Annotated in this window: 50 protein-coding genes and 2 tRNA genes (2 of these 52 cut by a window edge); 28 read left to right on the top strand and 24 right to left on the bottom strand. The window is 38.4% G+C overall.

From position 1 onward, the window contains the following. Nucleotides 1–318: the final stretch of a class I SAM-dependent methyltransferase gene (locus tag NU09_RS15920; protein WP_129752302.1), read on the top strand. It extends 450 nt beyond the left edge of the window; 318 of the gene's 768 nt are visible here — the last part of the coding sequence; the start codon falls outside the window, past its left edge; its stop codon occupies nt 316–318. Here NU09_RS15920 and NU09_RS15925 read toward each other — a convergent pair. After that, the gene (locus NU09_RS15925; protein ID WP_129752303.1) at nt 315–3,137 is read right to left on the bottom strand and encodes a M16 family metallopeptidase; all 2,823 of its coding nucleotides are present in this window, start codon (nt 3,135–3,137) and stop codon (nt 315–317) included. The genes NU09_RS15920 and NU09_RS15925 overlap by 4 nt on opposite strands. A gap of 177 nt (nt 3,138–3,314) precedes the next feature. On the opposite strand from NU09_RS15925, the gene NU09_RS15930 reads away from it, so the two are divergent. The 3 genes from NU09_RS15930 (at nt 3,315) to pruA (ending at nt 6,820) form a co-directional block, all read left to right on the top strand. Continuing rightward, the gene (locus NU09_RS15930; RefSeq protein ID WP_129752304.1) at nt 3,315–4,586 is read left to right on the top strand and encodes a DUF5103 domain-containing protein; all 1,272 of its coding nucleotides are present in this window, start codon (nt 3,315–3,317) and stop codon (nt 4,584–4,586) included. Nucleotides 4,587–4,689: 103 nt separating this feature from the next. Next, complete coding sequence (gene apaG, locus NU09_RS15935; RefSeq protein ID WP_129752305.1) at nt 4,690–5,076, top strand: Co2+/Mg2+ efflux protein ApaG; 387 nt, start codon at nt 4,690–4,692, stop codon at nt 5,074–5,076. A 112-nt stretch (nt 5,077–5,188) separates the two neighbouring features. Continuing rightward, nucleotides 5,189–6,820, top strand: coding sequence for an L-glutamate gamma-semialdehyde dehydrogenase (pruA, locus tag NU09_RS15940; RefSeq protein WP_129752306.1), 1,632 nt, complete (start codon nt 5,189–5,191; stop codon nt 6,818–6,820). A 40-nt stretch (nt 6,821–6,860) separates the two neighbouring features. On the opposite strand, the gene rsmG is transcribed toward pruA, so the two are convergent. Then, the gene (gene rsmG, locus NU09_RS15945) at nt 6,861–7,490 is read right to left on the bottom strand and encodes a 16S rRNA (guanine(527)-N(7))-methyltransferase RsmG (protein ID WP_129752307.1); all 630 of its coding nucleotides are present in this window, start codon (nt 7,488–7,490) and stop codon (nt 6,861–6,863) included. A 116-nt stretch (nt 7,491–7,606) separates the two neighbouring features. Here rsmG and NU09_RS15950 point away from each other — a divergent pair, with 116 nt between their 5' ends. Genes NU09_RS15950 through purT form a run of 3 tightly spaced genes read left to right on the top strand, consistent with a single transcriptional unit; the run spans nt 7,607 to nt 11,144 of the window. Then, nucleotides 7,607–8,701 (top strand): fatty acid desaturase family protein, encoded by a 1,095-nt coding sequence (locus tag NU09_RS15950; RefSeq protein ID WP_129752308.1) that lies wholly within the window; start codon nt 7,607–7,609, stop codon nt 8,699–8,701. A gap of 31 nt (nt 8,702–8,732) precedes the next feature. Next, nucleotides 8,733–9,917, top strand: a complete 1,185-nt coding sequence (locus tag NU09_RS15955) for a pyridoxal phosphate-dependent aminotransferase (protein ID WP_129752309.1) — start codon at nt 8,733–8,735, stop codon at nt 9,915–9,917. Between the two features lie 60 nt (nt 9,918–9,977). Continuing rightward, nucleotides 9,978–11,144 (top strand): formate-dependent phosphoribosylglycinamide formyltransferase, encoded by a 1,167-nt coding sequence (gene purT, locus NU09_RS15960; RefSeq protein WP_129752310.1) that lies wholly within the window; start codon nt 9,978–9,980, stop codon nt 11,142–11,144. Between the two features lie 41 nt (nt 11,145–11,185). Here the strand turns inward: purT and NU09_RS15965 are convergent, their stop codons facing one another. Next, nucleotides 11,186–12,817 (bottom strand): hypothetical protein, encoded by a 1,632-nt coding sequence (locus NU09_RS15965; RefSeq protein WP_129752311.1) that lies wholly within the window; start codon nt 12,815–12,817, stop codon nt 11,186–11,188. 189 nt (nt 12,818–13,006) lie between these two features. Here NU09_RS15965 and NU09_RS15970 point away from each other — a divergent pair, with 189 nt between their 5' ends. The 7 genes from NU09_RS15970 to NU09_RS16000 all read left to right on the top strand — a co-directional run bounded on the left by NU09_RS15970 (nt 13,007) and on the right by NU09_RS16000 (nt 19,332). Next, nucleotides 13,007–13,681 carry a response regulator transcription factor gene (locus NU09_RS15970; RefSeq protein ID WP_129752312.1) on the top strand — a complete coding sequence of 225 codons (675 nt, stop codon included), beginning with the start codon at nt 13,007–13,009 and terminating at the stop codon, nt 13,679–13,681. 3 nt (nt 13,682–13,684) lie between these two features. After that, nucleotides 13,685–15,079, top strand: a complete 1,395-nt coding sequence (locus tag NU09_RS15975; RefSeq protein ID WP_129752313.1) for a sensor histidine kinase — start codon at nt 13,685–13,687, stop codon at nt 15,077–15,079. A 79-nt stretch (nt 15,080–15,158) separates the two neighbouring features. Further along, complete coding sequence (locus NU09_RS15980; RefSeq protein ID WP_129752314.1) at nt 15,159–15,878, top strand: hypothetical protein; 720 nt, start codon at nt 15,159–15,161, stop codon at nt 15,876–15,878. A gap of 12 nt (nt 15,879–15,890) precedes the next feature. Then, nucleotides 15,891–16,841 carry a bestrophin family protein gene (locus NU09_RS15985; protein ID WP_129752315.1) on the top strand — a complete coding sequence of 317 codons (951 nt, stop codon included), beginning with the start codon at nt 15,891–15,893 and terminating at the stop codon, nt 16,839–16,841. A gap of 124 nt (nt 16,842–16,965) precedes the next feature. After that, complete coding sequence (gene fabD / locus NU09_RS15990; RefSeq protein WP_129752316.1) at nt 16,966–17,841, top strand: ACP S-malonyltransferase; 876 nt, start codon at nt 16,966–16,968, stop codon at nt 17,839–17,841. Nucleotides 17,842–17,896: 55 nt separating this feature from the next. Then, a complete protein-coding gene (locus NU09_RS15995) occupies nt 17,897–18,325 on the top strand; it encodes a PH domain-containing protein (RefSeq protein ID WP_129752317.1) in 429 nt (142 codons plus the stop codon). A 56-nt stretch (nt 18,326–18,381) separates the two neighbouring features. After that, nucleotides 18,382–19,332, top strand: a complete 951-nt coding sequence (locus tag NU09_RS16000) for a hypothetical protein (protein ID WP_129752318.1) — start codon at nt 18,382–18,384, stop codon at nt 19,330–19,332. Between the two features lie 4 nt (nt 19,333–19,336). Here the strand turns inward: NU09_RS16000 and galE are convergent, their stop codons facing one another. Then, nucleotides 19,337–20,353 carry a UDP-glucose 4-epimerase GalE gene (gene galE / locus NU09_RS16005; RefSeq protein ID WP_129752319.1) on the bottom strand — a complete coding sequence of 339 codons (1,017 nt, stop codon included), beginning with the start codon at nt 20,351–20,353 and terminating at the stop codon, nt 19,337–19,339. Nucleotides 20,354–20,369: 16 nt separating this feature from the next. After that, nucleotides 20,370–21,500, bottom strand: coding sequence for a DegT/DnrJ/EryC1/StrS family aminotransferase (locus tag NU09_RS16010; protein WP_129752320.1), 1,131 nt, complete (start codon nt 21,498–21,500; stop codon nt 20,370–20,372). 100 nt (nt 21,501–21,600) lie between these two features. Here NU09_RS16010 and NU09_RS16015 point away from each other — a divergent pair, with 100 nt between their 5' ends. Together NU09_RS16015 and NU09_RS16020 are read left to right on the top strand one after the other, a co-directional pair. Next, nucleotides 21,601–22,830 carry a 3-deoxy-D-manno-octulosonic acid transferase gene (locus tag NU09_RS16015; protein WP_129752321.1) on the top strand — a complete coding sequence of 410 codons (1,230 nt, stop codon included), beginning with the start codon at nt 21,601–21,603 and terminating at the stop codon, nt 22,828–22,830. Then, on the top strand, nt 22,830–23,282 hold the full coding sequence (locus NU09_RS16020) for a GNAT family N-acetyltransferase (RefSeq protein ID WP_242501894.1): 453 nt from the start codon (nt 22,830–22,832) through the stop codon (nt 23,280–23,282). Before NU09_RS16015 ends, NU09_RS16020 begins: the two co-directional genes overlap by 1 nt. Before the next feature lie 105 nt (nt 23,283–23,387). Here NU09_RS16020 and NU09_RS16025 read toward each other — a convergent pair whose 3' ends face one another. After that, the gene (locus NU09_RS16025) at nt 23,388–23,822 is read right to left on the bottom strand and encodes a carboxymuconolactone decarboxylase family protein (protein WP_129752322.1); all 435 of its coding nucleotides are present in this window, start codon (nt 23,820–23,822) and stop codon (nt 23,388–23,390) included. A gap of 80 nt (nt 23,823–23,902) precedes the next feature. Next, nucleotides 23,903–24,475 (bottom strand): Crp/Fnr family transcriptional regulator, encoded by a 573-nt coding sequence (locus NU09_RS16030; protein WP_129752323.1) that lies wholly within the window; start codon nt 24,473–24,475, stop codon nt 23,903–23,905. A gap of 118 nt (nt 24,476–24,593) precedes the next feature. Here NU09_RS16030 and NU09_RS16035 point away from each other — a divergent pair, with 118 nt between their 5' ends. Together NU09_RS16035 and NU09_RS17115 are read left to right on the top strand one after the other, a co-directional pair. Further along, nucleotides 24,594–26,738, top strand: a complete 2,145-nt coding sequence (locus tag NU09_RS16035) for a S46 family peptidase (RefSeq protein WP_129752324.1) — start codon at nt 24,594–24,596, stop codon at nt 26,736–26,738. A 266-nt stretch (nt 26,739–27,004) separates the two neighbouring features. Continuing rightward, a complete protein-coding gene (locus tag NU09_RS17115; protein WP_165357708.1) occupies nt 27,005–27,178 on the top strand; it encodes a hypothetical protein in 174 nt (57 codons plus the stop codon). A gap of 452 nt (nt 27,179–27,630) precedes the next feature. Here the strand turns inward: NU09_RS17115 and NU09_RS16040 are convergent, their stop codons facing one another. The 7 genes from NU09_RS16040 to mutS all read right to left on the bottom strand — a co-directional run bounded on the left by NU09_RS16040 (nt 27,631) and on the right by mutS (nt 34,291). Next, on the bottom strand, nt 27,631–28,545 hold the full coding sequence (locus NU09_RS16040) for an NPP1 family protein (protein WP_129752325.1): 915 nt from the start codon (nt 28,543–28,545) through the stop codon (nt 27,631–27,633). Nucleotides 28,546–28,779: 234 nt separating this feature from the next. Next, nucleotides 28,780–29,283, bottom strand: coding sequence for a TlpA family protein disulfide reductase (locus NU09_RS16045; protein WP_129752326.1), 504 nt, complete (start codon nt 29,281–29,283; stop codon nt 28,780–28,782). Between the two features lie 16 nt (nt 29,284–29,299). After that, entirely contained in the window at nt 29,300–30,124 is an 825-nt protein-coding gene (locus NU09_RS16050; protein WP_129752327.1) for a hypothetical protein, read from the bottom strand. A 147-nt stretch (nt 30,125–30,271) separates the two neighbouring features. Continuing rightward, nucleotides 30,272–30,357: transfer RNA gene (locus tag NU09_RS16055), tRNA-Leu, on the bottom strand. 16 nt (nt 30,358–30,373) lie between these two features. Next, nucleotides 30,374–30,446 (bottom strand) — tRNA-Gly (locus tag NU09_RS16060). Nucleotides 30,447–30,593: 147 nt separating this feature from the next. Beyond that, a complete protein-coding gene (locus NU09_RS16065; protein ID WP_129752328.1) occupies nt 30,594–31,625 on the bottom strand; it encodes a hypothetical protein in 1,032 nt (343 codons plus the stop codon). A gap of 59 nt (nt 31,626–31,684) precedes the next feature. Continuing rightward, entirely contained in the window at nt 31,685–34,291 is a 2,607-nt protein-coding gene (gene mutS, locus NU09_RS16070; RefSeq protein WP_129752329.1) for a DNA mismatch repair protein MutS, read from the bottom strand. A gap of 138 nt (nt 34,292–34,429) precedes the next feature. Here mutS and NU09_RS16075 point away from each other — a divergent pair, with 138 nt between their 5' ends. Together NU09_RS16075 and NU09_RS16080 are read left to right on the top strand one after the other, a co-directional pair. Continuing rightward, complete coding sequence (locus NU09_RS16075; RefSeq protein ID WP_129752330.1) at nt 34,430–34,960, top strand: RNA methyltransferase; 531 nt, start codon at nt 34,430–34,432, stop codon at nt 34,958–34,960. A gap of 34 nt (nt 34,961–34,994) precedes the next feature. Next, nucleotides 34,995–37,076 carry a T9SS type B sorting domain-containing protein gene (locus NU09_RS16080; RefSeq protein ID WP_129752331.1) on the top strand — a complete coding sequence of 694 codons (2,082 nt, stop codon included), beginning with the start codon at nt 34,995–34,997 and terminating at the stop codon, nt 37,074–37,076. On the opposite strand, the gene folK is transcribed toward NU09_RS16080, so the two are convergent. After that, nucleotides 37,065–38,204, bottom strand: a complete 1,140-nt coding sequence (gene folK, locus NU09_RS16085; protein ID WP_129752332.1) for a 2-amino-4-hydroxy-6-hydroxymethyldihydropteridine diphosphokinase — start codon at nt 38,202–38,204, stop codon at nt 37,065–37,067. The two genes, NU09_RS16080 and folK, sit on opposite strands and share 12 nt — an antisense overlap. Nucleotides 38,205–38,370: 166 nt before the next feature. On the opposite strand from folK, the gene sppA reads away from it, so the two are divergent. Together sppA and NU09_RS16095 are read left to right on the top strand one after the other, a co-directional pair. Continuing rightward, nucleotides 38,371–40,143, top strand: a complete 1,773-nt coding sequence (gene sppA / locus NU09_RS16090; protein WP_129752333.1) for a signal peptide peptidase SppA — start codon at nt 38,371–38,373, stop codon at nt 40,141–40,143. A 51-nt stretch (nt 40,144–40,194) separates the two neighbouring features. Continuing rightward, entirely contained in the window at nt 40,195–42,882 is a 2,688-nt protein-coding gene (locus NU09_RS16095) for an AsmA-like C-terminal region-containing protein (RefSeq protein WP_129752334.1), read from the top strand. 48 nt (nt 42,883–42,930) lie between these two features. Here NU09_RS16095 and NU09_RS16100 read toward each other — a convergent pair whose 3' ends face one another. Continuing rightward, a complete protein-coding gene (locus tag NU09_RS16100) occupies nt 42,931–43,725 on the bottom strand; it encodes a DUF2797 domain-containing protein (RefSeq protein WP_129752335.1) in 795 nt (264 codons plus the stop codon). A gap of 41 nt (nt 43,726–43,766) precedes the next feature. Here NU09_RS16100 and NU09_RS16105 point away from each other — a divergent pair, with 41 nt between their 5' ends. Further along, nucleotides 43,767–45,296 carry a GH3 auxin-responsive promoter family protein gene (locus NU09_RS16105; protein ID WP_129752336.1) on the top strand — a complete coding sequence of 510 codons (1,530 nt, stop codon included), beginning with the start codon at nt 43,767–43,769 and terminating at the stop codon, nt 45,294–45,296. 64 nt (nt 45,297–45,360) lie between these two features. Then, nucleotides 45,361–45,501, top strand: coding sequence for a hypothetical protein (locus NU09_RS17120; RefSeq protein ID WP_165357709.1), 141 nt, complete (start codon nt 45,361–45,363; stop codon nt 45,499–45,501). 49 nt (nt 45,502–45,550) lie between these two features. Here the strand turns inward: NU09_RS17120 and clpX are convergent, their stop codons facing one another. The 6 genes from clpX to NU09_RS16135 all read right to left on the bottom strand — a co-directional run bounded on the left by clpX (nt 45,551) and on the right by NU09_RS16135 (nt 52,332). After that, entirely contained in the window at nt 45,551–46,783 is a 1,233-nt protein-coding gene (gene clpX, locus NU09_RS16110; protein WP_129752337.1) for an ATP-dependent Clp protease ATP-binding subunit ClpX, read from the bottom strand. A gap of 77 nt (nt 46,784–46,860) precedes the next feature. Next, entirely contained in the window at nt 46,861–47,535 is a 675-nt protein-coding gene (gene clpP, locus NU09_RS16115) for an ATP-dependent Clp endopeptidase proteolytic subunit ClpP (protein WP_129752338.1), read from the bottom strand. Between the two features lie 88 nt (nt 47,536–47,623). Beyond that, complete coding sequence (gene tig, locus NU09_RS16120; protein ID WP_129752339.1) at nt 47,624–48,949, bottom strand: trigger factor; 1,326 nt, start codon at nt 48,947–48,949, stop codon at nt 47,624–47,626. Nucleotides 48,950–49,071: 122 nt separating this feature from the next. Then, entirely contained in the window at nt 49,072–49,419 is a 348-nt protein-coding gene (locus NU09_RS16125; protein ID WP_129752340.1) for a phage holin family protein, read from the bottom strand. Between the two features lie 85 nt (nt 49,420–49,504). Continuing rightward, entirely contained in the window at nt 49,505–51,076 is a 1,572-nt protein-coding gene (locus tag NU09_RS16130) for a G-D-S-L family lipolytic protein (protein WP_129752341.1), read from the bottom strand. A gap of 11 nt (nt 51,077–51,087) precedes the next feature. Beyond that, entirely contained in the window at nt 51,088–52,332 is a 1,245-nt protein-coding gene (locus NU09_RS16135) for an OmpP1/FadL family transporter (protein ID WP_129752342.1), read from the bottom strand. Nucleotides 52,333–52,646: 314 nt separating this feature from the next. Between NU09_RS16135 and NU09_RS16140 the strand changes: the two genes are divergently transcribed. Next, nucleotides 52,647–54,209: a hypothetical protein gene (locus NU09_RS16140; RefSeq protein WP_129752343.1), complete on the top strand. Its 1,563-nt coding sequence runs from the start codon at nt 52,647–52,649 to the stop codon at nt 54,207–54,209. A 36-nt stretch (nt 54,210–54,245) separates the two neighbouring features. On the opposite strand, the gene NU09_RS16145 is transcribed toward NU09_RS16140, so the two are convergent. Next, nucleotides 54,246–55,013: an alpha/beta fold hydrolase gene (locus tag NU09_RS16145; protein WP_129752344.1), complete on the bottom strand. Its 768-nt coding sequence runs from the start codon at nt 55,011–55,013 to the stop codon at nt 54,246–54,248. 2 nt (nt 55,014–55,015) lie between these two features. Continuing rightward, nucleotides 55,016–55,729 (bottom strand): pyridoxine 5'-phosphate synthase, encoded by a 714-nt coding sequence (locus NU09_RS16150; protein WP_129752345.1) that lies wholly within the window; start codon nt 55,727–55,729, stop codon nt 55,016–55,018. Between the two features lie 104 nt (nt 55,730–55,833). Here NU09_RS16150 and NU09_RS16155 point away from each other — a divergent pair, with 104 nt between their 5' ends. The 3 genes from NU09_RS16155 to NU09_RS16165 all read left to right on the top strand — a co-directional run. Further along, on the top strand, nt 55,834–56,493 hold the full coding sequence (locus NU09_RS16155) for a CBS domain-containing protein (protein ID WP_129752346.1): 660 nt from the start codon (nt 55,834–55,836) through the stop codon (nt 56,491–56,493). A 14-nt stretch (nt 56,494–56,507) separates the two neighbouring features. Continuing rightward, the gene (locus NU09_RS16160; protein ID WP_129752347.1) at nt 56,508–57,389 is read left to right on the top strand and encodes an NAD kinase; all 882 of its coding nucleotides are present in this window, start codon (nt 56,508–56,510) and stop codon (nt 57,387–57,389) included. A gap of 156 nt (nt 57,390–57,545) precedes the next feature. Then, nucleotides 57,546–57,671: the start of a DUF6089 family protein gene (locus tag NU09_RS16165; RefSeq protein ID WP_129752348.1), read on the top strand. 558 nt of this gene lie beyond the right edge of the window; 126 of the gene's 684 nt are visible here — the first part of the coding sequence; the start codon lies at nt 57,546–57,548; its stop codon lies off the right edge, out of view.

The following is a 57,671-nucleotide window of genomic DNA, read 5'->3' on the forward strand; positions in this document are numbered from 1 at the left end:
ATCCCTGACGACACTAAAGCCATGGAGGAACTATACCGCATTATGAAACCGGGCGGAATGGGTATTTTTCAGATACCCCAGGATTTGAAACGCGAAACCACTTTTGAAGACAACACTATAACCGACCCTAAAGAACGCGCCAGAATATTTGGACAGTATGACCACGTAAGGGTTTATGGGCGCGATTATTTTGACAAACTGAGAAGTGTAGGTTTCCGTGTTGTGGAAGAGGATTACACAAAAAAAATCGCCCCAGCTGATGTGGAGCGATTTTGTCTTGCAAAGGGAGAAATTATCCCTGTATGTTATAAAGATTAATTTGTTTCCTCAGGCATAAGCATTGCTACTACCTTGTCTTTAGTGAGGTACTTTTTGGCAACCGCCTGCAAGTCTTTCGTTGTCAAGGCACTTACATTACTCTCAACCTTAAATATCTCATTTAAGTCTTCACCGGTATTGTAACACCAGTTAAAGTAGCTCATCCAATAATTGTTTTCTTTTATTTTCTTTTTGTAATCAAGAAGCTCACCTTCCTTAAATTTATTCAGGTCTTTTTCTTCAGGGCCATTTGCTATTATTTTATCAAGCTCCCTAAGTGCAGAGTTTGTAAGTTTTTCTGCATTTTCAGGCCCGCAAGGAAAACCTATGTTAAAGCTATACCAAGCGTAAGGCACTTTGCTTATACTACCGTTGGCATTAATACCATATACACCACTTTCGTTTTCCCTTAATTCTTCTAAAAGTTTAATCGTTAATACTTCTCCAAGGGCTTTCATAGCCAGAGCCTCTTTAGCGTCATATTTTGAAGCTTCTCCGTAAAACATTATTCTAACAGTACTTTTAGGATCAGTGCCCTTATTAACCACTTTTTTATGTTCTCCGCCCAAAAGCCTGTAACCCGGATCGGTCATCTTTTCTTTATCAGTTTTAACAGTAGGTAATGATGCAATATACTTAGCTGCATATTCTTCCATTTTGGCATCATCAATATTACCTATAAAATAAAACTCAAAGTCGGCCGCATTTGCAAAACGCTCTTTGTATTTTTCATAAGCCAGTTTATAATCTGCCTTGGCCCAGGTTTCTTTTGTTGGTATAATACCGTTAAACCTTGGATTGTCTTTATAAAGGAAAGAATAAAGTTCCTGCTGGAAATAGAACGATGGCTGTGAAGCCATATTATCAAAAAAGGCCGATTGCTTTTGCTTATAACCCTCAAAAGCCTCTTCATCATAATTCAAGTCAGTAAAATAAGCATACATCATCTGCATCATATACTCCATGTCTTTTGGGGTACAGCTACCATCCATCTGCTCTGTAGTACTTCCTACATAAGGAGAAACCCTGGCAATTTTACCTGTCATAAACTTATTGATATCATTAAGTTTTAAACCTGAAAAACCAGCTTCAGCAAGACCATTCATGGCAAACTGTATTTTATTGTACTCATCGTCAGAGTAAAGGTTATTACCTCCAAAGCTTATTGCCTTCATTATTATTTCGTCGTTTTTAAAGTCGGTTTTTTTGTATACCACTTTAGCACCGTTAGAAAGATATAAAGTAGTAGTACCTACTTCATCATCGTTCTCTTTCTTTAATATAGAACCGGCTACAACCTCATTTCTTAAAAGACTTGATGCAACCGCTGCATCTTCATAAGGAGTAATATTATCTACAGACATATCAATTACAGCCAATACTTCCTGTTCAGTAGGTTTTTTTAAGCCTTCTTTTTCAGGACCGGTAAAAATAACTACCCTATTATCTTTTTTAAGATACTTACCCGCTAATGCATTAATATTTTCCAGTGAAGCTTTATCCAGCAATTCTTTTGTTGCCTTATACTCCCACTCTATACCGGGCATAGGCTCTTTCTCAAGAAAATTAGACTGATATTCACTTACAAAACGTGAAGAATAGGTTTTATCTCTCTCGTTATAACTTTTCTCCAGATAAGCAAGTCTTTCTGTCTTAGCCCTTTCCAGCTCGCTTTGAGAGAAGCCATATTTCCTTACCCTCTCGCTTTCCTCTACAAGCACCCTTAAGGCATCCAGCTGCTTATCTTCTGATGTCATTGCAAAAGACATATAAGCCTCTTTTGACCTAACCATAGCACCACCGTGATAGCTGTATCCGAAAGTAAATGGCGGATTTGGTGAATTCCTAATCTCTTCAAGCCTGTTATTAAGCATTGTGGCAAACAATGACCTTTCAAGACTACTTTTATAATCGTTAACAGTCACTATTTTCTTAGGCTCTGTATAGTCTTTATAAAGTACCTGTACCTGAGAACCCGAAGCTTCCTTATCCGTCTCTATACAAACAAAAGTTTCCTCGTGGTTAGGAACATCAAATGTTTTTCTCGAGCGCTCTTTTTTAGGGTTCTTATAAGAAGAGAAATGATCTTTTATCTTCTTTTCCATAGCATCAACATCTATATCCCCCACTACAATAACCGCCATTAGGTCGGGCCTGTACCAGTCTTTATAGAAGTTTTTAATCTTATCATAAGTAAAATTCTCAAGGATTTCCTTTTGACCTATCGGCAAACGATTTGCATAATGTGATTTATACATTAATTTTGGCATGAATTGCTTCATCATTCTGTCGTCTGCCCCAAGCCCAAGGCGGTACTCTTCCAGCACAACACCTCTTTCTTTGTCAATTTCTTCAGGTGTAAGCACGGCGTTAAATGCCCAGTCTTCCAGTATACTGAATCCTTTTTCAAGTTTTTCCGCATCATCCGAAGGTATAGGCAGGAAATAGACCGTTTCATCAAAGCTGGTATAGGCATTAAGGTGCTGCCCGAATTTAACCCCGATACTTTGCAGGTAATCTACAAGTTCGTTTTTAGGAAAATGTTTCGTACCGTTAAAGCACATATGCTCCATAAAGTGAGCAAGCCCCTGCTGGTCGTCTTCCTCTAAAATAGAACCCGCATTTATAACAAGCCTAAGGTCTACCTTGTTTTCCGGCTTGGCGTTCTTTCTAATGTAATAGGTAAGTCCGTTTTTAAGTTTTCCTGTTCTTACGGCGGGATCAAACGGAATAGCAGAATCCCCTTTAAGGTCGATGTCCTGTGCTGAGGCAAGTAAAGGTGCAGCTACCAGAAACATCCATAATCTAATCTGTTTCATACAATTATATAGTTGGTTTGATTTTTTATTAACTTTAAAAATAACGATTTATTGCCTATAATTTATAGCAAATCCCTAAGTGTTAAAATAAATTTTAAGAATCCTAAATTTCTCTTATCTGCTTGTATATAATATATTTGCCTATATTTACGCTCGTTAAGTAATATTATTTAAGACATGCTTAAAGCACATATACGACTTGTTTTTCTAGTTCTGTTTTTACAATTACCACATATAACTAAAGCACAAACTCAGGTGCTTCAGGAAGTAGCCCCTCCTTATAACATTAAGACGGCTTCATTTATGAAAAACGGAGAAAACGTATATCCTTTCTTTAGGTTGGGAGACAATTTCCAGTTTGTGTTTGATGATCTTTTTGGCAATGAAGCCAACTATTACTATACACTTACGCATTGTAATTACGACTGGACCAAGTCTCAGTTAACGGTTAACGAATATCTTACAGGTTTTGACACACAGCGCATACAGACTTACCAAAACTCTTTTAACACCCTACAGATTTATTCGCACTATACATTAACCTTCCCTAATAAGTTTACTTCAATACGACTAACAGGAAACTATATACTTAACATACTTAACGAAGATAGGGAAGTTATACTGTCCAGACGCTTTATAGTGTATGAAGAGAAGGTGGCCGTACCCCTACAGGTAAAAAGAGCCAGAGGAATGAACGAAAGGGATGAGGCACACAACATGGACTTCTCCATTAAGACCAATGCCTTTATTTTCCAGACGCCGTTACAGAATGTAAAGGTAGGAATCTTTCAAAATGGGAGGTTTGACAATGCCATATACAATATTAAGCCACAATACACTATAGGCAACGACCTTATATACAGATATGATAAGGAAACACAGTTTTGGGCAGGTAACGAATACCTCTATTTTGACAATAAGGACATACGGAATGCCGTAAACAATATTGTAAGGGTAACCAGCGGTGAGATATATAATAACACACTCTACACCAACGAGGCACGAGCTAACAAGCCATACACCTATTATCCCGATATAAACGGAAACTTTGTCCCTAACAACATAAACCTTAGTGTTACCGACGTCAACTTAGAGTCAGACTATGCATGGATATTCTTTAAACTTGAGGCGCCCACTTTCTTTGAAAAAGAAGACATATATATAGGCGGCATGTTTAATAATTATGCCAAGACCGATGAATACAAAATGGAGTATAACGAGAAAACGGGCATCTATGAAAAAGCCGTAATGATAAAACAGGGCTTTACCAACTATATGTATATTGCTGCCAACGCCAAAGGAAAGGTGGACGGCAAAAATGCACCAGACGGTAATTTTTTTCAAACAGAGAACGATTATAACATTTTAGTATACTACAGAGAGAACAATGAACGTTATGATAGGGTAATTGGTTACGGATACGCCAATTCAGAAGATATTATAAACTAAATATCAGTTAGTTAAAAAATTCTTTCTGATAATTTAATATCGTAAATAAATCTAAAACAATAATTAATTCGTATTTTTGTTAGGCAATTTGGTTATGCAACATATGGTAACACAAATAACAAGAGGCATAAAGATTTCGGTTTCTACTAGTTTTGAAGGCACTTACTTTAAAAACTACAAGATTCATTTTGCCTTTACTTACGAGGTAACCATAGAAAACCAAAGCAAAGATTCCGTACAGTTAAATTCCCGCCACTGGGAAATTTACGACTCCCTTAATGATATTGAAATTGTAGACGGCGAAGGTGTAATAGGCAAAAAACCTGTTTTAAAACCGGGCGAAAAACACACTTACAGTTCCGGCTGTCTTTTGGCTTCTCCTTTTGGAGCCATGAGAGGTTATTTCAATATGATTAACTTTACTTCTACCCGAACTTTCAGGGTAATTATACCTACTTTCAGGTTAAGCGCTCCTTTTGCCCTTAATTAAAGTATTTTCAGGCATACCCATTCATCAGTGATTTTTTTGCAATTAAACAGCAGATTATTTCCGTATATTTGCATTACTAAAAATTTTTTAATTGCTTAAATTATAAATTATTATGCCAAAAGGAATATACAACGTACCCGAGGCTTTTAACGAACCCGTTAAATCTTATGCTCCCGGAACTACGGAAAGAGAGCAGGTACTGGCCACTTTTAAAGAACTTTACAACACTATAGTTGATGTACCTTTATATATTGGTACGGAAGAAATCCGTACAGGGAAGACAAAAACAATAAACCCTCCTTTTGATCACAAAAAAACGGTAGGTACTTACCATGAAGCAGAAAAAGAGCACGTGGTTAAAGCTATTGAAACTGCACTTGAAGCCCGCAAAAAATGGGCATCAATGGCTTGGGAGCAAAGAGCTTCTATCTTTCTTAAGGCAGCTGAGCTTTTAGCAGGTCCTTACCGTGCAAAAATTAACGCTGCTACCATGATAGCTCAGGCTAAAACAGTTCACCAGGCAGAAATTGATGCTGCTTGTGAGTTTATTGACTTCCTGCGTTTTAATGTAGAATATATGACACAGATATATGCTGAACAGCCTGTATCTTCAGACGGTATATGGAACAGAATGGAACACCGTCCGCTGGAAGGTTTCATTTATGCCATCACTCCGTTTAACTTTACTGCTATTGCAGGTAACCTTCCTGCCTCTCCTGCCCTAATGGGTAACGTAGTGGTATGGAAACCAAGTGCCGCCCAGGTTTACAGCGCTAATGTAATTATGGAAGTATTTAAACTTGCAGGATTACCTGACGGTGTAATAAACATGGTACACGGTGACCCTGTTATGATTACAGATACACTTTTAGAAAGCCCTGATTTTGCAGGAATACACTATACAGGTTCTACAGCCGTATTTAATGGTATTTGGGCAAAAATAGGTCAGAATATGGGTAAAGGCATTTACAAAACCTACCCAAGAATTGTAGGTGAAACAGGAGGTAAAGATTTCGTTCTTGCTCACCCTTCATCTATACCTGCACAGGTAGCAACAGGCCTTTCAAGAGGTGCTTTTGAATTCCAGGGACAAAAATGTTCTGCAGCTTCAAGAGCTTATATCCCTCAGTCAATATGGCCGGCTGTAAAAGACCAGCTTGTTGCTGATATCGCTTCAATGAAAATGGGTTCTCCGGAAAATCTTTCAAACTTCATTACATGTGTAATACACGAAGGTTCTTTTGATAAGCTTGCAAAATATATTGATGCGGCTAAAAACTCTCCTGAAGCCGAAATTATTGCAGGTGGTAAGTATGATAAATCTGTAGGTTACTTTATTGAGCCAACAGTTATTGTAACTACAAACCCTCAATATGAGACTATGCACACTGAGCTTTTTGGCCCGGTACTTACAATATATGTTTATGAGGATGCTAAATGGGAAGAAACCCTTAAACTTGTAGACGAAACTTCTCCATACGCTTTAACGGGAGCTATTTTCAGTCAGGATCGTTATGCTATAGAGCAGGCTACAAAAGCGCTTGAAAACTGCGCAGGTAACTTCTATATCAACGACAAGCCAACAGGTGCAGTTGTAGGACAACAGCCTTTTGGTGGCGCAAGAGCATCTGGAACTAACGACAAGGCAGGTTCAATCCTTAACCTTTTACGTTGGGTTTCTCCAAGAACAATTAAAGAAACATTTGTTCCGCCAACAGATTACAGATATCCTTTCTTAGGATAACATCATAAAAAAAGGCTTCCGAAACGGAAGCCTTTTTTATTTATATTTTATATTTCATTGCCAGGTGTACCACCTTTTTGGTCTCAAAAAATTCATCATTAAAAAACTCTGAAAGATCATAAAGCGTAGTTCTCTGAAAAACAGAAAGCTCTTCGGTAAGATCACCTCCTTTTAGATAAAGGATACCGTTTGGCAAATCATGATTCTGGTCTTTCTTCACCTTACCCCTAACCCACTTTACAAAATCGGGCATATTGGTAACGGCACGGCTCACAATAAAGTCAAACTCCTTATTTATCTTTTCAGCGCGCATCTGTTCGGCTTTTACATTCTTAAGTCCAAGTCCGGCAGCTACCTCGTTAACTACCTTTATCTTTTTTGCAATTACGTCTATTAGATAGAAATTGGTTTCAGGAAAAAGTATTGCAAGCGGTATTCCCGGAAAACCTCCACCAGTCCCTACGTCCATCACATCGGCACCCGGTTTAAACTTCATAACTTTAGCAATACCAAGTGAGTGTAATACATGTTTAGTATACAATGACTCGATATCCTTTCTGGAAATCACATTAATTTTTGCGTTCCATTCGGTATAAAGTTCTTCCAGTTTTGCGAATTGTTCTTTTTGCTTTTCGGTCAGATCCGGAAAATATCTAACAATCTCCTCCATCAATTTTAATTTTAGGCAAAAGTAAGCATTTTAAGCGCTAATTTTTACATCATTTTTTTCGTTTTGCTACTCATTAATAATTACCTTTGAAGCTTCTAGATTTGAAATATAAATACATGAATATCAACACTCCCGTTTTTTCTAAAAACGACTCAATAAAATTTTTCAGGACTCTAAACAAACGCGTAAACGACTACTTTAAAGAAAACAACCTGAAAAAAACCGGAAACTGGCAGCTGCATCTAAAAGCAATCGTAATGTTTGCCCTGTTTTTGGCTCCCTATTTTTTAATACTGACACTTAACCTGCCTGTTTGGGCACAGTTCCTTTTAACCATTGTTATGGGAGTAGGTATGGCCGGTGTGGGCATGAATGTAATGCACGACGGTAACCATGGCTCCTATTCTTCTAAATCGTGGTTAAATAACTTTATGGGCGGCAGTATTTACATCCTTGCAGGAAACGTATACAACTGGCAGGTACAGCACAATGTACTTCACCACACGTATACTAACATTCACGGGCATGATGAGGATCTTGATGCCGGAAGGGTAATACGTTTTTCACAAAGTGCAAAATGGAGAAGATTCCATAAATTTCAGCATTACTATTCCATTTTCCTTTACGGACTGCTTACTTTTAACTGGGCTATTACAACCGATATAAAACAAATGAGAAGGTATATTAAAAAAGGCCTTTCTTACGGTAAATTCCAGAGTCCGGTTAAACAATGGACGGTACTGGTAGTAACAAAACTTATTTATGTTGTGGTATGGCTTGCCATTCCTATGATTTTAGGCATTACATGGTGGAAAGTACTTATAGGCTTTTTTGTAATGCACTATACTGCCGGACTTATTTTAAGCGTGGTTTTCCAATTGGCACACGTTGTTGAAGAAACCGACAACCCTATACCGGGTGAAAACGGTGAGATAGAAAACACATGGGCAATACACCAGCTTTATACAACTGCCAATTTTGCTCCTAAAAACAAAATTGTAAACTGGTTTACCGGAGGATTAAACCACCAGATAGAACATCACATTTTTCCAAACATAAGCCATATTCACTATGGTGCTATTGCAAAAATCGTGAAACAAACCGCTAAAGAGCACAACCTGCCTTACCATGAGTTTAAAACCATGCGCAGCGCCATAGCGGCACACTTTAAGCATCTAAAAGAGCTGGGCATGAAACCCGCATTAAATTAATAATTTTAAGTCAATTAAACACAGTACGACGATGAATCAGCTTTCTGACAGGATCAATAATCTGTCTACCTCACAAACGCTTGCTATGGCAGCAAAAGCCAGAGAGCTAAAAGCACAGGGAAAAGATATTATAAGCCTTAGCCTTGGCGAACCGGATTTTAATACTCCGGATTTTATTAAAGAAGCGGCTAAAAAAGCCATTGACGAAAACTACAGCGCTTATACACCGGTAGACGGTTATGTTGAGCTTAAAGAAGCTATTTGCCGTAAGTTTAAAAGAGATAACGGTCTTGATTATACACCGTCTCAAATTGTTGTTTCAACAGGTGCAAAACAGTCCCTTTACAACATTGCACAGGTAATGCTTAATGATGGTGATGAGGTATTGCTGCCTGCTCCATACTGGGTAAGCTATGTAGAGATTGTTAAGCTTTCCGGAGGTGTACCGGTTGAGGTACCTACTTCGGTAGAGACTGATTTTAAAATGACTGCAGAGCAGCTTGAGGCAGCTATTACGCCTAAAACAAAAATGATGTGGTTTAGCTCACCTTGTAACCCAAGTGGTTCGGTTTACAGCCGTGAGGAACTTACTGCTATCGCTAAAGTATTAGAAAAATACCCTAACATATACATTGTATCTGATGAGATTTATGAGCACATTAACTACTCAGGTACATTTTGCAGTATAGGTTCTATACCTGGAATGCTGGAAAGAACAATTACCGTAAACGGTGTGGCAAAAGCTTTCGCCATGACAGGATGGAGAATTGGGTACATAGGCGCTCCTGAGTTTATTGCCAAAGCATGTACAAAAATACAGGGACAGGTAACAAGTGGTGCTAACAGTATCGCTCAGCGTGCTACCATTGCTGCTGTAGATGCCGATTCTTCTGCTATTAAGTACATGGTGGATGCTTTCCATAGGCGCAGGGATTTAGTTATAGGTCTTGCTCAGGAAATCCCGGGCTTTAAATTAAACGTCCCGGAAGGTGCATTTTATGTTTTCCCTGACGTATCTTACTACTTTGGTAAAACATTAAACGGAGTGGAAATTAAAAATGCAGACGATTTCTCTATGTACCTGTTAGAGCATGCTAATGTGGCTACCGTAACAGGAGATGCATTTGGCAACCCTAACTGTATCCGTTTCTCTTATGCTACAAGCGAAGAGCAACTGATTGAAGCTTTACGAAGAATTAAAGAAGCACTTGCTTAATACAAAATACTGCCCTGCCTAAAGCAGGGCTTTTTGATTATATAGTACATTATAAGGAATATGCAGAAAAAAATACTTTTATTAGGCTCAGGAGAATTAGGTAAAGAATTTGTAATTGCAGCACAGCGTATTGGCCAGACTGTAATAGCTGTAGACAGCTACGAAGGCGCTCCTGCCATGCAGGTAGCCGACGGTTTTGAGGTTATCAATATGCTTGATGGCTCAGCACTTGATGCGGTTGTAGCAAAACACAATACTGATTTTATAGTTCCTGAAATTGAAGCGATAAGAACAGAGCGTTTTTACGATTATGAAAAGCAGGGCGTTACTGTAGTGCCATCTGCAAAGGCGGCTAACTTTACCATGAACCGTAAAGCAATACGTGACCTTGCAGCAAAAGACCTTGGCCTGCGTACGGCTAATTACCGTTATGCAACTTCTGCCGAAGAGCTTGAGAAAGCTGTAAGCGAAGTAGGTATGCCATGTGTGGTAAAGCCGCTTATGTCCTCTTCAGGTAAAGGGCAGTCTACCATTAAAACACATGAGGATATTGAAAAAGCATGGAAATATGCTGTAGAAGGTTCCCGTGGTGATGTAGTAGAAGTTATTGTTGAAGCTTTCGTAAACTTCCATTCCGAAATTACATTACTTACCGTTACCCAAAACAATAACCCTACCCTGTTTTGCGCTCCAATAGGCCACAGACAGGAACGTGGTGACTACCAGGAAAGCTGGCAGCCTGCAAGAGTTAGCGATAAGGATATTGCAGAAGCTCAGGATATGGCTCGCAAAGTTACCGAAGCTTTAGGCGGAGCAGGAATATTTGGTGTGGAGTTTTTCCTTACGGATGAAGGAGTTTACTTCTCTGAACTATCACCAAGGCCACACGACACAGGCATGGTAACACTGGCAGGGACTCAAAACTTTAATGAGTTTGAACTGCACTTAAGAGCAATATTAAGCTTACCAATAGCCAAAATCACGTTGGAGAGAAACGGTGCAAGTGCCGTGATACTTGCTTCGGAAAACAGCAATAGTCCTACCTATAGCGGAGTGGAAAAGATTGCTGCTTTACCTAAAACTGATTTCAGGTTATTTGGTAAACCAACATCACGTCCTTACCGCAGGATGGGTGTTGCACTAACGTATGACAATACTGATACTTCGGTAGAAACTATAGTTGAAAAAGCTATTGCAGCCGCTGCATTAGTAAAAGTAAATGCATAAAAAATACAACAATAAAAAAGGCCGGGTAAACCCGGCCTTTTTTATTTCTTAATTCCCAACTTGAGATTATCAAAAGTAGAAACGTTTATTACATCTTCCACATCATTATCAAAAGATATGCTTATACTGTCACCTTCTTTGGTTACAGGAAGCTCATTAGACAATTGTGACGAGCCTATAAATATTTTAGGACTGCCATTAACGGTAAAGTAATAAAAACTGTTACCGTTTTTAATATCACTCTGTATCCTCGTCACTGTAGTACTAAGATTTGTTCGGGTATCTACCGCATCTGGGTTTATCCTGTTACCGGACATATTATATACATTCTTGTAAGCCATAAGAGCTTCAGACATGGTATTACCCACTCCCACTATGGTATAATCGCCAATAGCAACCATAGCATACATTTTTACCAGTCCGCCACCATCTTTCAAGGTCATAACATAGGTTGGTATACCGTTAATAGTGTAAGGAACAGGCAGTGAGGCGTGGTAACGTTTTTCCTGAACCTTACCTTCGGCCGATTTTTGTGCTGCATACTCCGTTGCACCACTTTGCTTATAGAAAGTAGTTTCTTTAGTACGGGTATCTACCAGTACGAATCCTACTGCCGACTCATCCTTCCCTACAGACGATACTCCCGTATACCAGTAAGGGCGACCGTCTTTACCATAAACCAAAGTAAGATCCTCGGTAATCATAAGCTTGTCTTCATTACTCCAGTTCCAGTAACCATGAACATACTCCCCCCAATCGGAAAGCTGATCAATTACAAAAGATATAGGCTGTATTCTGTCAATCCATACCGGGGCATTAGCTATGTCATACTCTTTTAAATCGCCTGTCTGTGCATCAATAACAACCACGCCATCGGCATCATTGCCGGAAAACCCTATTCTCTTTTTATACTTTGTTGCTACCCAAAATGGTTTGCCTGTATCATCAACCTCAAAAGTAAAATTGGTAAGTCCTGTAGTAGCATAACCATTAAAATAAGCATACCTGTCTACCCTGCTCCCAAAGAAAGCCTCAGGCTGATACTTAATTTTAATATCCTTTCCGTCCAGATGCTGCACCAGTCTCACATCGCGCTCATTTGTCGCAGATACCATTACATAACCATCGGTACCCTCAGTATTATTAAGCCATTTAAAAAAGCCTGAATGTAATAGCGGTGCTACCCAAAATAAATCGTCACCTACCTTTTGGATAAAAAACTCACCCAGCTCACTTTTGCTGCCTAATGCAGGATCTGAACCTATTATTTTTTCTCCTAACAAAGATGCCAGTTGTTCATCTACTACCCTAACCTTATTAATTGCTATAGGTGCAATATGGTTTGCCATCTCGTTACCTGTTTTAACCTCCCCTATCAGTTCTCTATAAGACTGATTGTAAAATATAGGTGCACTTGTTACAAAAGGCAATACAATAACATAAATAAGAAGTATTGGTACAATCCTGAAAAGTATCTTTTGCAGGCTGCCAAATTTAAACTTCAGCTTATTGTTAGTCGTGTAAGCTTTCGCAGTAAGTAAATTGAGTAAAAGAATTAGGAATATAAGTATAACTGCAAATCCGGTAAACCTGTAATTTATAACCGGTAGTGCAATATAAAAAATTAAAAATCCTGTTAGCAATACAAATATTGCTGCGACTGTCCTTTTCATGATCGTTATTTGGTTTGTTTCCTTATAAGTAGTATCTACCTTTAAAACGTTACATTTTTCGGGGGATAATTCAGCATTAGCCTATACAAAAGCCATTTCACTGTAAATGTGATAAAAATCCGGCCTTAAAAGTTATTTGCAATTATTTAAGATTTCAATTCTTACTTTTGTATAAATGCCCTTGCAAGTATGAAGCTGCTTATAGTAGAAGATGAACCTCAACTTTTATCGGTTATCCGTAAAGGCCTCTCAGAAAAAAATTATGATGTGAGCGCTGCCATGGATGGTACTACCGCGTTGGAAATGATTAATAATAATCATTTTGATGTTGTAGTATTAGACCTTATGCTACCTGATATTAACGGCATTGAAATTTGCAGGAGACTAAGGGCTGTCGGTAACTTTGTTCCCATTTTAATGCTTACCGCCTTAGGAAGCAGCGAAAACATTGTTACAGGACTTAATGCAGGTGCCGATGATTACATGGCAAAGCCTTTTAAGTTTACCGAACTCGAAGCACGAATTAATGCACTCGCACGAAGAGCCGGACAGGAACAGAAACCAGCCGAGATTATTACTATAGATAACCTTGAGATTGACCGAAAGGCAAAAACAGTAAAACGTGAGGGTGAACTGATATCTCTTACCGCAAAGGAGTTTAAACTTTTATACTATCTCGCGAAGAATACAGGTATTACACTATCTCGCGAAAAGATACTGGATAATGTTTGGAATATAAATTTTGATATGAACACCAATGTTGTTGACGTATACATAAATTACCTTAGAAAAAAGATTGACAAGCCTTATTCGGTTAAGCTTATACATACCATTAAAGGCCTTGGTTATGTTTTAAAGCCCTAAACAATGCAGATTAAAAAGAAAATTACCGTTACTTATATTGTTCTTTCGGGAGTAAGCACACTGGCATTGTGCCTACTCGTGTTTTTTCTTTTTAAACAAAACAACCAATACTATTTTTTAAAAAGGCTTCAGGACAGGGCAAAGATTGTCGCTTCTATCCATTACCAGCATGATCCCGTTAAGGCAGCTTACTACAAGAACCTTAAAGCTAATGGTCTCGAAGAGCTTATCAACGAAAATGATTTTGTACTTAAGGTAAACGGAGAAAACACCTTTGAATACAATACTGAACTTAACCTTCCGCCGGAGTTTTATGCAGAAGTAATGAGAGAACAGTCGGGATGGACTGTAGACAGCGATCATCAATACTATTATGCTCAGATTTTTAATGAATCGGGACAGCGTTATATGGTTATAGTTACCGCGCGCGACAGAAGAGGTAATACCAGCTTGATATATATAACCCGGATACTTATTTTTGGCGGACTTGCCTTTATTATTATAGCTTATTTCTTTGGCCGATTTCTTGCCGCAAGGTTTATTAATCCTGTTTCGAGAATTAATAAAGAAGTTAAGCGTATTAGTGCTTCTAATCTGCACAACCGCCTGCCGGACATAAAAGACTCGGACGAAATTGCGGATCTCACCCGCACCTTTAATGATATGCTTGACAGGTTGGAAACATCTTTTGAGATTCAGGCCAATTTTATCAATAATGCTTCCCATGAACTGAAGACACCTATAACTACTATTATAGCCGAAACCGAGATTGCATTATTAAAAGAAAGGGAAGCCGAAGAATATATCACTACATTAGAAAATATCAATAAGCAGGCCAGCCGACTGGGTAACCTTACCGAAAGCTTATTAAAACTTACCCAAACGGGGTATGACGGCAAAAAGCAGGTTCAGGACATTGCACGCATAGATGAGGTGCTCATGGATGTTAAGTGTGATATTGATAAAATATATCCGCAAAACAGGGTTACCATCAATCTTAAAAACATACCGGAAGACGATTCTCTGTTGGTATTGCCATGCAACAGGCCTTTACTGGAGCTTGCCATTGGAAACATTATTACAAACGGTGTAAAATATTCTGATAATGAAGAGGTATTTGTAAGCCTCAAAGCCGATAAAGAGGCTATTACCATAAGTATAACCGATATCGGAATCGGTATACCTCCCGAAGATATACCTTATCTCTATGAACCTTTCTTTAGGGGTAAAAAGGCTGCCTCAAAATATGCAGGCTACGGATTAGGGCTGCCATTGGCCATGAAAATTATCCGAATGCATGGCGGCGAGCTGATTATTCAGTCTGAACCCGGAAAAGGTACCGTAGTAAATATTGTATTTACAATCTCCAACATTAAAAATTCTAATTTTAATTCTTAGGAAATTCTAATGTTATTCTAAATCCCTTCTAAGTTTAGGGCTGTTGTTTTGTATGTATAAACTATAAGATTTATGCATTATGAAAAACATTATAATCCCAACAACGATTGAAGATGATACATTAACCGCTGTAAAAACAGCAGTTAAATATGCTACGGGAAAAAACTGCAGCATAGTGCTTATGTTACTCCAAAAAATACCCGACACTTATTCTGCCTCTCATTTTTTAAGAGAGACCTCTCCTAACTATACAATTGCGCAAACTAAAATTCTTCAAAAATGCAGGGAAACCGTAGCAACTGCTGATAATTGCAGGCTGATAATACATAATCAATGCGGTATTTCGGGACCTTTATTAAAAAACTTAATGGAATACCTTGCCACAGACCTGGTAATCCTTACTCCTTCCTATAAGGCAGAAAAAAACAGCCTTCATTCCTATTGTATACAGTTGCTGTTAAACAGTAAATATCCGCTGCTTCATTTGGGTAATAACCCGGAAGAAAACGATTTTAATAAAGCACTGTATTTAGAACACTCTAAAATAGAGTTTGGTATAAATGACATTCAGAAGATTATAAGTGAACAATTTTCATTTAAAATAGTAAGCCAGGCCAGGATTGAGGAAAGTCTCGAAGATATGGCCGCCCAGATTACGGAAACCATTTCCAAAAATAATATTGACATACTTATTGAAGCCAGAAAATCTACCAAGAGAAGTCTGAACCGAAAAGCACAACCTGTAAATCATAATCTTGGTTTACCTGTCCTTTCGGTATATGCCGAAGCTTCAACATAAAATTCAGAAATTATGCTGTTAAAGAAAAAAATACCAATGAAGTATGTAATGGGTAAGATTAGAGTAGAACTTATCCTTATACTTTTATATACTGTAGGGTTTGAGCTGGTACATCATTATTATCACGCCCTTTCCATAGATATACCTATTGCGGTACCTACTATTGTAGGTACAATTATATCCCTGCTTTTAGCCTTTAAATCCAATCAGGCTTACGACCGTTGGTGGGAAGCCCGTATTGTTTGGGGTGCTATCGTAAACGATTCAAGAACATTGATAAGGCAGGTAATAGGGTTTTACAAAGACCCCGATTTTTCTGTTGAGGCAAATGACTTTAAAGAACGTTTTGCCAAAAGGCAGGCGGCATGGTGTTACAGCCTGGGGCAGTCCTTAAGAGGTAAAGATGCCGTTAAACCTATACGTTCATTGCTTAGCGAAGAGGAATACCGCTTTGTAAAGAAACACAAGCATGTTCCTAACGCATTGTTATTACTACATGCCAAAGAGCTTAAAAAAGCGAACAACGAGGAAAGGATAAATGTATACCAACAGGTAGAGATAGACAATACACTGAGCCGTTTATGTGACAGTATGGGTAAATGTGAGCGTATTAAAAACACGGTATTCCCTACCACATACAGTATGTATATACGCTTTACATTAATACTGTTCCTTACGCTGCTTCCGTTTGGCTTAACCGATCTTTTAGGATGGCTGCAAATACCTCTTGTTACTACTATTGGTGCTGCTTTCTTCTTAATAGAAAAAATGGCCATACACCTGCAGGATCCGTTTGAGAACAGACCTACAGATACACCTATGATTGCAATTTCAAACACTATAGAGCAAAACCTCCTGCAAATGGTAAATGAATATAGAGATGAGTTTAGTGAGGAATCTTTACAGCAAAGCCCGAAGCTTAATCATTTGCAACCGGTTAAAAACCCCTATTTCGTTCTGTAATTTTACAGAAGTTTGGTTAGGTTAGCGTGAGCCGCCCCCTCCTCCATCGGGGCGGTTTTTTTATTGTATAGCATAGTCCTGAAAAAATCCTATTTTTGTGCAACAAAACTAAACTGAGAACAAAATGAAAGCATATGTATTTCCGGGACAGGGTGCCCAGTTTACAGGAATGGGTAAAGAGCTTTATGAAAACTCTCCCCAAGCAAAGGAATTATTTGAAAAAGCCAACGATATATTAGGTTTCCGTATTACAGACATCATGTTTGAAGGTACTGCAGAGGAACTTAAGGAAACTAAAGTAACACAGCCTGCCGTTTTCTTACATTCGGTTATTTTGGCGAAAACCTTAGGAGACAGCTTTAAGCCGGAAATGGTTGCCGGACACTCTTTAGGTGAATTTTCTGCACTTGTAGCTGCAGGGGCACTTACTTTTGAAGACGGACTTAAACTGGTATCACAACGTGCCATGGCAATGCAAAAAGCTTGTGAGATCACTCCAAGTACAATGGCTGCTGTATTAGGCCTTGAAGATAAAATTGTTGAAGACATTTGTGAACAGACTGAAGGTGTTGTTGTGGCTGCAAACTACAACTGCCCGGGTCAGCTTGTTATTTCAGGTGAAACTTCGGCTGTAGAAAGAGCTTGTGAAGCTTTAAAAGCTGCTGGAGCAAAAAGAGCATTAATCCTGCCTGTAGGTGGTGCTTTCCACTCTCCTATGATGGAACCTGCAAGAGAAGAACTTGCCGCTGCTATTGAGAAGACTGTTTTCTCTGCTCCGGTATGTCCTGTATACCAAAACGTACCCGCTACAGCAGTAAGCAATCCTGATGAGATTAAGCAAAACCTTATTATTCAGCTTACGGCTCCTGTAAAATGGACTCAAAGTGTACAAAACATGATTGCCGATGGTGCTACCCTGTTTACAGAGGTTGGACCGGGTAATGTGTTACAGGGTCTTGTTAAAAAGATAAACAAAGAAGCCGAGACTGCTTCAGCATAAAAAATAAATACAACTGATCCCCTGCAATTGCGGGGGATTTTTTATTTTAGTTTTTATGAAATTCAAAAGCCGAAAAAACATTTTCTCTTACCTAATATTCGCTTTTACAGCGGTTATCATAATTTTTGCCTGTATACAGGAATATCTGGAAGAAGGATTTTCAATAAGTCTTATCCCCTTGTATATCATCAGCCTTATTATTTTAATCTTTCTTGGAGGAATGGCTACTACACACTATATAGTTACACCTTCTTATATAATTTACAAATGCGGTTTTATTAATGGTAAAATAGAGATAAACAACATACATGAAATTGTAAAAGGCAAGACCATGTATGTAGGTTTTAAACCGGCACTGGCAACCAAGGGACTCATTATAAAGTATAACAAATTTGATGATATTTACATCAGTCCGGAAACCAATGACACTTTTATAGAAGCTGTTTTAAAAATAAATCCCGACATTAAAATAACACTCCCTTAATAATAGGAAACGCAACCTTTTATAGTATTGCTAATCTTATTAGCAAAACACCAACTATGAAAAAATTATTGGCTGTAATAGTACTGCTAAGCATTACCTCTTGCGCAACAATTACAAACAAAAGAACCTATCCGTTAAAGGTAAGCACCAATGCTCAAAACGCCACCGTAAAGATTTATGACAGCACTTACACAATACCTGCCGAGGTTAAGGTAAAACGCAGTATTAAACCACTTGAAATAACCCTGAATTATGATACTATTAGCAGGGTTTACAAAGCCAAGTCCAGATTAACATCTAAAGCCTATGCGTTTAACCTCATCGTCACCCCATTATATCCTGAAAGTTTATTGGTAGATGTTGTGAGTCAAAAAGGTTTCTATTATGGTAACGAACTTTTTTTAGACATTAACGACACTCTTGGCAAGGCCATAAAGTTACCTCAAAGAAAAAAACGAGATATCATTTGGAACAAAAACAGCATAAACATTGATATATCCATGCCCTATGTAAACGGATTTCTTTTTCAACCCGAAGGTGAAGGAATACAAAGAGGACTTGGTTTTTTTGGTATAAGTACAGGTATAGAATATTTTTACAAAAACAATAAATTCGTAAAACTTAACGTAGGAGGAATTACAAACTTCGCTCTACCTTTCCCTGTCCCCATAACGAATGATGGCGACGTTGAAAATTTTACTTCCGTGTATACTACCCTTACGGATAATTATCAGCTAAAGCGTTTTAGTCTGGGATACGGGCTTAGTTACACCTACAACAGATGGCATTATAATTATGGTGATGATAATTATACTAATGAAAAGGACAAAACCGAAAAAAGTAAAAACATCGGATTGTCTTTTAACGCTTACTATGACTTTGGAAAAACTTTTCACGTAGGTTTTATTTACAACCCTACTCTGTTAAGTGTATATCCTCAAACCGAATTATTATACCAACATACCATAAGCTTTGAAATGGTATGGAAAATAAGGATAAAAAAATAAGGGGTTATTTACCCCTTATTTTCTGTTCCCATTTCCAGGCCGATGCCAGTGCATCATCAAGTGACAACTGTGCCTTCCAGCCCAAAACGTTATTTGCTTTTGTTGTATCGGCATAAGCTTCAATAACATCTCCTGCCCTTCGCCCTACAATTTTATAATTCAATTTTTGTCCGGTTACCCTTTCAAAGGCATTAATAACCTCAAGAACCGAGTTTCCTTTACCTGTACCCAGGTTAAATACTTCCACTTTCTCCAGATTCTTTTTCCCAATAAGGCGTTGTAAAGCTGTAACGTGTGCTTTTGCCAAATCTACTACGTGTATATAGTCTCTTATACAGGTTCCGTCCGGCGTTGGGTAATCATTACCAAAAACCGAAAGCTGCTCTCTTATACCAATGGCAGTTTGAGTAATAAACGGAACCAGGTTTAATGGCACACCTAATGGCAACTCCCCTATATTACCAGAAGGGTGAGACCCTACGGGATTAAAATAACGTAACAGAATTGAATTTATGCTGCTCACTTTTGAAACGTCACTTATAATCTCCTCTCCTATTTGTTTGGTATTACCATAAGGCGACATCGCTGCCTGTATAGGAGCCTCTTCGGTAATAGGCATTTTCTCTGCCTGACCATATACTGTACATGAAGAACTGAAAATAAAATAAGACTCTTCTTTCTTTTGAAGTTCCTGTAAAATATATACCAGCGAAGCTATATTGTTCTCATAATAAAGCAACGGATTTTCAACACTCTCACCAACCGCTTTAGAAGCTGCAAAATGAATAATTCCTGTAACATCGGCATACTTCTTAAAAAAGTCTTTTACTGCCTGCTTTTCCCTAAGGTCTATCTGTTCAAACTCCGGTTTTTTTCCGGTTATGGCCTCAATACCTTCAAGCACATCAACAGATGAGTTGGAAAGATCATCAATAACCACTACATCAAAACCTTCCTTTTGGAGTTCTACTACAGTATGCGAACCTATAAAGCCTAAGCCTCCCGTTACAAGTATTTTCATTCTCATTTGTTGGCTGTTATGTCAAATATTCTAAAATGCTGTCTGTTATAAATTTAATCTGTTCGTCGTCAAGCTCAGTATGCATTGGTAAAGAAAGTACCTCATTAACCAGTTGATTGGTTACGGTAAAATCAGCCTCATTATACCTTTCGTCAAGATATGCTTTTTGCTTGTGCAGTGGTATCGGGTAATATATGGCACATGGAATATCTTTACTTTGCAGGTGTTTCATTAAACCATCCCTGTCTCCGTTAAGAATCCTTAATGTGTACTGATGGAATACGTGGCTGTCTTTATCCCCTTTTGTTACCGGAGTAACAATGCTGGCATGCCCTGCAAAAGCGGCATTATATTTTTCTGCTGCTGCCTGTCTTGCTTCGTTATAAGAATCAAGTAAGGGAAGCTTAGCATTAAGAACCGCAGCCTGTACACTATCAAGTCTTGAGTTTACACCTACCACATCATGATGGTAACGCACATACATACCGTGGTTAACAACACCTCTTATTATATGGGCAAGCTCATCGTTATTTGTAAAAATAGCACCTCCGTCGCCATAGCAACCAAGGTTTTTAGATGGAAAGAATGATGTAGAAGCCACATCGCCTATTACACCAACTTTCTTTTTAGAACCGTCGCTGTATTTATAGTTAGCACCTATAGCCTGAGCATTATCTTCAATTACAGAAAGGTTATGCTCTTTTGCTATAGCCATAATCTGCTCCATGTTTGCTGCCTGCCCAAAAAGGTGTACAGGAACAATAGCTTTTGTTTTAGGAGTAACGGCGTTGCGAATTGCCTCAATAGATATATTAAAAGTATCCGGCTCAACATCTACCAGTACAGGGGTTAACTGCAGTAATGCAATGACCTCTACCGTAGCGGCAAAAGTAAAGTCGGCAGTAATAACCTCATCGCCCGGTTTAAGGCCAAGCCCCATCATAGCAATTTGAAGTGCATCGGTACCATTTGCACAAGGTATTACATGCTTTACACCAAGGTAATCCTGAAGGCTTTTTTGAAACTCATGTACCTGAGGCCCGTTTATATATGCTGTATTGTCTAAAACTTCCTGAATAGAATTATTTACTGTATCTTTAATTTTATCATATTGACCCTTAAGGTCAACCATCTGTATTTTTTTCATTTGCCTTTTAAATTTAAGCCATAGCAAAACTACTAATTTAATGGCTGCCTGCCAATCAAAATAATATAAAGTATTAATTTAGCAGCTCAATATTTTCACTATGTTTTTTCTGTACAACCTGCTTACCGTTTTAACTGGATTCCTACTAAAAATCGTTGCGCTTTTTAACCACAAGATCAGTCTTTTTGTTAAGGGCAGGAAAACGGTTTTCAGCACTCTGAAACAGCATATACAGCAACAGGATAAAACTATCTGGTTCCATTCAGCATCGTTGGGTGAATACGAACAGGGGCTCCCGGTTATGGAAAAAATAAGAAAGCAATATCCTGACCATAAAATTGTACTTACGTTCTTCTCGCCTTCGGGATACGAGATACGTAAAAACACAAAAGCTGCCGATGTTGTGGTTTACCTTCCTCTGGATACCGCCGGCAACGCCAAAAGATTTATAAAACAGGTGCACCCTGAAATGGCCTTCTTTATTAAATATGAATACTGGCCTAATTACCTAAAGGAACTTAAAAAAGCAGGCACGCCCACTTATCTTATCTCAGGGTTAATGAGAAAAAAACAGGTGTTCTTTAAATGGTATGGTGGTTTTTACCGCAAGGCATTAAAAACTTTTACACAGTTTTTTGTTCAGGATAACAGCTCGAAGGAGCTTCTTCAAAACATCGGTTTCCATAATGTATCCATTAGTGGCGATACCCGCTTTGACAGGGTTAGCGAAATACTTGAACGAGATAATACACTACCTTTTATAGAAGAGTTTAAAAACAACAAAATCACTATGGTTGCGGGCAGTTCATGGCCTAAAGACGAAAGTATGTTCATTGATTTTATAAACTCGTCAAATAACACTAAATTTATAATAGCTCCGCACAACATTAAAGCAGAGCAGATTGAGCAGCTTAAAAACAGCATTACCAAAAAAACAGTGCTGTTTTCTGAAAAGGAAGGCAAGAACCTGGCCGAATATGAGGTATTTATCGCTGACACCATTGGAATATTGAGCAAGATATATAGCTATGCTGATTTTGCTTATGTAGGTGGTGGTTTTGGCACATCAGGGCTTCACAATATATTAGAGCCCGCAGCATTTGGCATTCCTATCGTTATAGGGCCAAATCATGAGAAGTTCCCCGAGGCCATAGCCATGATACACATGGGCGGATGCATTGCCGTGAAGGACAAAAAGGAAATGGAAGAAACACTTTCATCTCTTATTTATGATGATGATTTCAGGAATGAAAAAGGTCATATTGCAGGCACTTTTGTTCACATGAACCGTGGTGCTGTAGACCGTATTATAAGCAACATCAATAACTGATGCCAATTACTTTTAAGCCCATTAGGACTAATTATATTGACCGTACTGTAGCAATGATGCAGGATTTTTATGCCATAGATAATTATCCTATAGACCCTGTTGTTTCAAAATCACTTCTTAGAGAGTTTATTGAAAATGAAGGTTTAGGCAGGGGCTGGCTAATTCTGGATAATGACACAATTATAGGCTATGTTATACTCACCTTTGTTTTCAGCTTCGAATACAAAGGACGCATTGCTTTTTTAGATGAGCTTTACATCTCCCCTAAAGGGCGGGGTAAGGGTATAGGTAAACAAACGGTAGATTTTATTCACGACCAGGCACTTGATTTGGCTATAAATGTTATTTACCTTGAAATTGAAGGCCATAACATGATAGCCCAAAAACTATACCTCTCTAAAGACTTTACAGTACATAACCGCAAGCTCATGAAGCTTACGGTAAAAAAATAATGTTCCATTTCGACCGTAACGAAGTGAAGCGGAGAAATCTCACAAATAGATTCCTCTGTTCCGCTATCGCTGCAATCGGAATGGAACAATAAATTAGGTAAGTAATTATTCCGGCATTAAGTGAGTAGAAATAGACATACGGTTCCATCCGTTAATAGCTACTATTGCCATAATAGCAACTGCAGTATAGCTCTCTCCTAACAGATTTACTGCATTTTCATAAGTCTCATCAGATACTTTTCCAGTTATCCTGGTCACTTCTTCCGTTAAAGCTAATAAGGCCCTTTCTTCGGCAATAAAATAGTTGGTATCCCACCACGCGTTAAGCGCATAGATCCTTTTTTCGGTTTCACCATCTTTTCTGGCCTCTTCGGTATGCATATTAATACAAAAAGCACAGCCGTTAATTTGTGACGCCCTTATTTTTATAAGATGCTTGTGGGTCTTAGATAATTCTGTACCGTTTATGTATTTTTCTAATCCAAACATGGCTTTATAGGCTTCCGGCACAACTTCGAGTAATTTCATTCTTGTTTTCATGATAATTGTGTTTTAATTTGTTGATACAAAGTTCAAACACAGGCATCACAAAAAACTTAATGTAGATTAATAAAACACAGCTACTCTTTTTTAGCCCTTACCTTACTCAAAAATTCAGGTGTGAAACCCAGATATGAAGCCAACAGATATTGAGGAACACGCTGAACAAAGTCGGGATAGGTTGCTGCAAAGCTACGATAACGTTCCTCTGCAGAAAGATTAAATATATAATGAGTACGCATGAGGGAAGCTGCATAAGCCCTTTCCAACACCTGCCTAAAGTAGCTTTCCAGCTTAGGGACTTTAGCCAACAATTCATTTTCTAACGATGCGTCAATCACAGTCACTTCTGCTTCCTCAACGGCCTGCAGGCTCACCCGAGATGGCTTTCCGCTGTTATAGCTAAAAAAATCGGTAACCCACCAGCCTTCTATAGCAAAATGTATTACCTGCTCCACTCCCTTTTCATTAAGGTTGTACATTCGCAATATTCCGTTTACCACAAAGTATTTTTTAGAACATACCTCTCCTGCCTCGAGCAAATGTTCTTTCTTACCATATTGTTCTGTCTGCACATAATCCTCCAGGATTTTCTTCTCCTCATCCGTCAGCTGGACGAACCTTTTTATATGTGCAATCAGTTTTTGTGACATTTTAAAGTATTGCTAATAATACTGAAAGATATAACACAAATGGCAAACAAAAAGCCCTTGTAGCATTATTTTGTGCAAAAATTGTAACTTGCGGGCACAAACTTTTTTACAATACACTATGAAATTTTTAAGACTGCTTGTCCTTTTACTGGTAATCCCTGCCTATGCACAACAGGGAGGCATGTGGATACCATCCCTGCTTAAAGGAATGAACGAAAAAGAAATGAAGAGCCTGGGCATGAAAATGTCGGCTTCAGACATTTATGACGTTAACCATTCCAGCCTTAAAGATGCCGTTCCGCAATTTAACGGCGGATGTACATCAGAGGTTATTTCATCTCAGGGACTTCTGTTAACCAACCACCATTGTGGTTATGGAGAAATCCAGTCGCACTCTACAGTAGAGCACGATTACCTTACCGATGGTTTTTGGGCGATGTCTATGGAAGAAGAGCTTCCTAATGCCGACCTGGAGGTTACCTTTATAGTAAGGATAGAAGACGTTACCACAAAAGTACTTGACGGCACGGCTTCTATAACAAGTGAAGAGGCGAAGCAGCAAAAAATACAGGAAAACATTAACAACCTTACCAAAACCCTGCCTAAAGAATCATGGCAGGAAAACAGGATACGTACTTTTTATGAAGGCAACCAATATATGCTTTTTGTAGTGGAATCGTATCCGGATGTTCGCCTTGTAGGTGCACCGCCTTCATCTGTGGGTAAATTCGGATCTGATACTGATAACTGGGTATGGCCAAGACATACCGGAGATTTTTCAATCTTCAGGATATATGCCGACAAGAATAATCGTCCGGCTCCTTACTCCAAGGACAATGTTCCTTACAAACCAAAACATTACTTTCCTGTATCTATAGGAGGTATAGAAGAAAATGATTTTACACTTGTATTCGGTTATCCGGGCAGAACTACAGAATACCTTCCTTCTGTAGCGGTTGAGCAAATATTAACCAGCCTTAATCCTGCTAAAATCGAAGTGAGGGATGCTGCACTTAAAGTTACCGACAGCTTTATGAGAAGGGATCCTGCCATTAAAATACAGTATGCAGCTAAATATGCACGTATTGCCAACTATTGGAAAAAATGGATAGGTGAATCGCAGGGGCTTGAAAAAACCAATGCAGTTGCAATTAAAAAAGACTACGAGAAAAACTTCCTTAAAGAAGTAAACAAAGCAGGCAAACAAAGTGAATACGGAAACCTGTTCAACCAATTTGAAGCAAAATATAACGAGATTGCTCCTTATGCACTTAGCAGGGATTACTTTTTTGAAGTAGTTTTAAGAAATACGGAACTGCTTACTATAGGCTTTAGGCTATACCAACTGGAGCAGGTATATAATACTAGAGGTGAGCAGGCTTTCAACGACCGTAAAGGAAATACCATCGCTTCTCTTGAGGGCACTTACAAAGACTTTAATAAAAATGTAGATGAGAAGGTTTTTGAGAAGCTTATCGAACTGTATGCAACTAAATCGCCACAGCAGTTTGTTCCGGCAGGACTTATTAATGCCGACTACAAAGTACTTACCAAAAACATTTACAGCGAGTCTAAGCTAACAAGCTACGAAGGATTACAGGAACTTTTAAGCGGCGATGCCAAAACGGTTATAGAAAAACTTAATAACGATAAAGGCTTCCAGCTTGTAAAAGCAATGTCTGACTCTTTCCTTACTTATGTTAATCCTAAGTATGAGGAAATCAATTTAGAAATTGAGGCTTTACAACGCACTTATATGAAAGGTATTCTTGAGCTAAGCCCTAAAGATGCCAGAATCTTCCCTGATGCTAACAGCACACTAAGGGTAACATATGGTAAAGTAAAAGGATATGCTCCAAGAGATGCCGTTTACTATGAGCCTGTAACCTACCTTGACGGTGTTATGGAAAAATATGTGCCGGGAGATTATGAATTTGACGTTCCTAAAAAACTTATAGACCTTTATAATAAAAAAGATTATGGCCAATATGGTGATAACGGAAAAATGCCGGTTTGCTTTATAGGTACAAACCATACAACCGGTGGTAACTCAGGCAGCCCTGCCATAGATGCCAGAGGTAACCTTATAGGATTAAACTTTGACCGCGTATGGGAAGGTACTATGAGCGATATTTATTATGACCCTTCTATATGTAGAAATATAATGGTAGACATGCGTTATGTATTGTTTATTATTGACAAATATGCAGGTTGTACCCGCCTTATAGATGAGATGGAAATAGTAAAAAATAAGAAAAAATAAGGGTTCGGGTTAACCTTACAAAAAGCTTGTTTATACCCTTAGATAATTTTTAGGAATATTTCTAAGGGCTCAATAGACAAATCTTAGCAATAATGCCGAAAACGATGTATTTAATATGTTGGGTTTCAGTAATAAAAGATTTTTAAAAAATTTAGCAAGATTTATTTTGTGGTGTCAAAAAATTTATATCTTTGCTCCGAATTAATAATTAACCTTTATAATTTAGTAAGATGAAAAAAGTTGTTTTAAGCCTAGCTGTTATCGCTATGATTTCATTCGTTTCTTGTAAAGAAACTGCAAACGAAACTACTGAGCCTCAAACTGAAGAAGTTGCTCCAGAAGTTGAAGCTACTCCAGAAGTTGAAGCTGCTCCAGAAGCTACAGTTGATACTGCTGCTGCTCCAGTTGAAGAAGCTCACACTGAAGAGGCTGCTCACTAAGATTTTAGTAAGTAAAAGCATAAAAGCCCCGCAATGCGGGGCTTTTCATTTTTAGTAAACTTAAACAAACACATCAAAATCAAGTTTGATATTACACTGCTTTAATAAAAAAGAAAACAGCATAACCATCTGCAAATAGCTATACCATTTTATTAAAGCATAAATATTTTATTTACTGCAAAACACATATTGTCTTATCCTGCTCAATAAACAGCAGGGCAATATATATTACCTTTTTATTTTCTTTGTTTTAATTTATTATTCAGGCTAATTAGTGGGCCGTGGGTAAATAATCTTCTTTAACCTGTTGACATTAAGTACCCGCAATACCTTTTAAATACCATTAAACTAGGTTATCAAATTGTTAATTGTAAAAAAGGCAATAAAAAAGCCACCCAAAAGGGCGGCTTAAGTATAAAATATTGAATCAGGCCGTAGTATAAATCTTTTATTTAGTTTATGCTTCCTATAGTAACACTGTTACCAAAATCACACTGACTGCAGCCATCGGTACCAAATAATCCATCAGTACCTTTGCATGCAGCAAAGTTCCAGAAATCACGTGTACGGAATAACGGACCTTTACCTGAAGCTCCCCAGTTACCGCTAAAATTGAATTCGGTTTTTTCACAAGACATAGCTACAAGATTGTTCCATGTTCCATACTCATCTCCGGCATCAGCAGGATTTCTGTAGTCTCCGTAATACGTGCACTCATACCCAAAGAAGCTCGAAGAACGTGAGTTATGATACATACCGTGTGCTTTTTTACCTACATAGCCCACAACTCTTGTTCCTATAGCTTTATTCCTCCAGTCTTTTGTATACCAGCCACCATGCTGAAAATAAGTTACTGTTAAGATTTTTTGTGTAGATTTCTTTACCTGAAGTACGATATGCTCCCAGTCATAATCATGACCTCCCTGTCCTGCAGCACAAGGCTCCTGACGCTTGTAAGTAAACCAGTATTCTATAAATATCTTATCAGTATCAGACGGATGCTGCTGTACATCATAATAAGTAGGAAATACAGGTGCTGTAGGCGCTGTAGCATCAGTTAATGCAAGTTCGCCACCGCATACCTTACCTCCGGCAGCAGAGCTGGCCAATACAGTCTCTACAGAAGCAGGATAATCCGGTGCTGCACGATCAAACTTTACCAACGGAGCAAACTGATTTGCCCAGGTACCGGCATTGGTCGTCACCTTAGTAGGACTCTCACTACAGTCACAATTTAAAAAAGGGTGAACATTTGTAACTTTAGTATTAAAAGTTACGCTTTGTGCTTCTTCCGCATCCGGAGTTGAACACTGCACAAACATAAATACGCCGATTAGCATCAGCAGTTTTAAAAAATTGGTTTTCATCTTTATAAATTTTTAGTTGGTTTTCAGATTTATATCTGATTCAATATTTTATAAAGAAGATTTTTACCACGGCAGTACAAAGAACATCCATTAAGATTAACTCAACATCTGCAAAGTATTTTTAAATCTTTAAAAAAGCGTTAAGCAGGTTAAGAAACTATTTTTCAGAAGCTTAAACCCCTAAAATAAAAAAGCCCTGCTATTGCGGGACTTTATGTATAATATATTGTTCTTTTATTTCAATGCTTTTTTTATCGCTTTACGCAAAGAATCCACCCCTCCTTCATGATATCCCTTTTCAATTTTAATCAATTTCCCTTCCCTATCATAAATAATAACCGTAGGAAATGAATTTACACCAAAGTCTTTAAAAATCTTATCCTCTGTTTTATAAGTAGATAAATAATTCATCTTTTTGTACTCTATATACTCATTTACATCCTCCTGAACATCTTCATGGTTAACACCTATTATAACCAGATTATCTTTAAATTCTTCCTGCAACTCAATTAAACCCGGTATAGACTTTACACAAGGAAAACACCCCCTAAACCAAAAGTCAAGTAAAACAACTTTACCTTTTAACTCCCTGAGTTTAACCGTTTCATTATTATTCAGTTTAAGTTCCAAATCCGGAATATACTTAATGTCAACATTAGTTTGCGCATTAGCGGTAAACGAGCTAAATACAGTTAGAAAAAGACTCAGTATAATTGTAAAAGAAACTTTTCTTGTCATCGCTTTTAAATTAGGATTAGTTAATTGATTCCAGGCCTTTAACTTTTTCTTTAAACGTTCTATAGCGTTCTACCGGATTAATGGTTTCATTCTTGTCAATTTTAAAATTCTCTAAAGAGATATCAGGATTAATAGCCAAATATTCAATTTCATAATCATCATATTCTTCCATAGTTTCCCATTTCCCAAAAGCCGAACCGGCTACAGGCAAATAATCTGACTTGCTGATATAGATTTTACCAACCCTATCCCTGGCGCCTTCATTATCCTTAAAATCTATTGTAACACAATAAACCATCGTATCTTTAAACATCTCCTCTGTAATCACAATGCTTTCGGCTTGAGAATTACCTTTATCAGAAGGCTTCCTTAAAGCAAAATATTCCCCCAACAATAAGTAGCTATAATTTTGGACCATAACCTGCACCATTCTCTTATCTTCATCTATATAAGGCTCCTTATAAACATCCAGAGAGTCAACCAATCTATTAAAATTAAATGTCCTTTTACCATCATACTTCGTGTGTGCATAACCTTTACCACCTGAAGAAGTAGATTCTTTATCTACAATATGATAGGCTTTTAATCTGTCTTTCGGATTAATATACAAGGAGCATATGGCAGTAGTGTAAACAGTATCGTTATCTGAAAGCCTCTTTTTTTTACAATCTATCTTATAGACTACCGTATTGATCTTTTCGGAAGATTCAAACATTTTTTTTCTCACTTCGGTAGCTTCTTCTTTAGAAAGCTGCGACTGGGCGCTAACAGTAAATGAGCTTAATACCATTGTGATAAGACCAGAAAAGAAGAATAAATTTCTGTTTAATAGATATTTCATAAGGTGTGCTGATTTGATACACAATTATACGAAAAAACTATTATATACAGATTATCATAGATTTTGGAGTATCTAAACAGAGATTACATAAGAAGCTGAAAGAAATAAAAACAAAAAAGCCCGAACGGATTGTTCAGGCTTTTATAGTACTCAAGGCGGGACTTGAACCCGCACGGGCATTACTACCCACTGGATTTTAAGTCCAGCGTGTCTACCAATTCCACCACTCGAGCATTTTGGTAGTATTTGAGCGAAAAACGGGGTTCGAACCCGCGACCTCAACCTTGGCAAGGTTGCGCTCTACCAACTGAGCTATTTTCGCATTATCAATATCCGCTGTTTGCTTGTGTATTGCGGTGCAAATGTAGCACATTTATTCAATTCTACAAGTGTTTTTTGAAAAAAAATTTAGCGAAAAATATAACCTGTTGATAACCTTTAGCTTAAATATAAAACTTTTTTTAAGGCTCTATTCCATACTACAATCTTTCACTTTACCCACTATATCTGAAGCCTTATAAAAGTAATCTTCTTTTGAAACAGGACTACCTATTATGCTATAGTGAAACTCAAAATCGTTATTGCAACAATACGCAAACACTAATTTCTTCTCATAATCATCAAGACTACCCTGCAAGTACATTTCCCTGTTCTTATTAACCTTATCAGGCTCCGGCATTTCCCTTAACCTGTAAATCTCACATTCAAATATTTTAAACGCATAATTACCAATATTATTAAAAACCCTATCTCCCAACTCGATATAATGTGTTAAAAAACCAGGCTTAATCTCACCGCTTTTCATACTACTTATATACATTTCCTTTATTTCGTTCTGCAAACTTCTGTCCTTACCCATTTCAAGATAATGAAGAAAAACAACTGAAGGCAGATTAACATCACCCACTAAGGTAATTGTAGCCCTCAACTTCTTTTCAGAATAATAACCATTCTTTTTAATATAATTAATCAGGTTTATAGTATTATTCCTGAAAAGCACCTCTAAAGTATCCGGAACTTCCCAACTATCACGGTATTTAGTAAGCCGTAGTTTATTATAAACAGAATCTAGTTTTCTAAATTCATCAAGATCTGAGAGATATTGCCTGTTAGCATTAAGGTTCTTTTCTCTAACCTTTTTCGCTTTTTGCTTTATTTTCAGAAAAGCCCTGCTATCATTGTAGTCCTCAAACACTTTTCTTTCAAACAACTTGGCATCAACTCCTTTATCAGCCAATCTGTCCGCAAAAAGAAGAAACTGTTCTTTATTATTTTCCTTATGCGCGCAAACAGCAGCATTATAGAGGTCAATACCAAATTCAACCCCTGTTGCAGTAAAAGCTTGGTTGTATTTTACAAGTGCCTGTTTGTAATTACCATCGGTAATATTTAATTCAGCCTCATTTACAAAATTATTATACTGTTCTCCTATACTTTGGGCAGTTAAACCATTTGTAAAAATAGATAAAGTGAAAAATAAAAAAAGCGTAAGGTGCTTCATAACAATAAATAATCATTCATTGTTACAAACGAAAAACACAGCGTTTTGTTATCCCTAAATTACTTTGCCAGCATTCGTTTAATCTCGTTAAGCTTCATTAAGGCTTCTACGGGAGTAAGCGTGTTGATATCAAGATTAACTATTTCCTCTTTTATCTCTTCTAAAAGCGGGTCATCAAGATTAAAGAAACTAAGCTGCAGTTCATCATCCTTAGAGGCTTTTCCGTTAGACAATGCCTCGCCCGAATGATCTTTCTCCAGCTTTTTAAGCAGCTTTTGTGCTTTTTGAATTACCGTTTGCGGCATCCCCGCCATTTTGGCTACATGAATACCAAAACTGTGTGCACTACCCCCTTTTACCAGCTTACGTATAAACAACACCGTATCCTTAAGCTCCTTTACCGAAACATTATAGTTTTGGATGCGCTCAAAAATATCCTGCATTTCATTAAGTTCGTGGTAATGGGTAGCAAAAAGCGTTTTAGGCTTTGCAGGGTGTTCATGAAGGAATTCGGCAATGGCCCATGCAATAGAAATACCATCGTAAGTACTGGTACCACGGCCAATTTCATCCAGTAAAATAAGGCTTCTGTCAGACAGGTTATTAAGAATAGAGGCTGTTTCGTTCATCTCTACCATGAAGGTTGACTCACCCATAGAGATATTATCCGACGCACCTACCCTTGTAAATATCTTGTCTACCACACCCATCCTGACACTTTCGGCTGGGACAAAACTACCCATTTGTGCTAATAGCACTATAAGAGCTGTTTGCCTTAATATTGCCGATTTACCCGACATGTTAGGACCCGTAATCATTATTATCTGCTGCCCTTCCCTGTCTAAGTAAACATCGTTTGTTACATAAGGCACATAAACAGGAAGCTGTTTTTCAATAACCGGGTGGCGGCCTTCTTTTATTTCAAGATCAAAGCTGTCGTCAATCTCCGGGCAAACATATTTGTTTTCTATTGCAAGTTGTGCAAATGACGTCAAACAATCCATTTGTGCTACCAATGCCGCATTAAGCTGTACCGGCTTAATATAAGTTGCTATCCACACTACAAGCTGTTCAAATAATTGTGTTTCCAGTTGGTGTATCTTTTCTTCAGCACCTAATATTTTAGCTTCATACTCCTTAAGCTCTTCGGTAATATAACGCTCGGCATTAACAAGGGTTTGTTTCCTTATCCATTCTGCCGGAACCTTATCCTTATGTGTATTCCTCACCTCTATATAGTAACCAAATACATTATTGAATGATATCTTAAGCGAAGAAATACCCGTACGCTCTGATTCTCGTTTTTCTATAGCCTCCAGAAACTCCTTTCCTGAAAAAGCGATGCTTCTCAACTCATCAAGCTCGGGGTGTACACCTTTTGCAATGGCGTTACCCTTATTGATAGACACAGGCGCTTCGGGATGTACCGTAGCTTTAATCTTTTCCCTTAACAGGTCACAACTATGAAGGCTATCCCCTATAGCCTTAAGAGCTTCGTTATCACTTTTTAGTGCCAGTTCCTTAATAGGCACAATAGCATCAAGAGAATCATTAAGATAGTTAACCTCCCTTGGGCTTACCTTACCTGCCGCGATTTTAGAGATAAGCCTTTCCAAATCGGAAATCTGTTTTACCTGCTGCTGTATTTTATGCAGCACTTCGGTATTATTGGTAAGATAAGAAACCACCTCATGCCTTGAGCGTATTTTATTTGCATCCTTAAGCGGTAATGCCAGCCAACGCTTTAAAAGCCTTCCTCCCATTGGCGACAGGGTTCTGTCTATAACATCGAGTAAGGTCACCGCATTAGGATTCGTACTGTTGTAAAGCTCAAGGTTACGTATGGTAAAACGATCCATCCATACATAAGCATCTTCTGCTATACGCTGAATAGAGGTAATGTGCTGTACTCTGTTATGCTGTGTTTCCGAAAGGTAATATAACACTGCTCCCGAGGCGATAACGCCCTCCTGCAGCTCCTCTATACCAAAACCTTTAAGTGAGTTGGTTTGAAAATGCCCGGTAAGGCTTTCAAAAGCATAATCTTCTTTATATACCCAGTCTTCAAGATAAAAGGTATGGTAATCTTCTCCAAAAGCCCCCCTAAAAGTAGTTTTATCCTGTTTCGGGACCAATACCTCACTCGGACTGAAATTCTGTAAAAGTTTATCGATATATTCTTCGTTACCCTGAGCGGTAAGAAATTCTCCCGTTGAAACATCAAGGAAAGAAACACCCAGTGTTTTCTTGCCGAAAAATACCGAAGCAAGGAAGTTGTTAGACTTGGCACTAAGCACCTCATCATTCATCGAAACGCCCGGCGTAACCAATTCGGTAACTCCGCGCTTCACGATAGTTTTAGTCATTTTAGGATCCTCCAGCTGATCGCATATAGCCACACGAAGACCCGCCTTCACCAGTTTAGGCAAATAGGTATTTAATGAATGGTGCGGAAAACCGGCCAGTGCCGTTTCAGTTTCACTACCGTTACCTCTTTTGGTTAATACAATACCTAAAATACCCGCTGCCCTAATGGCGTCTTCACCAAAAGTTTCATAAAAATCACCCACACGAAACAACAGGCACGCATCAGGATACTTTGCCTTAATGCTGTTATATTGCTTCATTAACGGGGTTTCTTTTGCTTTTTTCTCTTTTGTTGCCAAGGTGAAGTTATTTACCGGTTAAACTAAAGGGCGAATTTAATCAAATTCCAAAAAACTTAGGGTACACTGTTAGCAAATGGTGGATAACTAAATAATATAATATGCTTACTTTTGCAGCACGTATATTAAAGCAGAAAAATGAGAAAACTGGCAAACAGCGAACTGGACAGGAAAAGTGTTGACGATTTTAAAAAAGCAGAAAAAACTCCTATCATAATTATTCTTGACGATATAAGGAGCCTGCACAACATCGGATCGGTTTTTCGTACTTGTGATGCTTTTCTTATAGAAAAAATATACCTGTGCGGCATTACCGCAACTCCTCCTAATAAGGAAATACACAAAACTGCACTGGGTGCTACCGACACCGTTACCTGGGAATACCAAAAAGATGTACTTGAGGTTATCTCTTCACTAAAAAGTGAAGACACCGAAGTATGGGCCATAGAACAGGTAGAAAAATCAGTTTTCCTAAACGACTTTGCTCCGGAAAAAAACAAAAAATATGCACTTGTTTTTGGCAATGAGGTAAAAGGTGTATCACAAAAAGCAGTACAACTTTGCAACGGAACGATTGAAATTCCGCAATTAGGAACTAAACATTCCCTCAACATTTCGGTAAGTACAGGCATTGTTGTATGGGATATCTTTCAAAAACTACAACATTAGTACCCCTAAAACGTTTTTTTCCTACTTTTACGGGATGAAGTCCCTTAAATTTAAACATCTAGTTCTTTTATTGTCCTGTTTTGCATCATTAATTATAAATGCTCAGGATGCTCCTCCCGTATTAACCGCAAGCGGAAACCAGATTTATTGTCCCGGCACGCCTATTAATATTGTAACCGATTTTAATATTACCGATGCCGATGACACCGAAACCAATGCTGTATATATCCAGATATCATCAGGATATGTAAACGGACAGGACATACTATCACTAAACACTACAATACCAAACATAACAAGCAACTGGAATACTGTTTCGGGCAAGCTTACCATAGAAGGCGTTGGCGGACAAAGTGTTACTTACAGCGATTTGATAACCGCGGTGCAAAATGTGGTATACAATAACACCTCGGCAAACCCAAGCGGTTCAAGAACATTTTCTATTACTATAGGACAGGCTAATTACTTACCTTCTACTGGTCATTATTACCAGTTTGTATCCTCATTAGGAATAAGCTGGACAGCCGCTAAAGATGCAGCTGCAGCAAGCACCTACTATGGATTACAGGGATACCTGGCCACTATACTTTCTTCTGACGAAGCACAGCTTTTAGGTGAGCAGGCAACCGGCACGGGCTGGATAGGCGGAAGTGATTCGCAAACCGAAGGTGTATGGAAATGGATGACAGGCCCTGAAGCCGGTATAACATTCTGGAATGGTGGTGTAAACGGCTCAACACCAAACTTTGCCTTTTGGAATACAGGAGAACCTAACAACCAAAGCGATGAAGACTATGCCCACATTACCGCACCTGGTGTAGGAATAGCAGGCTCATGGAACGACCTACCTGTAAGCGGAAGCACAGGGGACTATGTTCCTAAAGGATATATTGTAGAATACGGAGGGATGCCCGGCGACCCTGTATTACAAATATCTGCGAGTACAACCATAACCATCCCTACCATTACGGGAACCACACCTGCAAGCAATTGCGGCGAAGGATCAGTTATACTTCAGGCCACTGCCGGAAGCGCTTTAATATACTGGTATGCAAATCCAAATGGCGGTACTCCGTTAGCTACCGGAAGTAGTTTTACAACACCGGTATTAACAGCCTCCACCACCTATTATGCATCCACTCACGATGAAACCTGTACAACTGCATCAAGAACTGCAGTAACGGCAACCATAAACCCAATCCCAACTGTAACAGTAACACAACCTGACCCCATATGTAGCGGAGAAACAGCAACACTGGAGGCATTGCCATCGGCAGGAACCGTAAACTGGTATACCTCTGCAACAGGTGGCACAGCGATAGGTTCGGGAACAAGTTTTACGACACAGGCTTTAAATTCAGATACTACTTTTTATGCTGAAGCTATTAGCAACGGATGTCCGTCTGCTTCGAGAGAAGCGGTAACGGTTAGCGTAAATGCTATTCCGGATGCAGGAGAAGATGAGGAAGTTGTTTTTTGTGAAGATAGCCAGGTAACACTAAATGCTAATGTTAGTAATGTTACTTATTTATGGTCTAATGGGGAAACCACTCCAAGCATTACGGTTAACCAGGCAGGAGCCTATACCCTTGAAATAACCAATAGTGCCGGATGCAGCGACAGTAAAACTTTTACAGCTGTTATGCTTACCGCACCTGTAATAAACAATGTTGTGGTAAACTCGGCAACGGCAACTGTAATAATGGAAGATACCGACTTTACGAGTTACGAATATTCACTTGACGGGATAAACTATCAAACATCAAATATGTTTTATAATCTTAGTGCAGGACAGCATACCGCTTATGCACGATCGCAAAATGGGTGCGGCATGGACTCGCAGACCTTTTTTGTATTGCTTATCCCCAGATATTTTACCCCTAACAACGATTCGGTTAACGATGTATTTACTATAGCTGGATTATCTACCTATCCTTTTGCCAAAATCAGCATTTTTGACCGTTATGGCAAAATTATAACAGTGCTTAGCAGTCGTAACCGCTCTTGGGATGGCACCTACAACGGACGAAACCTGCCTTCAAGTGATTACTGGTATGTAATACAACTGGATCCGTCGCTACCTGAAATAAAAGGGCATGTAGCATTAATTCGATAAGATATGGTTTTGAATTTGGGTTAGGATATCCAGATAATCTTCCTGATTATTTACAAAATCTTTACCCTCTACATCAATCAGCAGGATATTCATCCCCTGTTGTGTTTTGATGTATTCCATATAGCCACTGTTAAGCCTATCCAGATATTCCGGCTGAATATCCTGTTCATAGGTGCGTCCGCGTTTCTTTATCTGCTCTAACAGCGCATCCGTTTTTCGGTATAGATAAACATATAAATCAGGCTTTGGCGTTTCCCTGTTTATGATATCAAAAAGCTTATGATACAACCTGTATTCATCTTCGGTAAGGGTTACCTTGGCAAATATCAGTGATTTAAAAATATGATAATCCGACACCACAAAATCACTAAATAAATCCAGTTGGTACAAATCGTCCGAAAGTTGCTGGTGCCTGTCAGCAAGGAATGACATTTCCAGCGGAAAAGCATATCGTGCAGGCTCCTTATAAAACTTAGGCAGGAATGGATTATCGGCAAAACGCTCCAAAATAATTTTTGCATTAAAATCCTCGGCTATTCTTCCCGAAAGAGAAGTCTTCCCAGCACCTATATTTCCTTCAATAGCTATATAATTAGCCCCTGTAAACTGTATGTTTTTTATAGGATTTTCCAATTGGGAAACCAGTTTGCAATCACTATCATCGGTTGATTCGTCTACAAGAAGGTCGATATCCTTTTTAAGCACCGGATGCACCCATTCCGGCATTACATCCCTTAACGGATACAGCACAAAATTCCTGTCCTGCATTCGCGGATGCGGAAGGGTTAATTCAGGCAATGCAGCGATCTCGTTATTAAAAGCGATAATATCAACATCAATAACACGGGCACTATACCCCTGTCCTTCACCCCTTACCCTGCCAGCATCAAGTTCGGCCTTAAGTAGCGCCTGCAAAAACTGTACTGCTGTTTTATGGGTATGTACCAAAATAGCGCAATTATAAAAATCGTCACTTTCAAAACCCCATGAAGGCGTTTCATACAGACCGGAAACCTGTACCACTGTAGCTATATGGTTATGTATATAACTAATACAGTCCTGTATGTGTTGCAGTCTGTCACCCTGATTACTTCCAAGAGATAATATGGCGCGATTTTGAAATTTCATAGGCTGCAAATTAACTAAAACAATTTTAAAGGAAATTATATTTAAAGCCTGTGTTAACAAATTAATTTAGGGTCTGTACATATTTTTATAAAATTCTATCTTTAACCACTGTAACACTTTTGGACATTGTGCTACTTATATACAAGACAATAAATAAATCTGTACTATGCAATTTTTAAAAAATGTACTGGCTACCATTACAGGCCTATTCTTATTCTGCTTACTTTCATTCCTTTTCTTTATTATCATAGCTATTGCTGCTGGGGGAAGTAATGATGATGTTGTTACCGTTAAAGACAACTCTGTAATCGAACTTGACATTAAGGATGTACAAAACGATTATGCAGGAAAATTTTATAACGATAAACTATCTTTCCTAAACGACACGCCACATGATGGCCTTGTTGATGTGCTTAAAGCTATCGAGGCTGCAAAAACCGATGATAAAATTAAAGGTATAACCATAACCAACAGTACTTCAAGGTTAGGTATTGCACAAAATAAAGCACTAAGGGATAAACTTGAGGACTTTAAAGCATCAGGTAAATTCATTGTGGCTTATTCTGACAACTTCAGCCAGTCAGACTATTACCTTAACTCGGTTGCCGATACTATCTATATGAATCCTATCGCCGACCTTGATTTTAAAGGACTTTCTTCTGAAGTAATGTTTTACAAGGATTTTCAGGAAAAAACAGGCATCAAGATGGAGGTAATCCGTCATGGTAAATACAAAAGTGCCGTAGAGCCGTTTTTAAGCAACTCTATGAGTGAGGCCAACAGGGAGCAGATTTCAGAACTGCTTAACTCTGTATGGACTTCTGTAGCTGATGATATTTCAAAAAGCAGGAACATCCCTGTAGACAGCCTTAACAGTATTGCCAATAACCTTTCGGCACGCACTGCTGAAATGGCTAAAGACAGAAAGCTTATTGACAAAATAGGTTATGAAGACGAGTTCCATGCCGGTATTAAGCATGCTCTAAAAGTTGCAAAAGACGAAGACTATAATTCGGTAAGCATACTTGACTATGTTCAGGCAAATTCTATTAAAGACCTGCTATCTGACGCTAAAGACGAGATTGCTGTGGTTTATGCTCAGGGTGAAATTAGAAGTGGCGACGGAGCACTTACCATTATTGCTGAAGGCGCAATGAGAAAAGCCCTGAAAGAAGCACGTGAAAACGAAGATGTAAAAGCAGTGGTACTTAGGGTTAACTCTCCAGGAGGAAGCGCCCTTACTTCTGAACTTATATGGAGGGAAATTGAACTCACCAAGCAGGTAAAACCGGTAGTGGTATCTATGGGTAACTATGCTGCATCAGGAGGATATTACATTTCCTGCGGTGCTAACAGGATATTTGCAGAATCAGGTACCATAACAGGATCTATAGGTGTATTCGGAATGCTTCCTAACCTTTCTCAGCTGTCTAACAATTTAGGTATACATACAGAAAAAGTAAGTACTCACGATAACTCGGCAGGGTACAGCCTTTTCACTCCGCTTGAAGATGAAACAAGAGCTATTATAACAGAAAGTGTAGAAAACATTTACACCACTTTTGTAAATCGTGTAGCTAAAGGAAGAAACATGTCTTTTGAACAGGTAGATTCTATTGCCCAGGGACGTGTATGGGCAGGTACCGAAGCAGTTAAGAACGGACTTGTAGACGAAATAGGCGGCCTTGATGATGCCATTGCCTATGCTGCAAAACTTGGTAAAACCGAAAGCTACAAAACAGTAAACTATCCTGAGTTTGAAATGACTTTTGATCAGTTTCTTGCAGGTAAAAGCGGACTTCCTTTTGCTCAGTCTAAAGAAGACATGATTAAAGAAGAAATTGGAGAAGAAAACTATATAATGTTAGAGCGTATAAGAAGGATAAATCAGCTACGCGGCAATCAGGTTATCCTTCCTTATGAAATAACGATACGATAATAAGCGTTATAAATCTTTATTTGTATTTTTAAGGTCTCTAACTAAAAAATTATGATCAAGAAAATTTTAAAATGGGCAGGTATTATCCTGCTCATCCTTATTATTGCACTGGTGAGTGCACCATTCCTTTTTAAAGGAAAAATAAAGTCGCTGGTACTTAAAACCATAAATGAGCAGGTTGATGCCACGGTAGCCTTTGAAGACGTTAGCCTTAGCCTCTTTAGGAACTTCCCTATGGCAAGTGTTTCGGTTGAGAAACTAAGCATTATCAACAAAGCCCCGTTTGAGGGAGACACCTTGGTTTATATGGGTAATATAGACCTTACCATGTCTGTTAAAGAACTTTTTAAAGGTGAGGGCGAGCCCATGAACCTTGAATCATTCTCTACCAAAGACGGTGTGGTAAACATCCTTATCAATAAAGATGGCATAGGCAACTTTGACATTGCCCTTAAAGATGAGGAAGACAAACCGGGCGATGACAGCGAAAGCAAACCATTTGCACTTAACATTCAGGATTATGCCGTAGAGAACCTACGCCTTAAATATTATGACGAAAGCTCTAAAATGAAGCTGGTTATAGACAGCCTTTACCATGATGGAAAAGGAAACTTTGCCGCTTCTAAACTTGACCTTGACACCCATACTACAGCCAAACTTTCCTTTGATATGGATAAGACCAACTATATGAGGGATGTAGCATTAAAACTGGATGCGGTATTGGGTATAGACTTAGAGAACAGCATATATACTTTTAAAGAAAATAAGGCTTTTATCAATCAGTTGCCTTTAGAGTTTGACGGTAGTGTAGCACTTAAAGAAGAAGGCCAGCAGATTGACCTTACTTTTAAAACGCCTACATCATCTTTCAAAAACTTCTTAGGCTTGGTTCCGGAAGCTTATTCCGGTAACCTGAGCACCGTAAAAACAGAAGGAGACTTTACTATTGACGGTAAAGTGAAAGGACTTAACGGAGAAAACAGCATCCCTACATTTAATGTAGCCATAGCTTCAAACAACGCTTCATTTAAATATCCTGATCTTCCTAAATCAGTGCAGAACATTGTTATTGACACTAAGATTATCAATGAGACAGGTATTTTAAACGATACTTATGTTAACCTTGACAAACTGTCTTTCAGGATAGACCAAGACGTGTTTAACGCAAAGGCTACTATAAGGAACATTGTGGATAATGCCCTTGTGGATGCCGATCTTAATGGTACCATTAACCTGGCTAACGTAAGCAAGGCCTATCCTGTTCAGCTTGACACACCGCTTTCCGGCATCTTAAAAGCGAACCTTTCTACCAAGTTTGATATGCTTTCTGTAGAAAAAAGTGAGTATGAAAAAATGCAGAATAATGGTAGCATGAGCCTTTCAGGATTTACATATTCCGGGGACGGGATGGCAAAACCTGTATCGATAAGCCAGGCAAGCATACAGTTTAACCCAAGCAGAATTACGCTTAGCGAGTTTAAGGCTAAAACAGGAGGTTCTGATATTTCCGTTACTGGTACGCTTGACAACTTCTACGGATTTATCTTTAAAGACCAAACTCTTAAGGGTAATTTTGACATGAGCGCTAACCAACTGTTGGTTGCCGATTTCATGGCTCCTGAAGCTCCTGAAACAAAAGCGAAGACTGAAGAAGGAGAAGCTAAAACCGAAGCTAAACCTGCCGCAGCATCAGAAGCGGTTAAAATACCTGCTTTCCTTGACTGTACAATTACTGCAAGAGCAAATACAGTAGTATATGATAACCTTAACCTGAAAAACGTTTCGGGTAAAATGGTAATTAAAGATGAGGCTGTTGCCTTACAGAATGTAACCACTGATATATTTGGAGGTAAAATAGGGTTTAACGGAAATGTTTCAACTAAAGCTGCAACGCCTACTTTCAAGATGGACTTGACGCTTAGTGCTGTGGATATTGTTCAGTCGTTTACGCAGCTGGACATGCTTAAATCAATAGCGCCTATTGCCAATGTACTTACAGGTAAGTTAAACTCGACCATTAATGTATCGGGTAACCTGGACAGTAAGGAAATGACACCAGACCTTAACAGTCTTACAGGTGATTTACTTGGACAGTTAATGAATACCAGCATTAAAGAGGAAAACTCTAAACTACTTACAGCTTTAGACAACAACCTTAAATTTATAGACCTTAGTAAGGTTAACCTTGACAACCTAAAAACATATTTAAGTTTTGAAAACGGCAAGGTAAACATCAAGCCGTTTAATATCAAGTACCAGGACATTACAGTTCAGGTGGGTGGTCAGCATGGCTTTGACCAGTCTATTAACTACAATGTAGCTTTTGATGTTCCTGCAAAATACTTAGGAAGCGATGTTAACAAACTGCTTAGCTCTTTAAACAGTACTGATGCAAGCAAGATAAGTGTTCCTGTAAATGCTAACATTACCGGTAGTTTTGACAACCCTAAAGTAAGTACAGACGTTTCTAAAGCTGTGACCGACCTTACACAGCAACTTGTAAAGCAGCAAACGGATAAGTACAAAAAAGAAGGAGAAGATAAGCTTAAGGAAACTATTGGTGGCCTGTTAGGCGGTAATAAAAAAGAAGAGGATAAAACCTCAACAACTACCGACCAGACAAAAACAAACACCACTACCAATAACCAAACCCAGCAAACTGCTGAAGATAAAGCAAAAGAAGCCGGTAAGGATTTAATTAACGGCCTGTTTAAAAAGGATAAGAAAAAAGAGGAATAATAAAAAAAGCCCCTGCTAAGCAGGGGCTTTTTTTATATAATAACTATATTATACACTTATAATAACCTCAAAACCTTCATAAGACCTTACGTTAAATACGGTACCGTCTTCAAACATAAGGTATTGCCCCTTTATACCTGTAAGCTTACCGCTGTAAGCAGGCGTTTTGGTAAGGTTAAGACTGTTTATCTTTTTAGGATATTCCAATACCGGATACTCTAAAGTATAAAGTTTTTCAGGAGTAGTCTCAAAATACTCTTTTACCTCATCCGGCAGTAATGCATGCATCTCGTTTCTTCTGCCAATAAGATCAATCTCCATAATATCATTAAGCAGCATTTTCTTCCAGTTTATCTTGTCAGAAAAATGGTCTTTTAGGGCAACCTCTGTAATACCTGCCAGATAACGGTTAGGCACCTCAATTAGAGGAATAGCCTGCGATGCTCCCTGGTCTATCCATCGTGTAGGCACCTGAGTTTTACGAGTAACCCCTACCTTCATATCACTTGCTGAAGCCAGATATACAATATGCGGCTGGAGCTGCACTTTCTTTTCATATTCCAAATCCCTGTCGGCAATACCCAAATGCGCCGTACTCAATTCAGGTCGCATAATCCAGTCACCGGCATCAGGTATGCTGTAAAAGCAGTCGTAACAAAAACCCGTTCTGTATATTTTTTTCTTTTTACCACAGTTAAGACACTTAAAACCCTGAAAATTAATCTCAAGATCTCTGCCCAACAACTGATTCATATTCAAAAAACTATTCTCAAACACCAGATAATACTGTATCGGGGTGCCCTGTTCGGTTTGCATTTTTGTTAGTACTCCTTCGTATTGCATGGAAAATTTAGTATTTTTATGGCATAAAGATACTATAAAATATGGCTTTGGCGATTATCAATTCGGTTGCTTCATGGATTTTGAAGAAGAGAATCCATCAGATAGAATTGTTCCTTAAGTACCCTAACGAGGTTCAGGAGGAACTGCTTCACAGCCTTTTAAGAAGTGCCGAGAACACCTCTTTTGGTAAAAAATATGATTTTTCGTCAGTAAGAAGCTATGCTACTTTTGCCGAGAGGATACCTATTTCCACATACGAAGATCTGGAGCCGCTTATTGAGCAGACCCGCCGTGGCGAGCAAAACGTTATCTGGTCTTCCCAAATTAAATGGTTTGCAAAATCCAGCGGTACCACCAATGCCAAAAGTAAGTTTATACCCGTTAGCGCCGAAGCATTGGAAGACTGCCATTACAAGGCTGCTAAAGACTTACTTTGCCTGTATCTTAACAACAATGAAGATGCCCAACTATTTACCGGAAAAAGCCTGAGGCTTGGAGGCAGCAAGCAGCTTTATGAGGACAACAATACTTTTTTTGGTGACCTTTCTGCCATACTTATAGAAAACATGCCTATGTGGGCAGAATTCAGCAGCACACCAAGTAACAGGGTATCGCTAATGAGTGAATGGGAAAGCAAGCTTTCTGCCATTGTAAAGGAAACTGTAAACGAAAATGTTACCAGTTTTGCAGGTGTCCCTTCATGGATGCTTGTCCTTATGAACAGGATATTGGAGGAAACCGGAAAAGGAAACCTTCATGAGATATGGCCAAATGTGGAAGTTTATTTTCACGGAGGCGTTAGCTTTGAACCTTACCGCGAACAATACAAAAAAATACTGCCTAAAAGTGAGTTTAGGTATTATGAAATATACAATGCCTCTGAAGGTTTTTTTGCCATACAGGACACCAATGAGAGTGATGAGCTATTACTAATGCTTGACTATGGTATTTTCTACGAATTTATACCTATGGACAGTTTTGGCTCACCTAACCAGAAAGCAGTACGACTGGCAGATGTTGAGCTTAATAAAAACTATGCAGTACTTATTACTACCAATTCGGGATTATGGCGTTATCTTATTGGCGATACTATTCGCTTTACATCATTAAACCCGTACAGAATAAAAATAACCGGACGCACCAAACATCATATTAATGTATTTGGGGAAGAGCTGATGGTAGAAAATACCGACAGGGCGATAGCCAAAGCCTGCAAACTTACAGGAGCCGATGTTTGCGATTATACCGTAGCTCCTATTTTTATGGATGGCAAAGAAAAAGGTGCACACGAATGGATTATTGAATTTGACAAACATCCGGAAAACATAGAGCATTTTACTGAAGTTCTTGATAAATCATTACAGGAACTTAACTCTGATTATGAAGCTAAGCGTTACAACAACATGACCTTAAATCCGCTGGTAATAAATGTGGCAAGGCCAAAATTATTTTACGACTGGCTTAAGGCCCAGGATAAACTGGGAGGTCAACATAAAATCCCGAGGCTTTCTAACGAAAGACATTACATGGAACAACTTAAGGCCATGCAGCCTGCCGACATAACCGCTTAAACATTAACAGTTAAATTATTAGCCTTTTATATCAAGTTTTTATATTTGTAAAAATTGAAAAGCTATGAAAAGGATTTACTTACCACTATTAGGAACTGCTTTATTGCTTTTAACATCATGCGGACCAAAACGACTGGGGTGCGGCAAAAGATGGTGTGAGGCAACAAAATCTACAGAACAGGTTAACATCAAAAAAGATGCATAATAAAAAAGGCTGCCATTCGGCAGCCTTTTTTATTTATATCAGGCAACAATTATGATGCTGCCTTAAGTCTTTTTAATAAAGTCTTATTAAGATGATGTTCTACATACTCTTTATCAATATGCAGTTCTTTTTCATCAGATCCCGGGATTTCATACATCGCCTCGTTAAGGATGGCCTCGCATAGCGAACGTAGTCCCCTTGCACCCAACTTGTACTCTAAAGCTTTGTCTACAATGTAGTCTAATGCGTCATCACTTACCGATAATTCAACCTCATCCATAGCGAACAGCTTTCTGTACTGCTTGATAAGCGCATTTTTAGGCTCTGTAAGGATAGCTCTAAGCGTCTCCCTATCCAGAGGATCCATATGCGTTAAAACCGGCAGCCTTCCTATTATTTCAGGTATAAGACCAAAGTCCTTTACATCTTTAGGAATAATGTACTGTAACAGGTTATCATTGTCAATATTATCGGCATTACGGGAAGTGCTGTAACCTACAGCCTGCCTGTTAAGCCTTTTAGATATTACACGGTCTATACCATCAAAAGCACCTCCGGCAATAAATAGGATATCCTGTGTATTCACCTCGATAAACTTCTGGTCAGGGTGTTTTCTTCCACCTTTAGGCGGAACGTTAACCACAGTGCCCTCAAGCAACTTTAATAATGCCTGTTGTACCCCTTCTCCCGAAACATCACGTGTAATGGACGGATTATCGCTCTTACGGGCAATTTTATCTATCTCGTCAATAAATACGATTCCTTTTTCTGCTTTTTTAACGTCATAGTCGGCAGCCTGAAGTAAACGGGTAAGTATACTTTCCACATCTTCCCCCACATAACCTGCTTCTGTAAGCACGGTAGCGTCTACAATAGTTAAGGGCACATTAAGCATTCTGGCAATGGTTTTAGCCACAAGGGTCTTACCTGTACCGGTTTGCCCTACCATAAGAATGTTACTTTTCTCGATTTCAACACCCTCATCGTCCTGCTTTTGCATTAGCCTTTTATAGTGGTTGTATACCGCTACAGACAGCACTTTTTTAGTTTGGTCCTGCCCTATTACATACTGATCAAGAAATGCCCTTATTTCCTTTGGTCTTTTAAGCTCAAGCTCAGCAGAAAGCGATGCAGAACCGCTTTGTCTTAGCTCTTCAAGCACTATACCATGAGCCTGCTCAATACAGCGATCGCAAATATGTGCATTGATCCCTGCAATAAGTAAATTGGTCTCAGGCTTTTTTCTGCCGCAAAAAGAACATTCTAATACTTCTTTAGCCATATAATTTTATAATGTTTTAATAGCCAGAGACATTGCCCCGGCCAAATAAAACGCAAAGATACGATTTTTATTCTGTTTTACTCCCTAACAAGTACTTCGTCTATCATACCATACTCTTTAGCCTCTGTAGCTTTCATCCAGTAATCACGCTCACTGTCTTTGTAAACTTTGTCATAATCCTGTTTAGAGTGCTTAGCTATTATATGATATAACTCCTCTTTTAGTTTTAACATTTCACGAAGATTGATCTCCATATCGGTAGCGACACCCTGTGCTCCTCCCGATGGCTGGTGAATCATAATTCTTGAATGCGGAAGTGCCGAACGCTTACCGTCTGCACCTGCGCAAAGTAACACTGCTCCCATAGAAGCTGCCATACCTGTACAGATAGTAGCTACATCAGGCCTGATGTACTGCATGGTATCATACATACCTAAACCTGCATATACGCTACCTCCCGGAGAATTAATATAGATTTGAATATCCTTAGAAGCATCTGTACTTTCAAGGAACAACAACTGAGCCTGTACAATATTTGCAATCTGGTCGTCTATACCGGTACCTAAAAAGATGATCCTGTCCATCATCAAACGTGAAAATACGTCAAGCTGGGCAACATTCATCTGGCGCTCTTCCATAATATACGGAGTCATGCCCATTGGGGTTACACGGTTAACTAATTTATCATAATATAGATTGTTTATGCCATGATGTTTTGTGGCATATTTTTTAAACTCTTTACCGAAATTCATAGTCATTTTTGGATTTAAAATATTCGACAATAAAAAAGCGTCAGGATATAAATCCTGACGCTCAAATATACTTATTTTTTACGAGAAATTACTCTCCGTACATTTCCTTAATAAAGTCCTGATAAGTAACTTCTTTCTCTTTTGCTTTAACATTTTCTTTGAAAAGGTTAAGCATTTTTTCGCTCATTACCTGCTCAGATAATCTCTTAACTTCGTCTTTGTTAGAAAGAACTCTTGAAACAATATTATCAACATCAGCATCAGTTGGGTTCATCTGACCGAATTGTGCCATTTGTTTTTTAATAACATCTGAAGTATAAGCCTTAAGATCGTCAAAAGTTATCTGTAGGTTGTTCTCAGTAATAACTTTACCTTCAATCAACTGGTAACGTAAACCTTTTTCAGATTTAGCATACTCTTCTTCAGCCTGCTCTGCAGTTAGCGGGTTCTCACCTACAGTCTGTATCCATTTTTTAAGGAACTCAGCCGGAAGATCGAACTTAGTGTTCTCGATTAAGAACTCAGTTACATCGTTAAGGAATTTCTGGTCTGCCTGAGTAGCAAATTGCTGCTCTGCATCTTCCTTAATTTTCTCTTTTAGCTGCTCTACAGAAGTTACAACACCTTCACCAAACAGTTTATCAAAAAGCTCCTGGTTAAGCTCAGCTTTTTCAGAAGTATTAATTTCTTCAATCGTAAAATCTACATCAACTTCAAGACCGTGTACATCATCATGACTTACTTTAAGGTAATCCATAAGTTTGTGATCGTCATCAAAAAGGTTTTTAGTAGAAACCGTTACAACATCACCAACTTTTTTACCGATAAATTTCTTTCCGACAGTTTTAGTTTTGAAGATAGAAGGAGTAATAGTTACTGTATTGTTGATACCTTTTTCCTCGTTTGTAAACGTACCGCGGATATCATCACCTTCTTCAGATTTTTCTTTAGAAACAAGCTTACCGTATTGTTTTTGAATACGCTCAAGCTGCTCTTCAAGCATAACATCGTCTGCCTTGATTATATATTTTACAAGTTTGTTTTTTGCAGCAAGGTCTATTTTGAATTCAGGAGCAAGACCAAGTTCAAATTCAAAAGCATAATCATCAGCATCCCAGTTGAAATCTTCAGTCAATTTAGGAAGCGGATTACCTAATATATCCAGTTTCTCCTCAACAAGGTAATCGTTAAGTGAAGACTGAAGTAATTTGTTTACCTCATCTACAAGAATGGCTTTACCATATTGTTTTTGTATCAGGCTCATTGGAACAGCACCTTTCCTGAATCCGGGAATGCTTGCATTTTTCCTGTAATCCTGTAGAACTTTATCTACCTTTGGTTTGTAGTCCTCTTTTGTAATAGCTACTGTTACAACAGCATTTAATGCATCTACCTGCTCTCTTGTAATATTCATTATCTAAATTATTTTAAAAACCATAAAATTATGGGTTGCAAAAATATACTTTTTTTACAACCCATACAAGTTTTTAAAATATTGTATTTCAACACCCTTAAAAAGAATACTGCTGCTTATTTTCAGGAAGCCTCTTTTTCTGAAAGCCTGGATACCAGCGACTGGCAAAATGATAATATAAGACTAAAAAGCAGGGCGTGCCAAAAGCCATCTACATAAAAACCGGGAACCAGTTCTACACAAAGTAAAATGATAACAGCATTTATAACCAGCAAAAACAACCCTAAAGTAAAGATTGTTGCGGGAAGCGTAAATAAAACCAAAAGCGGTTTTACAAAAATATTAAGCAACCCTAACACCAAAGCCACCAGTAATGCCGATCCCCAACCGTCTACCCTAACACCCGGAAGCAGGTGTGACAACAACAAAACAAAAACAGTGGTAAAGAAAATGTTTATAAGTGTTCTCATGTTAAAAAAGTTTATTGCTGACATAAATATAAAAAAAGCACCGCTAAAATGCGGTGCTTTTAAGAAAATGTTATCGCTAACCTAACTAGTTTGTTGGCAATACAGTAGCCCCGGGATAATAACCAGGAACTAGACGAGGAATGTTAGCATTATAATGTTGGTTAATAACCTTAATTATCTCATTTGCAACAAGTGCATAACCTCTTGCATTAGGATGCACCCCATCAAGAGAGAAAACAGTGGTATTTAAAGCAGATGTACTAAAATAATCTGCTGTATAAATCTGACCATCTTCTATTCTTAAACCACTTACAAGCTGGTTAAGAATTGCATTCATATCTGCCACAGCAAGACCTTTAGAAGCTGCAATAGCTTTGATAGTCTGGTTATAACTTAAAGTAGCAGTATTAACCATTTGTATTTCAGCTTCAGTAAGCACATGATTATCCTGTAATGGGTAAGTAACTCCAAATTTATCAAAAGGAGCCGGTATACCTGCGGGAGCAGTACCTATAACACTTCTTGTTGTAAGCAATATAAGATCGTTTGCTGTTGCCTGTCTTGCCTGTCCAAAAGTTTGCCCTAAGAAGGCTGCATAAGGAGCAAATTGAGGAATAGTTCCGGCTGCCGCAGTAATCTGAGCACTGAAATTAGTTGCTGCTTCGTCCTTAATTAAAAGCGGATTTGTATCTAAAACAGATAAAGGATTAATCCTGTTCGGTTGACCAAGAGCTGTAAACACCTGATCTAAAAACGCATATATAGTACCATTAAGTTCGCTCATAGCTGCAGCACCAGCCTGACTGTTACCCCCACCTAAAACACTTGTAGTTAAAGGATTGTAAGGCACCGTAGTAAAAAACGGAATTGACGTTACATTAGGAACTGTGGCTACGACACCTTTTGCACCACCAATTGTAAGCATATCTGTAATTCCCGAATACACACTGGCAAATACGTTAGGATCTGTAATATCGTTTGAACCATAAGTTGACGGATCAAAGTTACCGGTCTGATCTACACCAACACCTCCTGAAGTTGCAAAGGCAAGTACATCGTTACTACCTATCCAGTTAGTAAAGAAAGTTGGATTTTTAGACATTGCATCAGCCATTACTGTAGTAGATGGCGAAGTTGCATGACGTACAAAATAAGGATTTGCCTGTCCTAACGCAACACCTGCAAGATTACCGTATCCCGGTGCCAATAAGTGAAATGATTTTGCTCCCGGCACACCCATATTATTATAGGCTGTAGCCTGAAGGCTGCTCACCTCAATAGTACAGGCAGCAGCAAGAGGCTCAGGGCCACCGGCAGTAGCATCAATAATAAGCCTTGTTGCAGCTATTTGATTACCACCAAGTAAAAGACCTCCCGCATTGTTAATATCATCCTCATAAGATGGTTGTGTAAAAGCACCTCCACCCACTACAGCAAACTGCTGCGATAACAGGTTAGGAAAAGAATAAGACTGGCTCACTCTTGAAACAGTACCATCCATATAACCTGCAGTTAAAGAGTTACCTATTGCCACATAAGATGTAAAATCTGCATCTCCGGCACTGTAACTACTATTGCTTACCTCATTATCGAATTCAGGTTCACAGGCAATAAGGCCCGCAGCAAGCAATGATAAGTATATAAATTTATTTTTCATGTCAATTTTTATTAGAAACTATAACTTAAACCTATACCCGGAGAAAACACAACGCTTTTATAAGTACCTCCAAATGAAGTATACTGTCCGTCTTCCTGGTAATAATCATATGAATTATCAACCTCATCAAAGTGTAGGAACAGGAATGAGAAGTCTACACCCAGTTTAGGGTTTATCTTATATGTTAAACCACCTGTATATCCCATAGAATCATTTCTTGGTGTTTCAGGAGCAAAGTAACCATCCTGAACCGGACTCTCGTCAAAGTACCAGCCTGCACGGAAAGAGAACTTATCGTTAGCAATATACTGCGCACCTACCCTGTAAGTGTTTGAATCCTGATAATTTCTTGGGTTAACTGATGTAGGTGCACTGTTATGGAAATCAACCACCAGAGATTTATATACATCCCAGAAAGCCCTGTTATAATCAAAAGCAAAAAGAAGCTTATCATTTACCTTATAAGAAAAACCTACAGTAAGCTCTGCAGGAAGAGGAAGATCTGCATCAAAAGTAGTATTAGTTAAAGTAGTGGAAAGAAATGCAGGAACATCGTGGAAAGTAGCATCACCATCGCGAGCTTCCATTATAATTTCTGAACGATAATTAGCGCCAATTGTAAGGTTTTCAACCGGCTTTAAAGTAAATCCTGCTGTCCATCCCCATGCATTTACACCGCTTGCATCTATAGTCACATCAGTTCTGTTACCGTTTTCATCTGTAAGGCTTCTGCTAACGTTTCTGTTAAAGTTAACACTACCCGTTACAAATATAGGACCACCGCCTACACTAAAATAATCGTTTACTTTTAATGATACAGACGGCTGAATGTAAATAGCCTGAAGATCTATATTATTAACCAGGTGAGAACCCTGCCAATCCTGATCCCACTCAACAGCACTACCATAAGGTGAATAAACCGCTAAACCTACCGAAAGCCAGTCGGTAGCTCTATAAGAAACATACGCATTAAACGGTGTACCAAAATTCTCTGTAGAATTCATCCAGTTATTTTCCCTGTTCTGGAACTTTGTTCTGGCAAAAAGGGCATTACCCCCTATAGATGCATTAAAACGGTCTCCCAGGAATGCCATACCCGAAGGGTTAAAAAACAAAACCTCGGCACTGTTTATAACAGCCACACCGGTATGCCCCATAGCCAGCTGTTTCTGCCCCTGAAGACTAACCCTGTAACCACCTGCAAAAGCAGTGGTAGCTGTTAAAGCCATTAGGGTTAAAGATAATAGTTTTCTCATGGTTAAATAAGTATTAGTTTTTCATATTGTAAATAGCTTATATCAAATTTAGGATATTTTATGAAAAATACAACGATTGAGATAAAAATATTATGCATTCATAATAATTTATTTTACAAAAAATACATATTTTTTTTGACAATATGATTATTAAAAAATCTATATTTTAAATAAATAACATAAAATTAACCAGAATTAACTATTAAGAACTTCGTTAACTAAAGATTAGGACACCATACTATTAACAAAAACATAAAGTAGTTTAAGAATCATTTAAATCGCTGTACCTTACCCGTTAAAATCAAATCAGCCTTATGTCCCTCTTAAAAAAAATACTCATCGCAACAGGTGTTTTAATACTACTCCTGATAATAGCCAATTACGGAATAAGCTATTGGATATCCCAAAAGCTTCCTTCCATACTGCAATCGGAAGAAAAAATGCCTTACAACATCAGCTACAGGGATCTTGACATCGACTTACTGGGCGGGAACCTAACTGTTCTGGATGCTGCCCTATCTCCTAAAGACACTACAGGAATTGCAATAAAAAACGGAGCTTATGGAAAAATAGACAAAATAAAAGTAGAGAGTTTCAGCCTATGGCAACTACTGGTAAATGACAAAATAAAAGTAGCCCATATAATAATTGAAAAACCGGAGATTATACTTTACCCTGAAGAAGAGAAATACAAAGTAAAAAGCAATTTGGTAAAACCCTTTAAGAACACAGTGTTTACCGAAACAATTGAACTGATAAACGGTAAATTCACATTACTGGACACTACAGATAAAATAAAACTAAGAGCACACAATATTGCACTCAAGCTTAAAAACATAAAAGTAGACAGCACCACTATTAACGACAACCTACCGGTAAAATACTCCTCATACCTGTTTAACTGCGACAGCATATATTATCAGGCAGGGAGCCAATACCATATTACGACTGAAAAAATAACATTAAGCGACACCTCTGCTATTGTAAATAATTTTAAACTGACCCCGGAGCTTAGCCGTATCGCTTTTGCTAAATCCATACCTAAAGAAAAAGACCAATACCGAATAGCGGTAGAAAAAATACATGTCCCGAATTCTGTTTGGGGATTTGTAAACGACACTCTTTTTGTCCATTCTCCTGAAATAAACCTCAATAAGGTAAATGCGGTAATCTACAGGCCAAAAATGCCTGCCGATGATCTTAGCACCAAAAAACTGTATAGCCAGATGTTAAGGGAACTGAATTTTGACTTAAAGATTGACAAAATAAACCTGAAAGACTCCTATCTTGAATATCAGGAACAGCAAAGCTACGACAGGGAACCGGCAAAGGTGTCCTTCTCAAATTTTAATGCTACGGTAGCCAACATATACAGCCCATTGCATAAAGAAGAGTTCCCTACTACCTCACTGGATGTAAGCTGCCTGTTTATGAAATCGTCACCATTAAATGTACACTGGACGTTTAATATCCCGGACCAAAGCGACTCCTTTACCATAAAAGGACATTTGCAAAACGTAAACAGCAGTACGATAGACCCGGTAGCAAAGCCTCTTATGAACCTCACTACTCAAGGTGACCTTGAACAGATTTACTTTACTTTTAACGGCAACAGGGAAACATCTAATGGTGCTTTTGCTATAAGGTACAATAATCTAAAGGTAAAACTTTACAAAAAAGACGGCAAGAAGGAAAACAAGCTTATGTCGGCAGTTGGAAACCTCTTAGCTAAAAACGATAGTGACGGTGACTTAAAACAGGCCGATGTTAGTGTAGAAAGAGTAAAAAGTAAGTCGGTATTTAACTTTTTATGGCGCTTTTTACAGGAAGGACTCAAAAAAACACTTCTACCTAAAATAATGACTAAAAAAGATTAAATAAAAAAGGCTGCTCAGATGAGCAGCCTTTTTTATTTATGCAGTAAGAAACGCCAATGTCTCTGCTACAAAATCCTTAGGATTTTCGGCATGCAGCCAGTGGCCTGAATTTTTAATATCTTTTATCATTGCTTTAGGGAAATGATTATGAATGGTTTCAAAATCCTGATCTTTAATATAATCTGACTTGTCTCCCCTTAAAAATAAAACCGGCCCATCATAAACACTACCTTCCGGTAATGCAGCACCTATGTTATCTATTTTCTCGGTAAGGACTTTTAAATTAAACCTGAAAGCCAGTTGTCCCGATTCTACCCAATAGAGACTTTTCATAAGAAATTGGCGTGTACCAAAGTCTGGGATATAGTGTTGTAATATTTCTTCAACATCACTCCTGCTTGGTTTTACAGAAAAATCTACCGCATTAAGTCCGGCAAGTATGTCCTGATGGTGTGGCCTGTAGTATTTAGGCCCTATATCGGCAACCACTAACTTCTCAAGCATTTCAGGATGTGCCATAGCAAAGAACATACTTATCTTCCCTCCCATTGAGTGACCGATTATATCAACCTTTTCAAGATTATGCTCTTTACAGTAGTCATAAAGATCCTGCACCATTACATCATAATTAAACTCATCTGACTGCAAGCTTCTGCCATGGTTTCTCATATCTAATGCATGAACTTCAAACCCTCTTTCGGCGTATTGCCCGCCAAGCGTTTTCCAGTTGTCAGACATTCCTAAAAAACCGTGAATTATAAGTAATGGCTTTCCGCTTCCTTCTATTCTTGAATATAAACTCATTATTATTTAAGTTTTTGAAGATACATATTCACTACATTCTCTATACCCAGGTAAAGTGATTCAGAAATAAGGGCATGTCCTATAGAAACTTCCAGAAGCCCCGGAATGTTATCTTTAAAAAACTTAATATTATCAAGACTAAGGTCATGACCGGCATTTATGCCCAAGCCCAACTCGTTTGCAAGTTTTGCTGAAGCCACATAAGGTGCAATACCCTCTTCATTCCCTAATCCGTACTCATGAGCAAAAGCTTCAGTATAAAGTTCAATCCTGTCTGTTCCGGTCTCTTTAGCGCCTTCAATCATATTAAGTACAGGATCAACAAAAATAGAAGTACGGATATCATTTCTTTTAAACTCGGCAATTACTTCCTGTAAAAACGACTTATGCTTTATTGTGTCCCAACCCGCATTCGATGTTATGGCATCATCTGCATCAGGAACAAGGGTAACCTGTGTAGGTTTTACCTCAAGCACTAAATCCATAAATTTCTTTATAGGATTACCCTCAATATTATACTCTGTATAAACAACAGGAACCAAATCCCTTGCATCCTTATAACGAATATGTCTTTCATCAGGCCTTGGATGAATAGTAACCCCCTGTGCTCCAAATTTCTGAACATCGGCAGCAACTTTAAGCAAATCAGGCACATTACCGCCTCTTGAGTTCCTTAACGTTGCAATTTTGTTTATATTTACACTAAGTTTTGTCATTTTGTCCCTGTTTATTTGAATTTTACACAAAAATACAAAGTAAAATTAAGGTAGAATATTCTTATTTTTGATTATTTTGCACTAGTAACTGATACTTCCCCAACATGATTGATATAACTGATTTTATCAACAACAAAATAAAACCCCTTAACACGACCGAATCTGTAGCAGATGCGCAGGATCTTTTTGCCGAATATCCATTTTCACATTTTCCCGTACTGGAAAACAATGTATATATAGGCTGTGCCGGCAGCGAAGACATCGACCTGATGGAGATAGACAAGACCATGAACGACATGCGCTATACTTTTGACAGGTTTTTTGTTAGGGATACAACAATATGGCTTGACGTACTTGAAGTATTTGCCAAAAACGAAACCAACATAATGCCCGTTTTGGATAGCGAGAATAAATACTTGGGCTATTATGAAATTACAGATATTATTCAGTTTTTCCATCAAACCCCTTTCCTTAAGGAAGACGGAGGCATACTTGTAGTGGAAAAAGGTGTTGCCGATTACACCATGAGCGAAGTTGCCCAGATAGTGGAAAGCAACAACGGCAGGCTTTTGGGATCATTCATCTCTGAAGCAAACCTTGAAAAAGTACAGATTACATTAAAAATAAGCCTTGGCGGGCTAAGCGAAATAATCCAGACATTCAGGAGATATAATTATGAAATTATTTCTGAACATCAGGAAGACGCCTATCTTAATACATTAAAAGACCGTTCTGATTACCTGGACAAATACCTGAACATATAATAAGCGTGAAGAATATGAGGATAGCTGTTTACGGTCAGTATTACAAAGACAACACCGAAGACATAATCGAGAAAATGTTCTCGGTTTTTGAAGGACATACTACCGAAGTGGTTTTTGAAGCAAATTTTTACAAAGCCATTACAGAAAAAGGGCTTTTACAAAAATCATTTTCAACTTTTACCCATCATGAAGAGCTGGACAGGCGTTTTGACATGCTTATAAGCATAGGTGGCGACGGCACCATGCTTAGGGCGGCTACTTATGTGCGTGATAAAAACATACCCGTACTTGGTATCAATGCCGGGCGTTTGGGATTTTTAGCAACCGTACAGCAGGAAGATATAGAGACACTGCTGCCGCTTATTTTTGAAAACAAATACAAGATTTCACCAAGAACACTTCTTTCACTTGACTATGAAGGAATGGAAAAAGAAGATGGACTTGATTTTGCTCTTAACGAAATTACCGTAAGCCGTAAAGACACCACCTCAATGATAACCATAGAGGTAAAACTAAACGGCGACTACCTTAATGCTTACTGGGCAGACGGACTTATTATATCTACCCCTACCGGTTCTACCGGATATTCATTAAGCTGCGGAGGCCCGCTGCTTATACCAGAGGTAAACAGCCTAGTAATAACACCTATAGCACCCCATAACTTAAATGCACGCCCGCTTGTAATTCCTGATGATACGGAGTTGGAACTTAAAGTAAGCGGCAGGGAACCACAACATCTTATTTCACTGGACTCCAGAATACTTACTGTAGACACCGAAACACCGTTAACAATAAGAAAAACAAGCTTCAAAATAAACATGGTTGAATTTCCTGAAGAGAAATTCATAAAAACGCTTCGCAAAAAACTTCTTTGGGGTGAAGACAAAAGAAATTAAAAAATAACTTTTTTGACTTCATTACATACTACACTACACCTTCTGTCGTTTTGTAGACTGAACCTGATTGCCAAATTGAGGTTAATAGATTGTAAAAAGTCTTAACGAAGGCGATTTAGAAATCTATATTATTATATTTGCACCTATTTTGATAAAATGAGTAGAGTTTTTGTTGTTTTATTTTTAATTGTTTTTTCACTGAAAGCAGAAGCCCAGATTAATGAAGTGGGTATTTTTGCCGGAGGAAGCAACTACATTGGAGATGTGGGTCCTACGAACTAT

Source organism: Flavobacterium beibuense, from assembly GCF_004151245.1.
GTDB lineage: Bacteria > Bacteroidota > Bacteroidia > Flavobacteriales > Flavobacteriaceae > Flavobacterium > Flavobacterium beibuense_A.

Coding starts and splice junctions, on each gene's coding strand:
- NU09_RS16025 (WP_129752322.1), bottom strand. CDS start 23,822: ATGAAAACAAGAATGAAATTACTCGAAGTTGTGCCGGAAGCCTATAAA.
- NU09_RS16035 (WP_129752324.1), top strand. CDS start 24,594: ATGAAATTTTTAAGACTGCTTGTCCTTTTACTGGTAATCCCTGCCTAT.
- NU09_RS15930 (WP_129752304.1), top strand. CDS start 3,315: ATGCTTAAAGCACATATACGACTTGTTTTTCTAGTTCTGTTTTTACAA.
- NU09_RS16160 (WP_129752347.1), top strand. CDS start 56,508: ATGAGGATAGCTGTTTACGGTCAGTATTACAAAGACAACACCGAAGAC.
- NU09_RS17120 (WP_165357709.1), top strand. CDS start 45,361: ATGAAAAGGATTTACTTACCACTATTAGGAACTGCTTTATTGCTTTTA.
- NU09_RS15985 (WP_129752315.1), top strand. CDS start 15,891: ATGCTGTTAAAGAAAAAAATACCAATGAAGTATGTAATGGGTAAGATT.
- NU09_RS16040 (WP_129752325.1), bottom strand. CDS start 28,545: ATGAAAACCAATTTTTTAAAACTGCTGATGCTAATCGGCGTATTTATG.
- NU09_RS16140 (WP_129752343.1), top strand. CDS start 52,647: ATGTCCCTCTTAAAAAAAATACTCATCGCAACAGGTGTTTTAATACTA.
- NU09_RS15970 (WP_129752312.1), top strand. CDS start 13,007: ATGAAGCTGCTTATAGTAGAAGATGAACCTCAACTTTTATCGGTTATC.
- NU09_RS15925 (WP_129752303.1), bottom strand. CDS start 3,137: ATGAAACAGATTAGATTATGGATGTTTCTGGTAGCTGCACCTTTACTT.
- NU09_RS16135 (WP_129752342.1), bottom strand. CDS start 52,332: ATGAGAAAACTATTATCTTTAACCCTAATGGCTTTAACAGCTACCACT.
- NU09_RS16000 (WP_129752318.1), top strand. CDS start 18,382: ATGAAAAAATTATTGGCTGTAATAGTACTGCTAAGCATTACCTCTTGC.
- NU09_RS16065 (WP_129752328.1), bottom strand. CDS start 31,625: ATGAAGCACCTTACGCTTTTTTTATTTTTCACTTTATCTATTTTTACA.
- NU09_RS16075 (WP_129752330.1), top strand. CDS start 34,430: ATGAGAAAACTGGCAAACAGCGAACTGGACAGGAAAAGTGTTGACGAT.
- NU09_RS16105 (WP_129752336.1), top strand. CDS start 43,767: ATGGCTTTGGCGATTATCAATTCGGTTGCTTCATGGATTTTGAAGAAG.
- NU09_RS16010 (WP_129752320.1), bottom strand. CDS start 21,500: ATGAAAAAAATACAGATGGTTGACCTTAAGGGTCAATATGATAAAATT.
- NU09_RS15995 (WP_129752317.1), top strand. CDS start 17,897: ATGAAATTCAAAAGCCGAAAAAACATTTTCTCTTACCTAATATTCGCT.
- NU09_RS16015 (WP_129752321.1), top strand. CDS start 21,601: ATGTTTTTTCTGTACAACCTGCTTACCGTTTTAACTGGATTCCTACTA.
- NU09_RS15965 (WP_129752311.1), bottom strand. CDS start 12,817: ATGAAAAGGACAGTCGCAGCAATATTTGTATTGCTAACAGGATTTTTA.
- NU09_RS16130 (WP_129752341.1), bottom strand. CDS start 51,076: ATGAAAAATAAATTTATATACTTATCATTGCTTGCTGCGGGCCTTATT.
- NU09_RS16095 (WP_129752334.1), top strand. CDS start 40,195: ATGATCAAGAAAATTTTAAAATGGGCAGGTATTATCCTGCTCATCCTT.
- rsmG (WP_129752307.1), bottom strand. CDS start 7,490: ATGGAGGAGATTGTTAGATATTTTCCGGATCTGACCGAAAAGCAAAAA.
- NU09_RS15975 (WP_129752313.1), top strand. CDS start 13,685: ATGCAGATTAAAAAGAAAATTACCGTTACTTATATTGTTCTTTCGGGA.
- fabD (WP_129752316.1), top strand. CDS start 16,966: ATGAAAGCATATGTATTTCCGGGACAGGGTGCCCAGTTTACAGGAATG.
- NU09_RS16150 (WP_129752345.1), bottom strand. CDS start 55,729: ATGACAAAACTTAGTGTAAATATAAACAAAATTGCAACGTTAAGGAAC.
- NU09_RS16155 (WP_129752346.1), top strand. CDS start 55,834: ATGATTGATATAACTGATTTTATCAACAACAAAATAAAACCCCTTAAC.
- purT (WP_129752310.1), top strand. CDS start 9,978: ATGCAGAAAAAAATACTTTTATTAGGCTCAGGAGAATTAGGTAAAGAA.
- NU09_RS16145 (WP_129752344.1), bottom strand. CDS start 55,013: ATGAGTTTATATTCAAGAATAGAAGGAAGCGGAAAGCCATTACTTATA.
- pruA (WP_129752306.1), top strand. CDS start 5,189: ATGCCAAAAGGAATATACAACGTACCCGAGGCTTTTAACGAACCCGTT.
- sppA (WP_129752333.1), top strand. CDS start 38,371: ATGCAATTTTTAAAAAATGTACTGGCTACCATTACAGGCCTATTCTTA.
- NU09_RS16050 (WP_129752327.1), bottom strand. CDS start 30,124: ATGAAATATCTATTAAACAGAAATTTATTCTTCTTTTCTGGTCTTATC.
- NU09_RS17115 (WP_165357708.1), top strand. CDS start 27,005: ATGATTTCATTCGTTTCTTGTAAAGAAACTGCAAACGAAACTACTGAG.
- NU09_RS16100 (WP_129752335.1), bottom strand. CDS start 43,725: ATGCAATACGAAGGAGTACTAACAAAAATGCAAACCGAACAGGGCACC.
- NU09_RS15955 (WP_129752309.1), top strand. CDS start 8,733: ATGAATCAGCTTTCTGACAGGATCAATAATCTGTCTACCTCACAAACG.
- galE (WP_129752319.1), bottom strand. CDS start 20,353: ATGAAAATACTTGTAACGGGAGGCTTAGGCTTTATAGGTTCGCATACT.
- NU09_RS16080 (WP_129752331.1), top strand. CDS start 34,995: ATGAAGTCCCTTAAATTTAAACATCTAGTTCTTTTATTGTCCTGTTTT.
- apaG (WP_129752305.1), top strand. CDS start 4,690: ATGGTAACACAAATAACAAGAGGCATAAAGATTTCGGTTTCTACTAGT.
- NU09_RS15950 (WP_129752308.1), top strand. CDS start 7,607: ATGAATATCAACACTCCCGTTTTTTCTAAAAACGACTCAATAAAATTT.
- NU09_RS16125 (WP_129752340.1), bottom strand. CDS start 49,419: ATGAGAACACTTATAAACATTTTCTTTACCACTGTTTTTGTTTTGTTG.
- NU09_RS15980 (WP_129752314.1), top strand. CDS start 15,159: ATGAAAAACATTATAATCCCAACAACGATTGAAGATGATACATTAACC.
- NU09_RS16020 (WP_242501894.1), top strand. CDS start 22,830: ATGCCAATTACTTTTAAGCCCATTAGGACTAATTATATTGACCGTACT.
- folK (WP_129752332.1), bottom strand. CDS start 38,204: ATGAAATTTCAAAATCGCGCCATATTATCTCTTGGAAGTAATCAGGGT.
- NU09_RS16045 (WP_129752326.1), bottom strand. CDS start 29,283: ATGACAAGAAAAGTTTCTTTTACAATTATACTGAGTCTTTTTCTAACT.
- tig (WP_129752339.1), bottom strand. CDS start 48,949: ATGAATATTACAAGAGAGCAGGTAGATGCATTAAATGCTGTTGTAACA.
- clpP (WP_129752338.1), bottom strand. CDS start 47,535: ATGAATTTCGGTAAAGAGTTTAAAAAATATGCCACAAAACATCATGGC.
- clpX (WP_129752337.1), bottom strand. CDS start 46,783: ATGGCTAAAGAAGTATTAGAATGTTCTTTTTGCGGCAGAAAAAAGCCT.
- NU09_RS16030 (WP_129752323.1), bottom strand. CDS start 24,475: ATGTCACAAAAACTGATTGCACATATAAAAAGGTTCGTCCAGCTGACG.